Consider the following 57066-nt stretch of genomic DNA (forward strand, 5'->3'; position numbering starts at 1 on the left):
CGGATGGCTCGACGTCGAGCCCGCCGACAAGGCGCCCGTCCGCCCGTCCATCCGTCCGCCCCTGCGCGGCTGACGGCCGGCTTAGCCCACCTCGCCAAACGGGTACCGCACCTCGACGAACGGCCAGCCCTCCCCCAGCCAGCGCGGCACGAAGGCCGCCACGGCATCGGCTAACCCAGCCGGCGCATCGGCCACTACCCACCACGAGACCTCGGCAACCGGGCCCACCACGGCCGAAGAATCGTCCGCAGGGTCGATGTAAATGCAGCCGTAGATCGCGCTCTCGTCGGCGGGCATGATCGCGTAGTTGAACGACTCATGCGTGACCATCTCGCGGGCGTGGCGATCGAGGTCCTCGCGGTCGGCCTCGGCGGTCATGTCGGCCGGAGGCCATCCCCACGCCTCGCCGTACTTCGCCCACAGCATCGGCTGGTTTCCCATGACGGCGACCATGTCGATGTCCGTGTCGTCGGGGTGGATGGGGCGCAGGTGGACGCCGTCCCGCAGCGGCACCATCAGCGGGTGGGCGAACTCCTCGGGAAGCCACGTGGCGGTCACGGAGCAAAAGTATCGGTGCGGCGCTGCGGAGCCCGCTACAGCACGGCGTTCAACTCCCTTGCCATGTCCCGGAAAGCGTCGACGTCGCCCAATGATGCGGACTCCGTCAGAAGACGCCGAGCCTCCGAGGCCACCGTGGAGATCTGCGCCGCGTGGGGATTCTGCTTGGCTGCCCTCGCAAGATGACTCTCCGCCTCCCCCAGGCTCGTCATAGCAACGTCGAACCGTCCATTCGCACCTTGCAGAACCCCGTAATTGAGCAGCGCAGCCCCGAGTGGGCCGCTCATGCCCTGGCTGTTGTCACGGCGCACCGCTCGGCGCAGCCGTGTCACGGAGCGCGTCGAGACCGTCAGCGCATCGGCCCACGCCCCAGCGTGAACCAAGTGCCCAATCTGTACGGAGTCTTCCGACGCGTTCGACACCTCTGCACGGTGCAGCGCCGAGTTAGTTCGCGCGAAGATCATCCCCAGCACAAACCACGCCACAATCGCGATGACTAAAGTGGTCCATTCAGCCTGGAAAAGGGCGACTATCCCCCAAATAAACGCCCCTATCCACAGAATTCCCACGAACTGTCGCATACCCGACATTCCCCACACCCCTCCTGGTAAATCGCTACTCTTTGCGATCATCGCCACTGTACTAGACATAGAAACTCGGGGTCTCAATGCTAATGTCGCGTACCATAGCCTCCCTTTCGGAATGTGCAAGGAATATGCCATGACAGACCTCCCTTGGTACAAGGACGCCAGCAAACTCTTCATCGCCGCTGGGTGCATTGGCGCGGCAGTTCTCTTCTGGTTCGCCAACGGCCAGCCCGGCACGTCCCTCGCTTCAGGGACCTACGCATGCCAGACAACCTGGCAGGTGGGCGCTTTGCCTGATGGGCCCGCCGCCGACGTCGACAATGGCGAAGTGGTGGACGCGTGGGACTTCGACCTCGGCACCGGGGAACGCTCCTCGGTACCGTTCAGCAATGTGGAGCGGACAGACCGCAAGGAGTTCACGATGACGAGCGTCAACGTGTACACCGGCGCATCCGGCAGCTTCACCTGCAAGCTTTAGTCAATGGGGCGCCCGTGGCGTCGCGTCGGGCTATGTCACTTCCGGAAGGCTCCGGCCCACGATGGCACCTGCCACACCCAGCGCGGCAAGGAGTAGCAGCGCGTAGGCGTTGCCCCATGCCGCCAGGCCCGCGGTCACCGCACCCACTGCGAGCAACAGCACGCCCATGAGCGTGTTCGCGACGGCCACATACTGGGTGCGCTGGTCGCCCTCGGCGATGTCGACCACGTACGTCTTGCGGGCCAGGCGCGCGCCCAGGTGCACCAGCGCGAGCACAAAGTAGACGGCAGCAGGCAGCCATGCGGCCTCTCCCGCGCCAGGCACCGCCCGGAGCCCCAGGTAGACCACAATCGTGGCCGATGCCGCGAGCGAGGCGCCGATCATCAGCCGCCTCGAGGACGCATCGGCCAGCCGCCCGAACACCCGCCCGCCGATGATCCCGGCGACGCCCTGCGCCAGGATGAACAGCCCCAGAGACGACAGACCCTGGCCGTCGCCCTGCAGCGACAGCGCCACCACGAACGGCGGGCTGAGCGCGGACACGAGCAGCAGGCCGCGGGCCATGACAAAGCGGCGGAAGACGGAGTCGTCGCGCCACAGCCCAGCCGCCTGGCTCATCCAGCCGGGCTCGTCGTCGTCCGTCTGAGAATCGGCGGTGGCCGATGCCGTGGCAGGCTCCGTCTCCTCCACCGGTTTGCGGATGGTCGCGTAGATCAGGGCGCCGAGCGCCCACAGCGACGCCGCTCCGCCGAGCAGGGCCGCCAGCACGCCGACGCCCAGGTCACCACCCCAGGACCGCAGTCCCAGGCCGAGCGTCACGGCCACGACGGCCGATGCCACCGTCGTCACTCCCTGAATCTGACCACGCTGCCCCTGCGGCACCGTGCGGCCGAGAACATCCTTGCTCGCGATCGAGGTCAGCGAGCGCGCGAGGGCGAACACCGCGAGCGCCACCAGGATGCCGACGCCAGCGACCCAGCCCTCGACGGTGGCGGCCACGAGCGCCATAGCGGCCGTGGCGACGGCCTGTCCGGCGGCGCCGGCGACCCACACACCCTTGCGCTGGCGCCTGGCCTGCACGCGCGGCGCCCACGCGGCCTGCGGAAGCATGGACCCGGACTCGCGGATGGGCACCAGGAAGCCGACGAACGCGCCCGGGGCGCCCAGCGCGTTCATCAGCCACGGCAGGACGGTCTTGGCGTTGACCACCTCATCGCCGGCGGACTGCAGCGCCTGCGCCGCCATCTGGCGCAGGCCGTTGGCGGCGATGTGCGGGCGCGCGTCGGGACTCAGGTCCTCCGCGTCGGAGTCCTGGTGGCGGACCAGGAGGTCGTAGAGCTTCTGCGTGGCCATCCGTTTATCTTGTCAGGGGCTTACGGGCAGCCGATGCCGTGACCGGCCTGGCAGCCCCTACTCCCCCAGGAACGGACCGCCGTTGTCGCGGGGACCGTCGGGTGCGCGGAATTCGAGCCGGCAGATGGCGCGAATGGCGCTGATGAGCCACTCGGCGATCATCTCGTCGTACTCCCCCTGCACGCCGCTAAACGCGACAACGAGCCCCTCGCGCACAATCCCACCGGGCCACTTGATGTCACCCGCGCGGTACAGGTGCGGGGAGTGGTCGCGCAGGCGCGAGGTGTCCATGCCGGTGCGCGCGGCGACGCGAGCCTTGGCGGTGGCCCACTCGACGAACTTCTCGGGGTCATCACCCAGGTAGGCGGTGAACAAGGGATCGGCCGATGCGTCGGCCGGGTCGAGCACGACGACCCCACCCTTGTAGCCGTTGAGCAGGCCGACCTCGTGGCCACGCGCGATGGCGGGCTCGATCACGTCCCAGGCTTGGGCGCAGATGTCGGTGGTGATGCCGGTAAACATGGGGGTCCGTTTCGTCAAGCCGAAGGTCGTCTGGTTCAGCACGAGCATCCCACGACTCACGCCAAGTTGCCGTCGGCCGCGCACCGGGTTCTAGGTATGGTCGTGGTCTATCGAACTTCCGGCGACGCACCGTTGCGTGCGGGGCCAAATCTGAGGGCGGGACAGGACAAAGTGAACGCGACGACGAATGCGCGCTTGGCGCAGTTGATCTGGAACATTGCAGATGACGTACTGAGGGACCTGTACGTGCGGGGCAAGTACCGAGATGTGATCTTGCCGATGACGGTGTTGCGCCGCCTCGACAGTGTGCTGGTCGACAGCCATGACGCGGTCGTCGCCGCCAAGCAGTCTCTCGACAACGCGGGGATTACGAACCAGGATGCTCCGCTGCGTCAGGCTGCGGGCCAGGACTTCTACAACACCAGCGCCTTCACTCTGAAAGACCTCCGAGCAGCAACGGGTCAGGCTCAACTGCGCCAGAACTTTGAGGCCTACCTCGACGGGTTCTCTCCCAATGTCCAAGAGATCTTGGACAACTTCGAGTTCCGCAACCAAATCCCGCGGCTGACGAAGGCTGATGCCCTGGGTACGCTGATTGAAAAGTTCCTGGACCCCACCCTGGACGTTTCGCCCAGCGCGTTGGATAACCATGGCATGGGTTCGGTCTTTGAGGAGCTGGTTCGCCGCTTCAACGAGGAGAACAATGAGGAGGCCGGTGAGCACTGGACACCACGTGACGTCGTGAAGCTCATGACGCGCCTCATGTTCGAACCCGTCGCAGGCACCATCCCCGAAGGCACCTATCTGCTGTATGACGGTGCAATGGGAACCGGCGGCATGCTCACGGTCGCCGAAGACACTCTCAGGGAACTGACCGGCGACAAGAAGATCTCCACTCACCTTTACGGGCAGGAAATCAACGCCGAGACCTACGCCATCGCCAAGGCCGACCTGATCCTTAAGGGAGAGGGGCGCGCAGCGGACAACATCAAGGGTGGCCCAGAGTTCTCCACACTGTCAAACGACCAGTTCGGCCACCTTGAGTTCGACTTCATGCTGTCGAATCCCCCATACGGCAAGTCCTGGAAGACCGACCAGGAACGCATGGGCGGGGCCAAGAACATCGACGACCCCCGCTTCCTCGTGGAGCACGCAGGCGACAGCGAATTCAGCCTCGTCACCCGCTCGTCCGACGGACAGATGTTGTTCTTGGCGAACCTGATCTCGAAGATGAAGACCGGCACCACCACCGGCAGCCGCATTGCTGAGATCCACAACGGCTCCAGCCTCTTCACCGGTGACGCAGGTCAAGGCGAATCCAACATCCGCCGCTACGTCATCGAGAACGACATGCTCGAAGCCATCGTCGCCCTACCGCTCAAGCTCTTCTACAACACCGGTATCGCGACCTACATCTGGGTGCTATCCAACCGCAAAGAGCAACGCCGCAAGGGCAAAGTCCAACTCATCGACGCCACCCAGTGGTTCACGCCATTGCGCAAGAACCTCGGCGAGAAGAACTGCGAACTCTCGGCAGCCGACATCGAACGCATTATGGGCACCTTCCACGCCTTCGACCAAGCTGACGAAGACGTCTCCAAGGTGTTCAACAACGCCGACTTCGGCTACTTCAAAGTCGCTGTCGACCGCCCCTTGCGTCTCGTGGACGCGGAACCGGGACGCGTCTACAAGGCCGCCGAGATCAAGAAACTCAAGGAAGCCTCTGAGCGTGCAGACGACGCACCTGCAGTCATCAAGAAAGTCCACAAGATCGGCACCGAGCCTGACCCACTACACGGACGCTTCGAGGCAGAGATCGACGGCAAGACACGTGTAGTTGAGTACGAGCGCGACGGCGACCTTTCAGACACTGAGCAGGTCCCCCTCAACGAACCCGCTGGCGAACACGCGGACGGCATCGAAGCGTTCATCCGCCGCGAGGTTCTCCCCTACGCCCCCGACGCCTGGATCGACACCTCCAAGACCAAGATCGGCTACGAAGTCAGCTTCACCCGCCACTTCTACAAGCCCACGCCCATGCGCACTCTCGACGAAATCCGCGCAGACATCAAAGCCCTCGAAGACGAAACCGACGAGCTGCTGAAAGAGATCGTCAGCTGATGTTTGCCGGACTCAAGCCCTATGCCGCGTACCGCGACTCAGGCGTTGTGTGGCTACCCCGCGTGCCTACACACTGGCAGTCACGTCGACTCAAGACTGTGGTGACTGAACGAAAGGTCAAAAACCATCCCGACGAGCCCCTCCTAGCTGCGACACAGTCTCGCGGTGTCATACGCAAGTCGGACTTCGAGAGCAGGACCGTCGAGGCTACTAAATCACTTGAGACCTTGAAGCTCGTCGAAGTCGATGACTTCGTCATTAGCTTGCGGTCGTTCCAAGGAGGAATCGAACGAGCCTATGCACGCGGCATCATTAGCCCCGCGTACACGATTCTCCGCCCACGACGCGCATCAGATCTCAACTACCTCACGCTCCTGTTTAAGTCACGGCAGTTCATTGACGCACTGACCCTCACCGTCACAGGGATCCGCGAGGGCCAGAGCATCGAGTACCCGCGGCTCGCCCGAGATCTTGTCCCCGTACCGCCGCCGGATGAGCAGGCGGCGATTGTGAAGTACCTTGCTCACGCGCACGCGCGGATCGACAAGGCCATTGCCGCCAAGCGCAGAATGATCGCCCTCGTTGAGGAGCAGGCTCAATCGGTGATCGACCAAGCGGTGACGCGAGGGCTGGCCTCAGGTGCGCACCTCAAAGACTCAGGAGTCGAGTGGCTTGGCCCTATCCCCACCGATTGGAGCATTCGCCGGGCGAAGTACGTCTTGAAACCCATCGACGTTCGCACTGCTACTGGCTCGGAGCCGCGCCTGACGGTCTCCTCTTCCCTCGGCGTCGTCCCAAAGGGCACTGTCAACGTGTACATGTTCGAAGCGGCCAGTTACGTGGGCCACAAACTCTGCTGGCCCGGCGACCTTGTGATCAACAGCCTCTGGGCTTGGGGCCGTGGACTCGCAGTATCGAAGCATCACGGAATCGTGAGCAGTGCCTACGGAGTTTATCGCTTGCGGGTTGATGGGGGTCTCGAACCAGATTTCCTTAATGAGCTCGTGCGTTCGAATGCGTATCACCGTGAATTGTTCGTCAACTCACGCGGCGTCTGGAAATCAAGGCTCCAGCTCACCGACGACCGCTTCCTCGCGACATCATTGCCTGTCCCTCCAACTAATGAGCAGCACGCGATAATGATGGTCGTCGAAACTGCACGCAAGGAATCTCATGCGGCTGTGGCACTCGCTACCAAACAGATCGACCTCCTCGAAGCGTTCCGCGCGCGGCTGACATCCGATGTGGTGACGGGCCAAGTTGATGTGCGCGCATTGGCAGCGACCTTGGCGACCCTCCCTGTCACCACTCTTGCGGCGGGAAGTACCGGTGCGGAAGAGTCACTTCACGAGGTTGCCGAGGAGTTTCTAGAGGGGGAGCCGATCTGATGCCCGTGTCACTGAATGAAGCCAGCCTTGAGGAACTGATCGTTGACCAGATGGTAGCGGCCACTGGGAGTCCGTCGTGGGTCCAGGGCGACCCGGCGGACTTCAACGCTCAATACTGTCTCGACATACCCACATTGACGGCGTTCATAGCGGACACCCAGCCAGACCTCGTCGAAGCTCTGGCATTGAATGCGGACTCGCCGACTACCCACAAGTTCCTAGCTCGCCTGCAGGGCGAGATTACCAAGCAAGGAATCGTCGCTTGCCTACGCAACGGGATCTCGCACGGCCCTCACCACGTGGACCTCTACTGCCCGACCCCAACGCCGGGCAATGCGAAGGCTGCTGAACGGTTCGCTTCCAACCGGCTGACGATCACCCGTCAGGTCCACTACAGCCCCACTGACACGGGCAAGTCGCTGGACTTGATGGCATCGGTCAATGGTTTGCCGATTGCGACTCTTGAGCTCAAAAACCAGATCACAAAGCAAAACGTGCAGGATGCAGTCGATCAGTACAAACTCGACCGAGACCCTCGCGAACTCCTGTTCCAGCTCGGGAGGTGCATGGCGCACTTTGCTGTCGACGATGCTCGTGTGCGTTTTTGCACGAAGCTCGCGGGCACCAAGTCGTGGTTCCTTCCTTTTGACCGCGGCTACCACGGAGGCGCGGGCAACCCACCCAACCCTGACGGCATCAAGACCGAATACCTGTGGAAGCAGGTGCTCGCACCCAAGAGCCTGGCGAACATCATTGAGAACTTCGCCGCGATCGTGCACTCCAAAGACACCAAGACTGGCAAGAAGACCGCATCGGCGATCTTCCCTCGCTTCCACCAGCTCGATGTCGTGCGCACATTGCTGTCCGATGTCGAGTCTGTCGGTAGCGGCAAGCGGTATTTGATCCAGCACTCGGCGGGGTCGGGCAAGTCCAACTCGATTGCGTGGCTGGCGCACCAGCTCGTCGGCGTCGAGCACGCAGGATCACGCGCATTTGATTCGATCATTGTGGTCACGGACCGTGTGATTCTTGATGGTCAGATCCGCGACACCATCAAGGGCTTCACGCAGGTAGGCTCGACTGTGGCTCATGCGGAGTCCGCGAAGGAGCTGCGCACCGCTATCGAGGCGGGCAGGAAGATCATCATCACGACCGTGCAGAAGTTCCCGTTCATCGTGCGCGACCTCGGTGGTCCCCAACGGGACAAGAACTTCGCGATCATCATCGACGAGGCCCACTCCAGTCAGGGCGGCAAGGTTTCAGCAGCACTAGCCCAGGCACTGTCAAAGGATGGGCTCGATCATGACGTTGAGGACGTCGAGGACGCGCTGAACAAGTTGATGGCGTCAAAGAAGATGCTGCCCAACGCCTCCTACTTCGCCTTCACCGCGACACCGAAGAACAAGACCCTCGAGACGTTTGGTGAGCCGTTCGAGGTCGATGGCGTTGTGAAGCATCGGCCCTTCCACTCGTACACGATGAAGCAGGCCACCCAGGAGAAGTTCATCCTGGACGTCTTGGCCAACTACATCCCTGTCGACACGTACTACAAGCTCATCAAGACCGTCGAGGACGATCCCGAGTTTGACGCCAAGCGTGCCTCGCAAAAGCTGCGCACGTACGTGGAGAGCCAGAAGCACGCGATCCGCCAAAAGGCCGAGATTATGGTCGACCACTTCCACGCGCAGGTCTACCAGCCGCGCAAGATCGGCGGACAAGCCCGCGCGATGGTCGTCACGACATCTATCGCCCGCGCCATCGACTACTACGAAGCAGTGACTGCCTACTTGAGCGAGTCCAAACGCCCGTACAAGGCTATCGTCGCGTTCTCCGACTTTGAACGCGACGGAGTCAAGGTCACCGAGGCGCAGTACAACGGGTTCCCCGGCTCGCAGATAGCCTCACAGATCCGCGAGGACCCGTACCGGCTCTTGATCGTGGCTGACAAGTTCCAAACCGGCTACGACGAACCACTCCTGCACACCATGTATGTCGACAAGCCCCTGTCGGGTGTCAAGGCTGTGCAAACGTTGTCGCGTCTCAACCGGGCGCACCCGCTGAAGAACGACTGCGCAGTCCTGGACTTCGCCAACGACAGCGAAACCATCGAAGAGTCCTTCCAGGCGTACTACCAGACCACCGTTCTGGCTGACGAGACCGACCCCAACAAGCTCAACGACCTTACACACGTGCTCGACGCCTCCGGCATTTACACGCCCGAGGATGTCGACCTGTTCGTCGAGCGGTATCTGACCGATGCACCCATCGACGACCTCCACCCCTTGCTCGATGCTTGCGTGGCGGAGTACCTCGAGCGCGATGAAGACGACCAGGTCGAGTTCAAGGGCTCAGCCAAGGCTTTCGTGCGCACCTACGGGTTCCTCAGCGCGGTCCTCCCCTACAGCAACGCCGCGTGGGAGAAACTGTCGATCTTCCTCGGCTACCTCGTTCCAAAGCTCCCCTCCCCCAAGCAAGACGACCTGTCTGAGGGCGTGCTCGAGACGATTGACCTGGACTCCTTCCGCGCGGAGAAGCGTGAGGCCATGAAAATTGCGCTCCAGGACGAGGACGCCGAGCTGGACCCTGTACCGACGGCGACAGCCTCCGCCGCGAAGGACCCAGAGTTGCAGCGCCTGACAGAGATCCTCGACTCCTTCAACGCACACTTCGGCAACATCCCCTGGGAAGACCGAGACCGCATCATGCAACGCATCACCGAAGAAGTCCCCAAGCGCGTTGCACAAGACGAGAAGTACCAACTCGCCATCGCTAACAGCGGGCGGGCGAACGCAAGGGTTGAGATGGCGCGAGCATTGCAAGAAGTAATGTTCGGGTTGCTGGCGGACGAGACACAGTTGTACAAACAGTTCTCCGACAACGAGAGCTTCCGGAAGTGGCTTGAGGACTCTGTGTTCCGGCAGACGTACAAGGGTCCAGCGTGACCGGTCGCAACCGCGCGTCAAGGGACCGCAAGCCCCGCTGGCACTTTCGGCTGGTGACCGCACTCGCCATAGCTACCGGACTCGCGTCGCTTCTTTTGCATCAAGCCTCGTCACCCTTCTGGCAGTGGATGTCATCGGTGCTCGTCAGCGCGTTCGCGGGTTTCGTTCTGCTGTTTGCGGGGCTTTGGATCGAGCGAAGGCTCGAGGGCCAGATCAAGATTGCTGCGATGGAGTCAGATCGCAAGAACGAGGAGTTGCGTGAAGAACTGCTCGGAGACATTGAGGATCTGAAGGTTCAGGTGGCATCGCAGATCTCAGGAATGCGAGACCGCGACTTGGAGCTGTTCAGCCGACTGGGCGCTCATCAAGTGTCACGAGAGGATTTCTTCCTCGCATTTGAACGCGGAGTCGAGCGCGGTGTGCTCACGTACCACGACGGGCTCCTTGTGCAGGTGGCCGAGAACCCCGCCGTGTACTTGCGTATTCGCGGTTTGTGGGATGGGCCCCAGCGACTACTCGGCGAACTATCGTTCGAGATTGCAGACGACACAGGCAATCGGCTCGCGACCGTGGATTGGCTCGCGGAGGAGGCCGAGGAAATCTGGCTACGACGTGTCGCGGAAGTCACGGGCAAGATCTCTGACGACGATTTCGACGCTCAAATGCTCTTGGAGTCGATCTCGCGCACCCTGGTGTTTGGGGCATCACACTCTGCGGCCAGACCGCTACTCGCAAACTTTGGTGAAACAGTTTGGTTGGCTCACGACGGGGTATGGGCTCTGACCAACGAGCGCCCTCGCAAGCTCCTCGAACCCAGCGTCCTCCTCCAGTACGAACGCGGAAGCAGTTGGGAGCCGCCCGCTGGAGTTGAGAGAGGCTCGGCCTACGAGGGTTTCAACGCTGCATGCGTGATCTTTCCGACAACCGATGAACCACCGTTCTAACAGCCCTGGTCACGCCGTCACGGTGACGAGTAGCGGTAGCACTCGTCACCGCGTCAAGCTTCGGGGTCTAGGCAACGAGCGAACTACTCGGTGCCCTTAGCCGCGCTTCCTCGAGTACCGAGTCGCGCGGCGGCATCCAATGCGTCGAGTCTGCGATACGCGCATAACGCGAGGTCGTCGATCTGACCGAGGATCTCGCCGGGCGCTGCGCTCAAGTCGAGCGGCCACTGCACGATGTCGATGCCGGTGTTCGCGACGCGATGCGTGACCGGGACAGCACCCTCCGCCTTTGACCCCGCATAGACGAGCCAGCCCTGGTCCAGACTGAGCGACGTGCAGTACGCGAGGAGTTGATACGCGTCGGCCGTCGGATACCCGCCATCGGTGTAGCCGAGCTTGTACTTCGCGTCCATCACGATCCGAGGTCGGCCGCCGACGAGGTGGACCACGTCAGGGCGCATGCGCACCCGACGTCGCATGTCCAGCCATGCGTCGTATTGTGCGACAGTCTCACCGCGGCTCAGGCTCCTCAACGCCGCCCCCAGCGCCTCCGAGACGAACTGCTCGAAGACGGTGGCCATGTTGATCACGAACGACGCCACCGGTTCCGAGCCGCGCTGCGTGCCGAGCCCCATCCTCGCGAGGACAAACTCGGCGAGCCGTAGCGCGCGGTGGTAGCGCGCGTTGATCCGCGACTTCCGCCAGGCAGGGACACGGTCACCGGGAGTGATGACAGTGGCGCCTTCTATGCGGCCATAGAGGTGCACCAGACGGTGACGCAGGTCGTCGGGCAGCCTCGGGGCGGTTGACATGCGCTGGAGCGCCGTGCGCAGGATCTGGTTCTCAGGGATGTCGACCTCGAACTCGTCGTAGGTGACTTCGAGAGGTACAGCGAGGCCCGGACGTCGCGCGATCTGGTCGGCGCTGCGGATACGACCACGCACGACGGCAAGTGCGTCGTCGCGTGTGACGTAGCCCTGAAGCACACCGTGCTTCAGGGCCGCACCGGCCAACCGCGCGAGCGTTTCGGCTACGGCGGGCCACAGGTCCTCCGATTCCGAACCGCTGAACTCCGAGCCCACGGCGCCCCAGTCGCGCGAGTAGCCGACCATGAAGAGCACGGACGAAAAGCTCGCCTTGGGCGTGACGACCAGGTCTACATCGCCGATGCGCACAGCGCCGACCATGTTGGTGCGAGGCAGGACGCGCCACCCGTCGCGGTCCGGCCACGCGTCGACTAGACCGGATTGACGCACGCGCGCAGCACCCGCAGCGTCGAGGCGGACGACCGCGCCGTCTCGCGAGTTCTCAGGTATCTCGACACGGACCACGGCGCCCCAACTACTCGCTGTCGTCGCGCTGAAGGACGGCATCGATGCGCACACGAAGCGCCCGGACTCCGAATCGCGACGCGACCTCCTCGCGAGAGAACCGGCCGTAGAAGTGCTCTTCGAGCAGCGGCAGGATGTCGTGCGCCCATACGCGGTCGAGCCCGTCCGCCATATCCGCCTCGTCCCTCATTAGGTACGAGGGCCCAATCTGGAAGTCACGATTCTCGTCGCCCATCTCTGCGTTCAACGCTGCCAGCAGGCGAGCACGGTCGGTGGAGAGCCCCTGGGCCTTGAGCCAGTTTTCGAGAACGGAGGCCACCGGCTCCTCGCTCGGGTGCATCTCGATGAAGGAGAACCGCCGGCGAATTGCGGCATCGACCATCGCGATCGAGCGGTCCGCCGTATTCATCGTGCCGATGATGTAGAGGTTCTCGGGCAGCGCGAACGGCTCGTCGACGGAGTACTGCAGTTCGACACGCTCCCCGCGGTACTCCAGCAGGAAGTACAACTCGCCAAACACCTTCGCGATGTTGGCACGATTGATCTCGTCGATGATGAGCACGTATGGAGTGGCGGGATCACCAGCCGCGTCGGCGGAGATCCGCCGCAGCGGCCCAGGTACCAGATCGAACGCGAGCGAACCGTCGTCCTGCTTCCTAGGACGAAAGCCCTCGAAGAAGTCCTCGTATCCGTATGAGGGGTGGAACTGAACTAGCCGGACGTTCTCGTCGCCCGCGATATGGGCGGCGAGCTCGCGCGCCACGAAAGTCTTCCCCGTGCCGGGAGGGCCATGGACGATCACCTGGCGGCGGGCGCCCAAGATTTCGGCGAACCGCGTCAACCACCCATGCGGCAAGTGCATCGATCGGGCGAACTCCTCCGCGACTGGCCTCAGATGCGCAACCTGAGTCCGGGGCCCCTCAACTGCAGCACGGTTGGTTCCGAGCACCTGCTCGAGCACCTCGCGACCATCTGTCAGGTCGAGCACAGAACGCGAGCCCGCGAACAGCTTGCGCACGCCCGCAGGCAGGTCGTCGAAGACGAGCGCATCGGTGTGCCACGTCACACTACGACGCAGGCGCGGCGCCGCATCAGAGTACGCGACCTCGCCGGATATCGTTCCTACCCACGCCTCGCGCTCGTGACGCGTCACCACGATGTCCCCCGCCTCCATGCGGCTAAGGAACGCGAAGAAGTCGTCCGTCAGGTACATCCGTTGGGTGTAGTCGACATGGTCGAAGTCCGCATTGACCCGCTCGCGGACATCGCTTCGCGAAGCGCCGGATTCGATCTCACTCAAGTGTGCCGCGGCCAGGGAGACGAACCCCTCTCCGAGCCATTGGTCGATGAGCTCGCGACCGGCGGGCTTGGTGCGCACGGCCCACGCACGCGTGGTGCCGGACAAGTCATCGCGCCATTGGCTCTCCCACGGTTCCGTGTACCAGTCCAGACGGTCGATGCCGTCGCGCTTCTCGAGCGCGGTGCGGATCGCAAGTATGTCACGATCGATCGCCTCACCACTGTCGCCGGTCGCTCCGCCGATTACCAGCTGAAAGGTGTCTCGGATTCCCTTCTTATGCTTGTCGTTCACGATGCTCTCGAAGGTCCAGGGGAACACCATAGATAGGAACGCGTGGCGCATCGACGGAAGGTCGCGCTCATCGTCGACCACCATCGCGCGGAAGGCCCACGGATCGTCGAGGGCAGCGGCGCGCTCGTTCTCGGGTAGCGTCCCCCATCGCACCACGAACCTGCTGAGCCACACCACCTGCTTCCACATCTGCTGGCTGTAGCCCTGTCCACCATTGAACGTACCGCCGGTGCTGACACCTGCTTCGATCTCTCCCGGAAGCGCTGGCGCGTCGGGAAGCCACGACAGCACGGTCTCGATGTGTTCACGCTTCTTGCGCGGCGTGAGGTTCACCAGCGGCACGCCACGCAGGTAGATCATCTCGGCGGCGAGTAGCTTCACCTCGCGCGGCTCATGCGCAAGCTGGCTCTCAAGCTTCTGGAGGAAGGTGCCGGGACCGTCGTCGTAGAAGTCCTCAATAGCCGACCGGAGCCTCTCCGCATACGCGGGCGTCCAGATCTCGACGTTCGGGTCGATCGCCGAGCGACGGTCTCCGAATGCGTGGATGAGCACCACGGAAGCGGCCTCACTTACCGCCCGCGTGCGTGCAGCCTCCTGGTTGGGGCGCGCTTTCGACTCAAGCGGGACGGGAAGCAGAATGCAGTTCTGGCACCACCGCGGGTCGACAGGGTGCTCCGGCGACTCCCGCCACGCTCGGATCACCTCGTCGCGCGAGCGCGGTTCAAGGCGCAATGCGGGTGCATGGAAGCAGTCCGTGGCGTGCATGAGGTGCGAGTCCCGTTTGTAGACGTACCCGCTTGGCGATTCGCCGAGCTCGTACTCGACCCCGTCGAAAATGCGCTCGGTGCCCTCGATGGGCCAGTACTTCCGATGCGGCGAACCTGCCGTCGTCTCAGCCATGCTCATTCCTTCTTAGTTCTCGCGCCCTACCGCCGTGAGCGGATCTCGCGCTCAACTGCACGGGCCCTGTCATCATCCAGGACCCATCGCGCGTACTTGTCTTCACCGTTCGGTCGGTACAGAGCGCGCAGGATCCGCCGGACACGGCGCTCGTCGACGCCGAGCCGAACCGCCAGCTCCTTCGGTGTCGTCACCATTGTCTGAACCTACCGCGGGCCTACGGACACCGGCGTCCGGCGTTTCACCCGAGCACCCCTACCCACAGCCCATCACGCGCTCGTGTCATCCCCACATACAACTCACGACGGGCGAGTTCCCAGCGCTCGCGCTCGACCTCGTCCTCCGGCGGCGCTGCTCCTGCGAGTAGCGAAGTGGAGACATTAGCGACCACCACCTGTTTGAACTCGAGACCCTTGGCGCGCTTGATCGTTCCCACTTTGACTGCGTCCACGCGCGAGCCGTCGTACGACGTCAGCTTCACGACGGGGATGCCAGCCGCTTTCAACGCATCGGCGATCCGGTTGGCCGAGTAGCCCGAGTACGACAGGACGCCGATGTCGCCCCATCCAGTCGCGACGTCCGTCTGTACCTGCTCCACATGACGGACCACCAGGCGGTTCATCTCGTCCTTGGTCACGCACTCGACGACCGAGGGCTCCGGTCCGGTTCGCGGCACGTTGGCCGGCCGCTCACCACGGGCGATCTCGCCGTCGATATCCGCATACTCCGAACCGGCAATGACCCCGTGCGCGAACTCGAGGACCTCTCGCGTGTTGCGATAGTTGGTGTCGAGCACCACGCCGCGGTTAGCGACCGAGATTCCCGCCTCCGCGAGCGTATAGCCGCCGGGATAGATGGACTGCTGGCCGTCGCCGATGAGTGTGAATCCATCGGGCGCGTCGCCAACGATGGAATGCAGCATGCGCACCATGGCACAGCTGAGGTCTTGCGCCTCGTCCACGATCACCGCGGCGTACGGCTCCTCGAGCGGTTGGCGGCGCAGCTCAGACTCGGCGAGCAGGATCACGTCCGCAAAGTCGTGAACCTGGGCGGCGCGCAATTCGCGGGTGTAGTCCTCGTAGAGGTCCCACACAGAGCGGCGCTGCACGGCGCCAAGCTGATGCCCTCTCCCCGTGCGCACCAGATCCGCGTAGACGCGGAAGTCGGTCACACCGCGTCCCTTCAGCACGTGCGCGATCTCGTCCTTCCAGTAGGCCTGAGGCAGCCCTTTCGCCTTGAGGGGGCTGTCGCTTGACAGACGCCCCCAAGCGCGACGGAAGGCAGCATCGGCCGCCTTCGCGTCAACCTTGACTGCCACTCCTCTGTCCCGCAGGACGCCGAGAGCAAACTGGTGAATGCCCATGAAGTCGACGCGGTCGGCGACGTCCGGCGCCATGCGGTCGAGGTGGCTCTTGAGAACATCGGGCAGCGTGCGCACGAAGGTGGTCACAAGCACTCGGCCGGGTCGCGTGCGGGCGAGGTAAGCGGCGCGGTGTAAACCCACGACGGTTTTCCCAGTGCCCGCTGCACCACGAATGCGGGAAGGTCCCTTAAAATTGCGCCGGACCAACTTTGCCTGGTCCGGGTGGAGGAAGGACATCCACTCTTCGATCGGCTGCGCGAGGATGCCGTCGAGGATCGCGGCTTCGACGTCGGACTCCTCGAGGAGCGCTGCAGGTATCTCTGGTTCAGCCAGCGGGGAGAGAACTGGCTCAGCCACCACTGCCTGAGGAGCGGGACTGGCACCGATCAACGGGAACAGCTTCAGCGCACGCTCGAGCACGGCATCGACTTGGCCCGGCGTCAGACGCGTGCCGCGGCCCGCTATATAGCGGGCGATGTCCTTCTCCCCGACGATGTCGACGGGGCCGATGCGGTGACTCAGTTGCGCATGACCCGCGAGCACCACCACGACATGCACTTCTCCGGGCGCGAGGCCCACGACCGCGAGGTCTTCCTCGACGGTGTCGCCAAGGTCGGCCAGGCTCATCAGGGATTCGGTGACGTCCTCGTCGGCGCGGAAGATGCGCTGATCGCGGATCGACACGTCCTTCCATGCCTTCGTATCGACGATGAAGACGCCCTGCGGTCGGAGGGCCACGAGGTCCACCTGGGCGCTGCGGCTGCCGGGCCACTTGCGATCAGCGAGGAACGTGACGCCGATGGCGGCGAGCGGCGCGAGTGCTTCCATGGTGCGGCGCTCGGTAATTGACGCAATGTCATACCGGCCGGCCGTCGCGCTGGCCTCCTTGGCTGCCGTTGCATGTGCTTGCGCGAGCGCGCGCTGACGCTGCGCCTCGATTCCGGCCGATTCCCCTGCGAACATCAACACCCCCGCTGGGACAATATCGGAAGACCTCGCGAAAAGTTGAAACATCCGCCGCTGTCGATGCCGCCAGCCCGCAACAATGCGAGCGCCAGTCGTGTCACAGGCTTCATTTAGAATCTCAGGAAGTCCGAGCCGCGAAGGCATGCCGCGGACGGAAGCGCCGATTCGCGTGAGCAGTGAGGCCATGCGAGGTATTGAAAGTGGGGATCATGGCTGAGGAGACACCGCGGGAACTCCCGTTGGACAAGGGCACCGACAAGCTCAGGATGAGCGGCGGGTTCCGAAAGTTCGGGCAATCAATGCAGAAAGCCGTGTCCGACAAGAAGGCGTCCATGGACGATGCGAAACTCAAGCACTCGCGTGACGCGGAAGCTGCAGGCAGACTTGTGACCAGCGGCATATTCGGGACCTCGACGGTCGAGATCTACGAGAACGGGTATGTCCGAGTGGCCTCCCATGGCGATGGTGCCGCAACGTCGGAGGCTAAAACGATCAGGAAGAAGACGCCGTACGAGAAGCTTCGGTCTATCAGCTATTCACCTTCCGAGCAGGAGCGCGCCGCGAGCAGTTCAGGCAACCCGTTGGAGAACGCGGTGGGCACTGCGCTAGTGGGGTTGATGAAGGGCACCACGAGCTTTATGAAGACGACTGCACCTGGACTCGCGGCAAGTGGGATTGCTCATGTCGCGGCGAAAGGCTCTCGCGTAAGCCAGTTGACGATCGCTACTGACAAGACAATCCATCGCCTTACGAATGAGACCCACAACGGCCTTATGAGTTCCGGCCAGAAGGGCCACAACGTTATCGGCCGCGAACTTGAGGCGGCTGGCAAGTCAGTCCTGCCGAGCGACGGTTCGACCCAACCCCCCGGCGCTCCGAACACCACTGCGGTGACTGCAGCTCCGCCGAGCACTTCTGTCCCTCCCACGACAGCACCCACACTCGCTGAGCGCATGCGCGAACTCGCAGAGTTGCACCGCGAGGGCATCCTCTCAGACGACGAGTTCGCAGCTGCGAAGGCGTCGCTTCTGGGCGGACTGCAGTAGCGAACCCCGGTAACGCGCTGGCGGCTACTAGTCTCAGTCCCCCGGCTCGCCCTGCAGCACGCTCGGCGGCGCTTCCGGCGGTTCAGTGTCTTCGACCGGTTCCTGCTCCAAGTCTGCGTCGAAGTCGTATTCGGCGATCTCTTCCTCGGACATGCCAAGGTTCCGCAACTGGAGCGTGCGGTCCTCGATGAACTGGTCACGCGAACCCCTTGAATAGGTCACGATTCCTTCCTCCCCCTTGGCAGTGGACTCCAAGTCGCGAGAGCACTCGCGCTCCATCATGCCCCCGCTGCAATCTCCAACCGCCCGCTCTTCACAGCCTTCAGCAGCGCCTCGTGGTCGGCCTCCGTCTGGTCGGCGTAGGCCCGCGCGAACGTCGCCATCGCCTCGTCCACGTTGCAGCCCTTGCCCAGGTACCCGGCGATCATCGACGCCCCGCTCGTACGCGCATGGCCCTTCGCCAGTAGACGGCCGGCGATGCCCGCGTAGTTTGCCAACGCCTTTGCCGAGATGCGGTCGAGCGAGACCGACCCCTTCATGTTCCTGAACTGGCGCACGTAGAACTGGCGGCCGTCCACCGTGGTCCAGCCCAAGAGCGGGTCGCTCACGGTTTGCAGCGCCTGCTGATACTCCACGACGCGTTGCCCCTGGTGGCGATGCCACGCGTCCTTGCCGTGCACGTGCTCCGCGATCACGGAGCGCCTCGCCTGCTTCAGTTGCAGAAGATCACGTCCTTCTGGCTCGATCCCTCGAGTAGCGCTACGTACGCGCGGAGCCCCACGGATCCCACGCCCACCACCTTGTGGGCGACATCCACCAGCGTGTAGCCGCCAAGCATGCGCCCCCAGTGCGGGTCCAGGGTCCGCACGTACTCGTCGAGACCCTCCGCAAGCGCATCGGCCTCCGCATCGGGCAAGCGGGTGATCAACGGCGGCTCCTCGACGATGCGTGTGCCGTCCCCATCCTGCTTGGTGAAGCGCGGCAGGGCACGGTCCGACGTCCGCTTGCGCGCCCGCTTGGCCGCGCGAGCCAGTTCCTTGGACAACGACGACTCGGTGCCGTGCTTCTCGATGCCGCGCATGTCGATGCGCTCAAAGGACCGCGCAAAGAGCGGCTCCTGGGCCAGGTGGCGGAGCTCATCGCGGTACGCCCGCGCGCAGGTGAGAACCGCATCGCGGCACTTGTCCTCCGAGGCGCCCGTCTCGCGTCCCGCAACCCACGTGCTCGCCACCAGGCGACGCAGGTCCCACTCCCAGGCGCCCGGGTGCGCCTCGTCAAAGTCGTTGAGGTCCAACACCAGGTCGCGCTCGGGCGACGCATAGAAGCCCACGTTGCCCAGGTGAGCGTCGCCACACACCACGGGAGTGATGCCAGTCGACGGCAAGCCAGCCACGTCATCGGCCATCACCACCGCCGAGCCCCGCAAGAACCCATACGGCGAGGCGGCCATGCGCGCCACGCGCACCGGCACCAGCCCGGGGACGCGCCCCTCGTGACTGCGCTCGATCAGGGCGATGGGGTCGCGGCTGTCGCTATCGACGTGCCACGCTCCGAGTGACCGGCGCGGCACGTCCTTGCGCAGCGAGCGTCCAATCTCGTAGCGCTCGGCGCGGGGCCGCGGGCGCTTGCGCAGCGACTCGAACACCCGTGGCTCGGCATCGGCGTTGGTGCCGGCAAGCATGGGATGACCCTCAGACACCTCGTTGACCACGCGTCACGTCCCCTCCGCCCTGCGCCGTCGGCGGGCAGGCGACCATCGTTGCACGTCCCGGTGTCCACAGAGGGTAGACGCGGGCATGCCCAAGGGTAGAAACTGGCTGCATGGCCCTCAACATCAAGAACGAGCGCACCGTTGCCCTCGTGCGCGAACTCGCCGACAAGACCGGCCAGTCCCAGACGAGCGCCATCGAGTCGGCGGTCCAGGCAGAGCTCGGGCGGATCGCTGCCGAGGACCACGAACGGCGGGCCCGCGAGCGGTACGACCGAGCGATGGCGATCGTCGAAGAAATCCACGCGAGCATGACCGACGAGGACCGCGCCGCCATCCGCCAAGCAGAGCACGACCTTTACGACGAGGACGGGCTCTACGCGTGATCGTGGACAGTTCGGCCATCATCGCGATCATCGACGCAGAGCCGGACTTCAAGCGGCTCGTCGCCGCCCTCACAGCGGCCGACAACCTGGCGCTCAGTTCCGCCACGTTGGTCGAGATTCACGCCGTGATCTATCGCCGTCGACGTGCCGACGACATCCGTCGGGTAGATCGACTCCTCCAGGAGTTCGGCGTCGAGGTCGTCGCCTTCGACGCCCACCAGGCTCGCATCGCGAGCGAGGCCTACCGGGAGTACGGGCGAGGGTCGGGCCATGCCGCGAACCTCAATCTCGGCGACTGCTACAGCTACGCGCTCGCCATGGCGAGCGACGAGCCACTCCTCTTCGTTGGCGACGACTTCACGCACACCGACGTGCGTCCCGCGCTTGGGCAGTAAGCCTGCCTGATCTTTGTAGATCACCTGCCCTACACTCGCCTCATCTCAACGACGAGAAAGAGGAACGATGGCCGCCGATCGCACCCTCATCATCGGCGCCGGGCCCGCCGGCCTCGCCGCCGCCCGCGCCCTCACCGAGCAAGGCCTCCCCTACGACCACGTCGAGCGCCACAGCGACGTGGGCGGCCTGTGGGACATCGACTCCCCCGGCACGCCCATGTACGAGTCGGCACACTTCATCAGCTCGCGCACCATGTCCGGCTTCCCCGGCTACCCCATGCCCGAGAACTACCCCGACTATCCGAACCACCGCCAAATCCTGGCCTACCTTCGCTCGTTTGCGGCCGATGCCGCACTCACCGACCGCATCACCTTCCACACCGAGGTGGTCGCCATCGAGCGGGAGGGCGACGGCACGTTTGCGGTCACCACGCGCACGGCCGATGCCGCCGCCGAGCCCACCGAAAAGGTGACGAGGTACGGCCAGGTGATTGCGGCATCGGGCGTCCAATGGGATCCCCACCTGATCGAGATACCTGGGTATACGGGCGAGATCCGCCATAGCGTCACGTACCGCGACGCCAATGAATTCGTGGGGCGGCGGGTGCTGATCGTGGGCGCGGGCAACTCGGGCTGCGACATCGCGTGCGACGCGGCCCGCAGCGCCGATCACGCTGCCATCTCGATGCGCCGCGGCTACTGGTTCATCCCCAAGCACATCTTCGGCCAGCCAGTCGACGTCTTCGCCGAGTCCGGCCCCACCATGCCCATGTGGCTCGAGCAGGCCGTGTTCGGCCGCCTGCTGCGGATCATCAACGGCGATCCCACGCGCCTGGGGCTGCAGAAGCCCGACCACAAGTTGTTCGAGACCCACCCGCTGCTGAACGACCAGCTGATGCACCACCTCCAGCATGGAGACATCACGGCGCGGCCGGCGATCGCGAGCGCGGATGGCACCATCATCACGTTCACCGACGGCACCAGCGAGGACGTGGACCTGGTGCTGCTCGCGACCGGCTACAAGCACACCATCCCGTACGCGCAGGACTTCTACGGCGACGAGCAGCACCCCGACATGTACCTCACGGCCTTCGCGCGCACGCCGGGGCTGTACGGGATCGGGTTCGTCGAGACCAACTCGGGCGCGTACATCCTGATGGACATGCTCAGCCAGATGGTCGCGCAGCACATCGCTGACCACACGCGACGACCGGACGCATGGAGGGCGTTCGAGCGGCACGTCGCGACGGACCGCCCGGACCTGTCGGGTGACATCAAGTTCGTGGACTCGCCGCGGCATCAGGGGTACGTCGACGCGCACGCGATCCAGAAGTACCTGCGTGCGGTGTCGCGGCGCATGGGGTGGACGCTCCGCGCCTAGCCACCAGCTGCACCCCAGTGGTCACTCACTGTGCGCGCACACCTGCGTGCGTCCCAGTGGACAACTATCGGGCCAAAAATAGCACTTGCTATATTCAACGCATGGGCGATTCTCTGGAGCAGGTCGCGCGTCGCGTCGACGCCACGGTCGCGGACGCCCGGCGTGAACTCGTCGCCGCCATCCGAGCGGCATCACGTGCGGGCATGACTCAGGCGGAGATTGCCCGGCGCATCGGCCGGAGCCAACCGGAGGTCAACCGCCTCCTGCGCCTCCACGGCACCTCTGCGCGGTCTCGAACGGTGCGCGCAAACGCCGCCAGGATCAAGGCCCAACTGGCCGAAGTCGGAGGCCGCGATGTGCGCATCTTCGGCTCAACCGCGCGCGGAGACGACCACGCGGAGTCTGACGTTGACATCCTCTTCACGCCCACCACGACACTCAGCCTCATGCGGTTGTCCGCCGTGGAGCGAGCCCTATCGGATCTCATCGGAACCAGAGTCGACCTGGTTACCGAGGACTCGCTACGCGAAGACATCCGCGAGCGTGTACTGAATGAGGCGGTGCCTCTGTGACGCGGAGCATCGAGGAGCGTCTGAGCGGCGCCCTGATCCACCTCGACAAGGCGATCGAATACGGTGCGCGCCCAGCACTGGACGAGGTCACGATCGACGCGATCTCTCTGCGCATCTCCGCCAGCATCGAGTGCCTGCGTCAGCTGCCCGAGGAACGACGCATGGCGATGTTCGGCGATAGTTGGCACGACATGTGGGGCATGCGCAACCGCATCGCAGATCACCTCGCGAAACCGTAGGCCGCGCTCACACTTGCGCGCCAAGCGGATTGGACGTGTGCTCCGCTAGGAACTCAGTCGTCACATCCGCACGAGCCCGACGGCGTCTTTGCCTGCCAGCACGTCTCGCAGACGCCGTAGTCGCGCGGTTCCTCGTGCTTGCGCACGGGGGTGCGCGATCCCGCGCGTCCGCCGCCACGACCCACGGTCGGGTGGCTCACGCCCCACACCTGCGTGCCGGAGTCGAGGGTCACGCCCCACACGCGCTCGGGGCGGCCCGACGCCTCGCCGGCCTCCGCCTCGGTCGCGAAGTACTCCGTGTAGCCCTTGCAGATCTGCAGGGCGTGCAGGCCGTCCGCCCGGATGCCCTTGATGTAGCTCGACTTGACGTCGAAGCCGAGGAGGTCGATCCGCGAAGCGATATCCCTCACCATCGGACGGTTCTCGTGGGCGATGTTGAACTGCTCCATCGCCTCATCGAGCGTGATCAAGGGGGTATCGGTCATAGGGCTAAGAGTCGCACGTTCCGCGTCAGCCCAACACCACCCGAACGTCCCAATCGGTCAGCTCAAGCGCGGAGCCTGCGGCAATCTCCTTGCCCGTGACGGCATCGGACACCGCGAACGGCACCGTCACGGTCGCCTCACCCCAGCCCCAGTGGTTCAGGAACCAGGCGCGACGGCCGTCGGCCAGCGTCGACGAGGTCGCGCGCACGCTCTCGGGCAACCCGTCCCAAACACCTGCCACCGGCGCGGGCGCCGCCCACCCCATCAGCGCCGCGGCCGTCACCTGGTCCGCCACCGTGCCGGCGACCGTGATGCGCCCCTCTCCGACGGGCATGGTCGTGATGGCGGCATAGCCGGCGAGGTGCGGGTGGTCGTAGCGCGCGAGCACCTCGGCACCCTCGGGGCGCAGGTACTCGGCCCATTGGGTCGCGGCGCCCTCGACGCCAGACAGCGGCCCGCCGTCGGCCACCAGCCCCACCGGCGAGGCCAGCGACTGGAACTCCTGGTAACTCACGCCCGCGAGCGTCGCGAGGCGTGCGGGCTTCACATCTGTACGGGCCCGAGCCTCCTCGTCTCCGTACGCCGAGCGCGGACCCAAGACAAGGTGACCACCCGCCTGGGCGTAGTCGGCGAAAAACTGGAGTGTGGCATCGGCCGCCGTGAAGTCAGCCGCCACGACGAGGACGGGACGCGCCGCCGCAAAGGCGGCCGCGTCGCCAAAGAGCGCCTGCTCCCCCACCAGCTGATCGGGGCGCACCAGGTTGACCTGCAGCCCGGCGTCGAAGGCTGCGCGGTAGAACGGCAGCGCGAGCTGGCGGTAGGCGTCCGGGTTGGTGCCCATGCGGTCCTCTCCCTGCGGCTGGCCCAGGGTGTACGCCGATAGCGCCCATTTGGCGTCGGACGAGTACAGGAAGGCGACGTCGGCATCGGGCGTCGCGCCGGCGAAGAGGTCGCCGACGGCCTCGAAGTCCGCGCCGATCTGGGCGACCTCGGAGTGGATGCGGCCGGGCTCGCCATCGTGCGGGATGAGGCCGATCCAGTAGGTCTCGGCGCCATAGTGCAGCGTGTGCCAGTGCCAGTACTCGATGGCCTGCGCGCCGCGCGAGACGAGCGCCCACGCGACCTGGCGCAGCTGCCCGTCGTAGGGCGGAATGTTGTACGCCGACTGGCCGATGCCGCCCGCGTTCGTCTCCGTCACCCAGAATCCGGCCTGCTTGGAGCTATACGCGAGGTCCGCGAGCTCGTAGAGGCCCCACGTGCCATTGGCGACCCAATCAGTGCTGAGCTCGGCGTCGCTGGGGTAGGCCAGGCCCTCCTGGCTCAAGTAGTAGACGTTGCAGCTGGCGACGTCGAGGGCCTTCGAGAGCGAGGCGTCCTGGACGGCGGCCTGCTCGTAGGAGATGCAGGTGGTGACGAAGGGGGCGGCCGATGCCGTGGCTGGGTTTTCGCTCACAATCTCGCGGACCAGGTCTGCCTGCCAGGCGATGTAGTCGTCGACCAGGCTCGCCTGGAAGCGGCGCCACGCGAGGTGGTACTGCGGCTGGAAGTTCGTCTCGGGCCGCCATAGTTCGTCCCAGCCGGTCAGGCGGTGGGACCAGTAGACGAGGCCCCATTCGGTGTTGAGGGTGTCGACGTCGCCGTAACGGGCCCGAAGCCATTCCTTGAACTGCGCGAAGATCGCGTCGTTGTAGAGGATGCGCAGGCCGGGCTCATTGTCGACCTGGTAGCCGACGATGCTCGGGTGGCCCGCGTACCGGCTCACTACCTCTCGGATCACACGCTCCGCGTGCTCGCGGAAGGCGGGGTGGGTGAAGTCCATCTCCTGGCGGGCGCCCCAGCCGATGTCTTTGCCGTCGGCGTCGGTGCCGACGATCTCGGGATGCTTCTGCGCGAGCCAAATGGGGATCGCGTAGGTGGGCGTGCCGAGGATGACGGCGATGCCGTGCGCGTGGGCGGCGTCGAGGACGGGCTCGAGCCAGTCGAGGTCGAACTCGCCGTCGCGCGGCTCCCAGGTGGACCACACGGACTCGCCCACGCGGATGAGGGTGAGGCCGGCGTCGCGCATCTGGCGCATGTCGCGCGCGAGGGTGTCCTGATCAGGGGTCTCGCCCAGGTGCGGGTACTCGTAGTAGTAGGCGGCGCCGAGGTGGAGACGAGACGACTGTGTCATGGCTCGAATTCTGCCAGGTGGTCGGGAAGGGTGGCACCTCCGGCAAGGATGTCGGTGCTACGAGTTACGTTCTCGGCGTGAGCGATGTCTACATCTACGCCGATGAGTATGGCGACCTGGATTTCTCAGGCAACCCCGACGCAGCCCGCTACTTCGGCGTCGGTACCGCAACCTTCCGCGGGCGCCATGGCGATCAAATGGCCGACGGCTTTGAGCTCCGCTGCTCGCTTGAGGCTCGCGGCGTGGACATGCCACGCGGTTTCCATGCCCAGCAGGACTCTCGCCGGACTCGACATGAGGTGTTCTCGCTTCTCGCCGAGCACGCACCTCGGTTCGACACCACGTTCCTTGCCAAATCTCAAACGCAGGCACACTTGCGGCGCAGTTCGAAGACCTATCTCTACAAACTCGCCCTGTATCTCCATCTCAAGTGGCTAGTCCCGGCGGTCGCCCCTGCAGAGGGAACTGTCTACATCATTCTTGGATCGCTCCAAACCGCAGGCAAACGCGACGCAGTGAGGGCGGCGATTCGCGACGTGTGTACACAAATCGACCTGCCACTTGCGACAGTCGTCCCGTGCATCTGGGACGCACCCAGTTCGTGGGGGATTCAGGCGGCCGATTACGGGCTGTGGGCCGTCCAGCGTGACCTTGAACGCGCCGACTCGACGTGGCTGGATGCCTACGTCCGCCCCACGCTTGAGTCTCGGTTCCTGCCCTGGGGCACTGCCGCACCACTCGGAACGTAAAGCGACCGGCTATCCCGCTTTCGCGGGAAGAGGCCCCCTGGGCCCCTTGTCACCGGTCTGGAACCAGCGTAACCCCGAGGCCCGACATCGTCGAGGGTCGGTCGTGAATTCACAAGGCCACCACAGCATCGGCCCTACTCGAGATCCCCCAGATCCACGCCCAGATCGATCTCGCCGGGCGCACTCATCCCGCTCGGCAGCGACGGGCGTTCAGCGCGGCCCTGCACGTGCACGATCTCCTCGGCAAGCCGCTCCGGCACCGTCGCGAGGAAGTACGCGTCCTCCGCGGTGAGCCCGCCCATGCCTCCCACCCAGGCGCGCATGGGCGTGTGCACCACCGAGCGCGTGATCGCGAGGCGGTCGCGCGCCCGCGTGAGCGCCACGTAGAGCACGCGGCGCTCCTCCTCCACCTCGGCCTCGTCGCCCAGCGAGCGCGGCGACGGGTAGGTCCCCGCCGAGGCCCCTGCGACGAACGCCCAGTCGCGCTCTAGGCCCTTCGCCGAGTGCACCGTCGACACGATCACGTGGTCACTCTCGCCCTGCTCCGGCGTCAGCTCGGAGGCGAACACGGGCGACAGGATGTACTCCTCGATGAACTCCAGGATGCTCCTGCGCGTGGCCGCGAGCCTCTCCACGTGCGCCAAGTCCCGCGCGCGGGCGTCCCAGTTTTCGTTGCGGTACTTGTGCGCGAGGATCGGCTGCAGCATCGCCGCCGCGCGGCCCACGGCGTCGCCCACGCGCTGCGCGGCCTCCTCGATCGCGTCGAGACCGTCTCGCAGCCAACTGGGCATACCTTTGAGGGCCGATGCCCGCGCCTCCCTGGTGCTCGCCCCACCATCGCGCGCGGTGAGGAACGCGTCGAAGGCCCGGGCGGCCGTCACGTCGCCCACGCGCGGGATGAGGGTCAAGAGCCTCAGCCACGCCACCTCGTCGTCGGGGTTCGCGACCACCCGCAGCGCGGAGAGCACGTCGCGCACGTGTGCCGACTCCAGCAGCTTCACGCCGCCGAAGAACACGTAGGGGATGTCGTTCTCGACCAGCCGCGCCTCGATCGCGCGGCCCGAATAGTTGGAGCGCACCAGGATGAGATGCGTGGACCACGGCAGCTCGTCGGCGCAGGCACGGATCATTTCGGAGACGATCCAGCCGGCTTCATCGGCAGGCGTCTCAAACGAATGCAGCTCGGGCTTCGCTCCCCTGCCCCGCACGGCACGCAGGCGCTTCTGATAGTCGAGCGGCGACTCGGCGAGCAGCCAGTTCGCAAGGTCCAGAATCTCCTGCGTGGAGCGGTAGTTGTCCTCGAGCCGCAGCACCCGTGCGCCGGGTACGCGATCGCCAAAGCTGTGAATCGACTCGAAGTCCGCGCCGCGGAAGCCGTAGATCGACTGCGCGTCGTCGCCCACGCAATAGAACCGGGTGTGCGGCACCAAGGGATCGATGATCTGCCACTGCAGCGGATTGGTGTCCTGCATCTCGTCGATGAGGACCTCGTCGTAGTGGCCGCCCACCCAGGCCGCGACGGCATCGTCCCTCAACCTCGCGGCGAAGACGCGCAGGATGTCGTCGTAGGTGAGGTAGCGACGCTCCTTCTTGCGCTCCTCGAACGCGCGCACGGCTGCGCCGACGGCCTTGGCGTCGATGGCGTCGTCGGGGAACTCCATCCGGATCGCCTCGGCGAGCGTGCGCCGGGTGTTGAGGGCGAAGGACAGCACGTCGAGGATCTGCGTGGCCTTCAGCCCCTCGACGCGTGTGCCGCGGCCCAGCACGCCGCGCATCACCTGCGTGGTGTCGTCCTGGTCCAGCACGCTCCAGCCGTCGTATCCGAACACGTCGGGGCTGGTGCGCACCTCCCTCATGGCCCACGCGTGGAAGGTCATGGCGGCCACGGAGCCGGCGCGCTGCGACGAGTCCACCTGCACGCGCGAGCGAATCTCCGCGGCAGCGCGGCGCGTAAACGTCAGGGCGAGGATACGCTCGGGCGGCGTCCCGTTCCGGATCAGGTGCCGGATGCGGGCGACGATGGTGGTGGTCTTGCCCGTGCCGGCACCGGCGAGGATCAGGTTGTGGCTCGCCCCGGTCTCGACGGCCGCCGCCTGGGCAGCGTTCAGTCCGTCCGTGTCAGCCATGCGCACCACTGTAGGCGGCACGTGTGACACCGCCAGCCCCACTCCGGTGGCGCGTTCACCGCATCGGAGGATCCTGTCTGTAGCGGCAGGTGTGCCGCACCAAGGAGACGGTCCCCATGACCCTTGCACCCACACCTCAGTCCACCGCCGACGACTGGACGGAGCACGTGTTCTCCGCCGCGCTCGGCGCGATCGACATCCTCGCGATCCACCTGGGTGACCGCCTGGGCTGGTACCGCGCGCTCGTCGATGCGGGACCTCTCACCGCAGAGCAGCTCGCCGAGCGCACCGACACCCACCCCCGCTACGCGCGCGAGTGGCTCGAGCAACAGACGACGTCTGGCTACCTCGAGGCGTCCGAGGGCGACCCGATGACGTTCTCGCTCCCGCCCGGCGCCGCCGAGGCCCTTACGGACGAGCGCTCCCTCGCCTACATCTCGCCGCTCGCGCGCATGCTCGTGGGTGCCGCGACCCAGATGCCGGCCCTCCTCGACGCCTACCGCACCGGACGCGGCGTGAGCTGGGATCAGATCGGGGACGACGCTCGCTGGTCGCAGGCCGATATGAACCGCCCCTGGTTCGAGCAGATGCTCGCCGAGGCCATCGCGGGCGTCGCCGAGGTCCACGACGTGCTGTCGCGTCCCGGCGCGCGCATCGCCGACGTCGCGTGCGGGGCGGGCTGGTCGTCGATCGCGCTCGCCGACGCCTACCCGCAGGCGAACATCGTCGGCATCGACATCGACCAGCCCTCAATCGAGGCAGCGCGCACCAACGCCGCGGAGGCCGACGTCGGCCACCGCGTCTCGTTCCTCACCGGCGACGCCGCCGAGCTCGACGGCGTCTTCATCTTCGAGGCGCTTCACGACATGCCCCGGCCCGTCGAGGTCCTGCAAGCGATCAAGGCGGCGGTCAAGCCCGACGGCGTGTGCGTCGTCATGGACGAGGGCGTGGGCGACTCCGTCACCGTCGGCGACGACGTCGAGCGCCTCATGTACGGCTTCAGCCTCTTCGTGTGCCTGCCGGATGGCATGTCGTCGCAGCCCTCGGCCGGCACCGGCACGGTGATGCGACCGTCGACCCTCGCCCACTACGCCAAGGACGCGGGCTTCTCCGACACGTCAGTTCTTCCCATCGAGGACTTCTCGTTCTTCCGTTTCTACCGACTCCACCTGTGAGGCACCACTAGCATCGGAGCAGTCCCCCTCACCGAGGAGTTCACATGGCAACGACGCCATCTGTATCCCGCGCGCGCAAGCGCGCCTGGTCCGGCCGCGGCCGGGTGGTCGTCATCACGGGGGGTGGCGGGGGCATCGGCTCAGCGTTTGCTCGGTTGGTCGCCGCGCGCGGCGCGCGCGTGGTCTTGGTGGATTTACGTCCGGATGCGGCCGATGCCGTGGCGGCTTCTCTTCCCGGCTCCGGACACGCGGTGCTCACCGGCGACCTCACCTCACGCGGCAACGTCGAGGGGATCATGGAGGCGATCTCCGCGGAGTACGGCCGCATCGACGTACTGGTGAATTGCATGGGCATGACGAGCGCCGAGCGGTTCGACGAGCGCGACGTGGACTCGATCGACTACGAGCTGCGCGTGAACCTCAACGCCCCGCTGATGTTCACGCGGTTGGCGATCCCGCTGCTGCGGCAGTCCACCGACGCTCGCGTGATCACGGTCGTGTCGCTCGGGGCCATCTTCCCCTTGGGCGAGACGCCCATCTACACGGCATCGAAGTACGGTCTACGAGGGGCGATGCTGTCGATCGCGCTCGACCTCGCCCCCAAGGGCATCCGGGTGTCGTCGGTGCTGCCGTCCGCGACGGACACGCGCATGCTGCGTCAGGAGGCGCTCGACGGCGGCAACGCGTTCCAGTTCCAGGACCCGCCGCAATCACCGTCGCACGTGGCCACATGCATGGTGGGCCTGCTGGATAAGCCGCGGCTCGAGGCCTACCCCAAACGCGGTGAATCGTGGCTGGTGCGCGCCGCGCTTCTGTACCCCAACCTGCTGCCGCGAATCATGCCGCTGTTTCGCGGGCGCGGCGAGCGCGGACAGGCTCGCTACCTCAAGCAACTGCGCGAGCGCGGACTGGTCACAACGGAAGGTGAGCTGGTCGAGTAGCCGGCCACGGCACAGGCCGCCCGCAGGCGTCTGCGCCCACATGGGACGCCCACCGTCGCCCTGACGGAATCTGTGCGCCGTATGGGACAGCCACCGCTGCGGAATGCGCGGGACCTCCCCACTGTTGAGATGTGGTTCCCCTGTGACGAAAGGCAGTACCTATGCACGCCCTCATTCAGCACCAGTTCGGCGACCCGACCACGGTCCTCGCGACCGAGGAGGTCGAGACCCCCGAGCCCGGCCCCGGCCAGGCACGCGTCCGCCTGCTGCTGTCCCCCATTCACAATCACGACCTGTGGACCGTCACCGGCAACTACGGCTTCAAGCCCGAGATGCCCGCGCGCGCCGGCACTGAGGCGGTGGGTGTGGTCGAGGCCGTCGGCTCCGATGTCGCGCACCTGCAGGTGGGACAGCGCGTGGCGTCGGCCGGCACGTTCGGGGTGTGGGCCGAGGAGTTCGTGGCCGAGGCCGCGACGCTCATCCCCGTTCCGGACTCGATCCCCGACGAGGTCGCGGCGCAGCTGGTGTCCATGCCGTTCTCGGCGATCTCGCTTCTCGACTCCTTGAACCTCGCCGAGGGCGACTGGATGATCATCAACGCCGCGAACGGAGCGGTCGGTCGCCTGGTGGCGCAGCTCGCGCCCAAGCGCGGCATCAATGTGGTGGGCCTGGTGCGCCGCGCCGAGGGCGTGTCGGAACTCGAGGCGCTGGGCGTGACGGGCATCGTCGCGACCGACTCCGAGGGATGGCAGCAGCGGGTGGCGGAGATCACCGGCGGCGCGGACCTGAAGGTGGGCGTGGAGCAGGTGGGCGGTCAGGCCGCCGGCGACATGCTGGACCTGCTGGCCGAGAACGGCGAGCTCGTGGTGTTCGGAGCGATGGCGTCGCCGGAGCTGTCGCTGAAGTCGGGCCAGATCATCTTCAAGCAGGCGACCGTGCGCGGCTTCTGGGGCTCGAAGGTGTCGGCGACCATGGCGGCGGACGACCGTGCGCGCCTGATGCAGGAGCTGTTCGCGCGCATCTCGGACGGCACCATCTCGCTGCCGGTCGAGGCGACGTTTGGGCTCGCGGAGATCGCCGATGCGACCCGCGCCCATTTCACCCCCGGCCGGGCGGGCAAGGTGCTCTTGCGCCCGTGACGGTAGCTGTCCCATGGGGCGCACAGAACTCGCGAGAGCGACGGTGGGTGTCCCATGGGAGACGGCGGGCGTGACGCACCGCCGCACCCAGGCCCGCGCAGGCCTGCCCCAGCACGATGGTGGGGGCAGGCCGCGCGGGTCTTATGCGTTGACGGAGACGGGTTCGAGCAGGTCGTCGCCGGTGGTTTCGTCAGCGGCGTGGCCTACGTCACCAGACGGACCGGCGGTCTCACGAGTGAGGCCAAAGGCCGCCGTCGCGACCACGCTTGCGACCAGCATGGTGATGGCCAGCGGGACGGCGGTGCCCTCGCCACCAAGCCCCACCAACGGCGCCACCAGGCCTGCGAGAGCGAACTGGAGGAAGCCGAGCACGGCAGAGGCGGCACCACCGGCGTCGGGCACGGCGTCCATCGCCATCGCGGTCACCGTGCCGAAGACGAAGCCCAGCGAGCCGACGGCCACGAGGATCGGGGCGATCAGCCACAGCGCGGGAGCGCCGGCAACCACGAGCGCGACCAGGGCGAGGATCCCGACCAGGTTGCCCGTGAGGCCCCAGCGAGCCACGCGACGCACACCCAGGCGTCCCGCGAGCTTCATCGCCGCGGCGCTGACGATCATCAGCACCAGGGCGTTGATCCCGAACAGCACGCCGTACGCCACCGTGCCGAGGCCCATGAGGCCCTGGTACAGGAAGGGCGACGCGGAGATGTAGGCCATCATCGTGGCAAACGCGAAGGCGAACGCGACCGTGGCGCCCACGTACTGGCGCGAGGCGAGCTCGCGCATGCCTGCCCGCATGGAAGACGCCTGCGAGGCGGCACGAGCGGCTCGCGGGTGCGTCTCGGGCACCGCGATGAGCACCGCGATCAGCGAGACCACTCCCAGTCCGGCCACGATCCAGAGCAACCCGCGCCAGCCGAGCGACTCGGCCAAGAGGCTGCCGGCCACGGGCGCGACCACCGGCGCGGCGCCGCCCACGATCATGAGCGCGGAGAAGGCCGTGGCGGCCTCCTTGCCATGGGCGAGGTCGGCGATGACCGTGCGGCCGATGACCATCCCGGCCGCGCCGCTGAGGCCCTGCACCACACGGGCGGCGATGAGCAGACCCACGGTGGGCGCGAGCGCGGCGGCCGCCGAGGACAGCACGAAGATCACCACACCGGCGACCAGAGGGCCGCGCCGGCCCCAGCGGTCGGACAGCGGCCCGAAGACCAGCTGCCCCACGCCCGCGCCGATGAGGAATGCGGTGAGCGAGAGCTGCACTTGCGCCGTCGAGGCGTCGAGCTGCTCGGCCATGCTCGGGAAGGCCGGCAGGTACAGGTCGGTCGCGAACGGGGCGGCGGCGGCCAGGAGGCCGGCCGTGACGATCAAGGCGGTGGTGATGCGCGGCGCGCGCACGCGAGCTCCAGCCGAGGCGGGGACAGTCATCAGACTCCTTTTACTTATGGATTCATACATATATTACAATATGCGAAACCCCGCGAAAGGACCGCAACGTTGCCGACCCGCGCCGACCACCTCGCCGACATCGCCACGGCGGCCATCTCCGTCGCCCGCAAGATCCAGGGCGAGCCCTTCAAGGACCCGGCGATCATTCCGCTGGTGCACCTGGACCGGATCGTGCTGCGCCACATCCACCGCTACCCGGGCATCCGCCTCTCCGACCTGGCCGCGGAGCTGGGCCTGCAGCCCTCGAACGCCTCGACCGCGATCAGGTCGCTGACGGGCAAGGGCATGGTGCGCAAGGACTCCGACCCCGCCGACCGCCGCGCCGTCCGGCTGTATGCGACGGACGCCGGCGAGGAGAGCACCGCGCGGGTGCGCCACGAGTGGGCCGAGCTCCTCGAGCCACTCGTCGAGTCCGACGCCGATGCGGCGCGGCTCGCCGAGCTCCTGGTGAGCCTCGACGACGCCCTCAACCGTCACGTCGGGTCGCACGGCGCCCTGGGACGCGACCGGACCGAGGACGGAAGTTAGAGGCGCTCCGCCTCACGCGCGGCGCCCTCGTCCTCGTCGTCATCCGACACGCGCGGGATGGCGTGCGTGAACTGGCTCGCGCGCTCCTCGGCCTCCGCGGAGCCCGAGAACAGGCCGCCCTCCCCTGCCGTCTCCGCCTTGCGGCGCCGTCCAGTCGCGGGAGCCTGCTCGGTGAGGAGCACACGCTGGGTGGGGGCCGCATCAGGTAGCACGGACTGGATCCACAGCACCATGGCCTCGCGGACGTAGCAGCGTAGATCGAACAGCGTGGGGGCATCGGCCGCCGTAGCGAGGATGCGCACCCGCACGTAGCCGCCCGTGGCCTCGGTGACCTGCAGCACCGACGCACGGCCGTCGTAGAGCGGGGTTTCCTCGAGGATCTTGTCGAGGTGCTCGCGCATCTTCTGGGGCGAGACCCGCCAGTCGAGGTCGAGCTCGACGGACCCCAAGAGTTCCGACCCATGCCGGGTCCAGTTTTGGTACGGCGTGGTCGTGAAGTACGTGCACGGCAGCACCAGGCGGCGGTCGTCCCAGAGGTCGAGCACCACGTAGCTCAGCGTGATCTCGCCGACCTTGCCCCACTCCCCCTCGGCGACAATGACGTCGTCCACACGCAGGGCGTCGCTAAAGACCAGCTGGATGCCAGCGAACATGTTGGCCAGCACGGACTGGGCCGCGAGGCCGGCGACGATCGACGCGATACCCGCGGATGCCAGGACCGACGCCCCGATCGCCCGCACCGAATCGAAGGTGAGCAGCGCCGCCCCCACGCCGACCACCACGATCAGCGCGATCGCGAGGCGGCGCATGATGAGCGTCTGGGTATGCAGCTTGCGGGCCAGGCGGTTGTCTCGCATGTCGATGGGGTTGCGCGCGAGCGCCTGGTCGGTACCGACCTGCACGAAGGCGATGAGGAGCCACGCCAGTGCGCCGATCGCGGCGATGGACAGGACACGCGAGATGGCGGGGAGCCAATCGGACTCGGGGACCGCGGCGTGCACGCCCGCCCACGCACCCAGCAGCACCATCAGCAGCCAGAACGGGTTGCGGGCCTTCGTCATCAGATCGCCGGCCCACGATTTGCGGCGCGCCACGAGCCGCACGGCGATCTCCACCGCGAGGGCGATGAGGATCGCGAAGCCCACCGCTATGCCTGCCGCAATACCGTGATTCAGCCAGTCCTCGAACATAGGTCTCCCCAGAGATCGCACCGTTGATTGGTCTTGCGAACGCTGCCGAAGGGTGAAAGTGTTCCCCGCCAGTTGACGGTTACCCGGCTTGCCCGCTTGCCACCCACGGATCACTCACCCGAACGCCCGAGCCCGCAAAGTCCTGGGTGTTGCGCATCACGACGGCAAGTCCGTGCGTGAGCGCAGTCGCGGCGATCATGGCGACCGGCCATGGTCGCGCATCGGGAACCATGAGGGTCGCCGCGCGCCGTTGAATGTCGGAGTCGATAGGCAACACCCTGCCGTCGAACGCCGGGATGACCGCGCGCTCGAGCCACTCACGGAGGACCCGGCCCGCCGCCGGATCCCGTCGCTCGCGGCGCATCACACCGAGCCCAATCTCGCCCAGGCACATGACCGACGTGTACATCTCGCTCCGCGGCCGAGCGTTGACCCCTGCCGCCACGGCCTCCTCCCGAATGCCGTCCCGCTTACGCAGTTCCGAAATGACGTTGGTGTCGACGAGATACATCAGAGATCACTCGCGCGGACCTCGACGCTGCGCGCTGGAAGCTCGAGGTCCAGATCGTCGTCCGCGGTGAGAAGTTCCGCGAAGCCCATCCCGCCAGCGGAGCGAGCCACGCAGTCGCGATAACCCATCAGCACAAAAGCGGGAGTGCCACGATCCGTGATGACGACGGGCCCCTCCTCGGCTGACCGCTTGACCGCCGACACATCGCGGTTGAAGTCACGCGCACTTACACTCTTCACGGCAGACCTCTCCACATGTAGGTACGTACCTACAGGGCAGGGGAAGTTCGCGGGGAGAGCCAGGGCTCGCCTCGCGGGTCCGACCTATGACGTCAGGCCGCGCCCCGTCACCTCGCGGTCGCCCAGCGGTTCATCCAGCTCGAAGGTGACCACGCACTCGTCCTGGCTGGCGTTGGTCGGCACGAACGGAGGCGGCCCGACGGCAATGATGTCGATCTCGACGGCGGCGTCGGTCTCGCTGGCGTGAGTGCGCAGCACCGTGTCGCATGAGCCTGCCGGGGCGTAGGTCACCGTCAGCTCGTTGCCCTCGCTGGTGTAGCTCACGATCCACGCACGTTCAATCATGGACGTCCCGAGCCATGCGACCAGCGCCCCGACAATCACGCTCGTCAGCGCGATCCCGACACCGACGCCCCACCGCCGACGCACCCCCGTGGTCTCCATGGGATCAACCTAGCGACAGGCGCCGCCGCGCGAGGGGAAAGCGTCAGGGCTCGGTGACCACGGCATCGGTCGCCCGCGCGAGCTCGAGCTCGCCGGTCAGTGTCAGCGCCTCATTCGCCACGCCATAGGGAACGTGCACACCGGCCACGTGATCCACTGCGCCGGTGAGGTGGCCGTCCTGGTCGTCGAAGAACAAGTGCGGGCGCATCACCTCAAGCACTCGCGCCTTTTCGATGCCTCCCAGGAAGAACGCGTCGTTGACCGTGACGCCCCAGCTGCGCAGCGACTGGACCGCGCGCTCGTGGGCGGGGGCGGCCCGAGCGGTGACCAGCGCGATGCGCAGGCGCGGCTCGTACTCGGGCTCGGACGCCTGGCGCTCCTGCTCCAGCCGCTGGATGCGGTTGAGGTCCTCGACCAGGGGCTTGAGGAGGCCCGGGGTGTGCGCCACGTCGCGCTTGGCAACCTCGTTGGCCACAAAGCCGTCGATGCCTTCGGCCTGAAAGATGCGCTCGGACTCGTCGGTCGCGAGCACCGCATCAAAGTCGAAGGCAATACGTAGTGAGCGGTCTGACTCATCGTAAGCCGCGGTGGTCGGGCGCACGTGACCGGCGGGGTAGCCCGCGCGCACCGCCGTGAGGACGTCGTCGCGGTTCTGCGTGAGGAACAGGCTCATGTCGAGGGCCGGGATGTAGTCCAGCGGCGCGCCGCCCTGCGTGAAAAACGCGCGCGTCACCGTGAGCCCGTGGTGTTCGACGGAGCGCATGACCCTCAGCCCCGTCGACGAGTCGTTGCGCGACAAGATGATGACCTCCACCAGGGGGTCCTCGGGACGCAGGTCATTGAGCGACAGCAGGCGCTGGATGAAGGGGAACGCGGGGCCCGGCTCAAGCGGCGAGTCGACGTTGTCGTCCTGATAGCGCGCGTAGGCCGCCTCGCCGTGCGCCCGGAAGTACGCGTCCGATTCGGTGAGGTCGAACAGCGCCGAGGACGCCACCCCGACCACGAGTCGATCGGATAGGTCGTACGCGGGCATGTGACTCCTCGGATGGTGCGGGAAGACGACGTTACCCCACCCAGATGACGGCCGCGTGTCGGGCCTGGTCAGACACCGGGAAGGGTCGCCACCACCTTGCCGCGGGTGTGTCCTTCAGCCATGCGCGCCCACGCCGCGGGGACCTCATCCCCGGCAACGACCTCGGCCACACACGGGTCGAACGTGCCCGCGGCGACGCGCCCGAGCAGGTCCTCCAACATGACGGCAAGGTCCCGCACGGCCCGGTCGTCGCCATGGGCGTGGGCCGCTCCCAGCGCCACCTCGTGAAGGGAGGGTGCGGCGGTGAAGGGCGCCACGGCATCGGCCGAGGCCCGCCCCGCGATCGAGACCACCCCGCCGCCGTGACGCACCGCGGCCACGAGCGCCGAGGCGCTGGCTGCACTCACGGCATCCACCACGCCGTCGACCCCGTCACCGCCGGTGAGGTCGCGCGCGGCAGACACGACATCCTGCTGCCGGTAGTCGATGCACGCGTCGGCACCGAGCGCCGTCAGGTACGCGTGGTTCTCCGCCGATGCCACCGCCAGCACCCGCGCGCCGGCCGCCTTCGCGAGCTGGACGGCGAAGCTACCCACGCCGCCGGCACCGGCGCTGATGAGCACCGTGTCCCCGGCCGCGACATGCAGGCGTCGGTGAATGGCCTGGTAAGCGGTCATGCCGGCGCACGGAAGCGCGGCGGCGGCTTCGAAGTTCACGCCGTCGGGGATGTGCGCGAGCGCGCGGGCGTCGACCACGGCGAACTCGGCGAGCGCACCCGGCCTGCGCAGGTCGCCGTGGAAGGCCACGCGGTCTCCCACAGCCACGCCCGTGACGCCCTCGCCCACGGCATCGACCACGCCGGCGCCGTCGAGGCCCAACACGTGCGGGTAGGACCAGTTCGGGTTCCCGCCGCGCATGGTCTGGATGTCGACGGGGTTGAGGCCGCACGCACGGATGCGGACCCGCACCTCACCCGCCTGCGGCGCCGGCTCCGGGAGCGTGTCGGGGTGAGCGGCCATGGGTGAGCCGGGAGCGTCGATCACAAGTGCGTGCATGCCAGCCATTATTGCGGCTCAGTCCTGGCGTGCGGCCTGCGCCGCGGCGGCCAGCAGGCGGAGGTCCTCGGGGTCCGTCAAGGCGGCCGATGCGCGGGTTTCGGCCCGTACGGAGGCGTGGGTAAGCAGCTCTCGCGTCGGGGCATCCGCGCCGCGCATGAGGTGGCCGATCACCCGCTGGATCCTGAGGCCCACCTCGATCTGCGCCGCTCCATCGCGGGCGATGGGACGGAAGGCATCCTCGAGCAGGTCTGCGAGCGCGGGCGCGGGGACGTGCACGTGGAGGTACTCGGGCTCGTCGGTGTCCGGCTGCCCGTCCGCGGCCAGCATCTCGCTGACCACGCGGTCGATGGCGTTGAGCACCTCGATCGCCGTTCCGGGGTCGTTGACCGCCGGGGACAGGGCTCGGCTCGCGATCTCCGCAAGCGCGATGAGCCCCAGGCGCGGGTCCTGCTCAAACGTCCGGTGTGACTCGACGATGAAGGCGCGGCACGCCGCCTCCTGATCGGCGTCGTCCAGAGCGCGGCCGCGGACCACGTAGGCCAGCGGCTCTCCCCTGCCCACCTCCGCCCCAGGCACCGTGACGACGTGCACGGTCGCGTCGCGCTCGACAGCGAACTCCTCGAGGTCCTTCATGGCCAGGCCCGTGACGACCCCCGCCCGGCGTGCCACCACGGCGTGCGCCGCGCGCGGAATCTCGGCGGGCGCCACCCCACCCAGGTGGGGGTTTGCGGCGAAGGTGCGTGCAGCATCGGCCGCCGCCTGTTCGACCCTGTCGATGATGTCCGGCACCCGGCCGAACGTGGTGAGGTGAGCGATCCACCGCAGCAACGTGATCGCTACCAAGGCGATCACGGCGAGCGTGCCGAGGAACAGGATGGAGCGCGCCTGGTCCGTGAAGCGGTCAGTCGACAACGCGACGATCCCGACAATGGCGAACACGAAGGTGCCCAGGAACGTCGACAGCGCGTTTTGCGACGTGGTGTCCGCGATCAGCAGCTGCGTGGCTCGCGGGGTGGTCTGCGACGCCACGGAGCCGAATGCCGTGATCATCGCGGTCAGCGAGAACGTCGTGACCGCGAGCATGGACGTCGCGAGGATCTGGAGGATGTTCTGGACGGCGTCCTCGCCCAACTTGAGGTCGGCGGGCAGCGATGGGCCCAGCGCGGCGGCGGCGAGCACCAGGATGATCGCGGCGACCGTAAATACCGTGGCGCGGAACCAAATCTGGCGCGTAAGGCGGGCCAAGAACGTGCGCCAATGCATGAGGTGCCTCCCGGGTCTGCGACGGTGCCTCATGCCATTGTGCCTGGTGCGGGCGCGACGCACGCGCGCCATGATGGAGCCATGACCGATCTCTTGGCCGCGGCGATCGACGCCACCGTCAATCCCGTCGCCGCACCGACCAGCACGCACGACGGCTGGATCAGCGACCCCGAGATCGCCGACACTTCGCTGGTCGAGGCCACGGGCCGTGGCTGGGACGCGTGGGTCGCGATCATCGACGCAGGCCCCGCCGCGGGCAAGGATCACACCGCGATCGCCGACTGGGTCAAAGCCGAGACCGACATCGTCAGCTGGTGGTGGGCACAGGCCGTCACCGTGGGCTACGAACGCATCACGGGCCTGCGTTTACCAGGCCAGATGAAGGACGGCACATTCACGGTGTCGCGCACGCGGACGCTCTCCGTTGACGTTCCGAGTGCGCGGGAGGTCTTCGAGGATGAGGCGCGGCTCGCGGCCTCGACCCTTGGACTGACGTTGGCCCGCTCCTCCAAGCCCGGCGTCAAGACGCCGCGCTTTTTGGCGGCCGATGCCACACTCACCCCTCTCGGCCACGTCACCTTCACCGCGGACCCGTCGAAGTCGGGGGCGAAGCTCACCGTGACGCATGAGAAGCTCCCCACGGCCCAGGCGGCCGAGGCGTGGAAGGCCTACTGGGCGGAGTGGATCTCGCGGCTGTGACAGGGTGGGGCGCATGAAGATCCTGCTCATCGGCTCCGGACATGTCGGCTCCGCGGCGCATGCCGCGCTTGCTCCCCACCACGACGTGGTGGTCGCCAGCCGCAGCACCTCTCCGGCCGTCGACATCACGGATCCCGCCTCGATCCAGGCGCTGTTCGAGTCGGTCGGCACCGTCGACGCCGTCGTCACCACCGCCGGCAAGGTGCCCTTCAAGCCGCTCACAGACCTCGTTGCTGACGACTATGCGAGCGGGATCGCGGGCAAGGTGCTGAGCCAGATCGACGTCGTGCGTATCGGCCTGCCGTTCGTGTCCGACGGCGGCTCCTTCACGGTGACGAGCGGCGTGCTCGCGCGCGAGCCCATCCGCACCGGCGCGGCCGCATCCATGGCGAACGGCGCCCTCGAGACCTGGGTGATGGCGGCAGCGCCCGAGATGCCACGGGGTGTGCGGCTCAACGCCGTGAGCCCCTCGGTGCTCAAGTCCTCGCCCCAGCACCACCAGGCCTTCGCGGGCTTCCCGCCCGTGAGCGATGCGGCCGTGGGCCAGGCCTACCGCCGCGCGGTCGAAGGCATCCAGACGGGGCGCACGCACCTGGTCGACTGAGGGGGCCGGCTCAGCTCCACCTGAGCGGCACGCGACGCTCGCGGCGTGCGGGCGACGGCGCCACCTCGCGGCTCCACGCGAGCGCTCGCTCGCGCCTCCAGGCGCGCCAGCGCGCGACGAACCCCTGCCAGCCGGACATGCTGGTCGGCTCCACGAAAATCCCCCCTTGGCGGACATACGCCGCAAGTGCATACAGCAGTGAATGCAATTCCCGCAGGCGACGTTACCGCAGGCACCGGCGCCCCGCAATGGACACGCGGACGTAATCTGGCCGCGTGAGCACGACTACCCCGGCGGCGACCACACCCGAGCAGCGCACGGTTCTGTGGATCGCCATCCTCGCGAGCTTCGTCAGTTTCCTCGACGGCACGGTGGTGAACGTCGCGCTGCCCGCCATCGTGGACGACCTTGGCGGTGGCATCACCACCCAGCAGTGGACGGTGGACGCGTACCTGATCACCCTCGGCGCACTCATGCTCGTCGCCGGATCGATCTCGGATACCTACGGCCGCCTTCGCGTGATCCGTTGGGGACTCATCGGTTTCGGTGTCACCTCGGTCGCCATCGCCCTGGCCCCCACCGCGCCGTTCCTCATCGTCGCCCGCCTCCTCCAGGGCGTCGCCGGCGCGCTCCTGGTGCCCAGTTCCCTCGCGCTGATCATGGCCAACTTCCGCGGCCGCGCGCAGGGCAAGGCGATCGGCATCTGGACGGCCGCGACGAGCGGCGCGATGGTCGCAGGCCCGGTCATCGGCGGCCTGCTGATCGACCTCGCGAACTGGCGCTGGGTGTTCCTCATCAACGTGGCGCCGATCGCTCTCACCCTGTGGCTCCTCACCCGCCTGAGCCAGCGCGACCTGCGCCTCCCGGACGCGCACATCGACATGATCTCCGCCGCCCTCGGCGCGATCGGCCTGGGCGGCATGGTCTACGCCCTCATCGAGGAACCCACGCTCGGCTGGGACCACCCGCAGATCTGGCTCACCGGGGCGGTCGGCGTCGCGGCCTTCGTCGCCTTCGTGTGGCGCCAGGCGGTCGTCAAGCGGCCCATGCTCCCGCTGAGTTTGTTCCGCGCCCGCAACTTCGCGTGGGGGAACCTCGCGACCTTCATGGTCTACGGGGCGCTGTCTCTCAACGGATTTGTCCTTACCGTCTATCTGCAGGAGAGCGCCGGGCTGAGCGCGACCGCGGCGGGGCTCGCGAGCCTCCCCATCACGGTGATCATGATCCTGCTCAGCTCTCAGGTGGGTTCGCTCGCGGGACGCCTGGGACCGCGCCTGTTCATGACCGCCGGTCCACTCATGATGGCCGCGGGCTCGCTCCTGATGCTCACCGTGAGCGACGACTTCTCCTACTGGACGCAGGTGCTGCCAGGGATTGTGCTGTTTGGCCTGGGCCTCACGGTCACGGTGTCGCCCCTGACGTCCGCGATCCTCGGCGCGATCGAGACCGAGCGCTCCGGCATCGCGAGCGCCACGAACAACGCCATCAGCCGTGTGGCGGGCCTCGTGACGATTGCTCTGGTCGGCGCCATCGTGGGCGGCGCGTTGGACCTCGACGGCTTCCACCGGGCGATGTGGGCGACTGCGATCCTCATGGCACTGGGCGGGATCGTCTCGTGGCTCGGCATTCGCAATCCCGTTGCCCCCGACGAGGACTGAACGACCGCAGGGGCGCCCGTGGGCATAGTCTGGAGCCATGAGTCATGGACCGGTCTACGTCTACTCCCAGAAGTCCACGCTGCTCGCGTATGTGCTGTGGTTCTTCTTCGGCTTGCTGGGCATCCAGCACTTCTACCTCGGCAAGATCGGCCGCGGCATCCTCTACCTCTTGACCGCTGGTGTCTTTGGCATTGGCTGGATCGTCGACCTGTTCACGCTTCCCGCCCAGACCCGCGCGGTGAACGCGCAGCGGGCCGTCGGCATCCGCTAACCGAGAGGTATCCCGTATGTGCTCCCCCATCGCCTGCTCCGACTGCGGCAAGACCACCTGGACCGGCTGCGGACTGCACATTGAGCAGGCGCTCGCCGGCGTCAGCGAGGACAACCGCTGCACCTGTGAGCGCTGAGCCCGCGCGCACTGAGGTGGCACGCCCCGTGCGCGTGGTCGCCGACCACGAGATCCCTGATCGGGCGCCCTTTCGCATCACGCCCGGCGACCGCGTCACCGTGGGCGAGCAGGACACCGAGTGGCCCGCCTTCGTGATGGTCATGAGCCTCACCGGCGAGGGCTGGGTGCCCTCGCGACACCTTTCGGTCGACCGCCCCATCGCGACCGTGACCACCGCGTATGACACGCAGGAGCTTCCCGCGAGCGCCGGCGACGTGCTCGCGCTGCTCGCCGACGACCCCGAGTCAGGCTGGGCGTGGTGCCGCGACGACGCCGGCCGCGAGGGCTGGGTGCCGCACCGGGCGCTGCAAGTCCGCTAGGACGCACCCAGGTGCATCAGGGCGCCATGCGCGTCCACCAGGGCGCAGCGCGGGAACCCGCGGCGCGCCTAGAGCGGCTCCACTCCCCACGCGGCCTTCTCCTCGGCGGTGTACATCGCGGTCCACGCCTCGAACTCGCCGCCGTGCGCCTCGGCCACCTGGTGGCCCCGGTCGATGGCCTCGCGCAGCAGCCCCGGCACCAACGCTCCACGGAACGTCGCCACGATGGTCCATTCGGGGACGTCGTGGCTGGGTTCGCACAGCTCACGCCACACCCCGCTGGCCCGCAGCTCCTCGGACGCGGCCTCGGCGCTCGCCTGGCGAGAGAACGTCAAGGAAACCTCGAGCTCGCGGGCGGCTGTGGCATCGGCCCCGCGCCCCAGAAAGATCTCCAACTGCTCCTGATCGTCGGCGAACAGGTCGTACGGCTCCACCCTCTTGGGGCGGCGCGAGAAGAGTCCCATGGCCACACGCTAGCCGGTCGGGGTCCCGGATCCGGCCGGACCGTCGATCCCGTCGCGCACCCAGCCGCCCTCGTCGCGGACCACGTTGACCGCGAGCGGCAGCTGGTGAGAGGCGCTTTCGAGGATGTGCATCAGGTAGCCCGCAGTGTTGACGAAGGCCGCGATGTCGCCGCGCGCCACCCCGTCGGGGAAAAGTAGACGGCGGCGCAGCAGCAGCTCCTCCTCGACGCAGTAGGCGCCCACCAGGAAGCCCTCGAGCGCGGGACTGGGAGGGCCAGCATCGGCCGGGCGCACCCAGCGGGGGTCCACCATGAAATCGGCCGATGTGGAGCGCACCTGCGTGCGGTTCATGTGAAGGCCCACGAGCCCGATCCCGTCGCTGCTGGCCTTGCGAAACGCCACGGACGCGAGCGTCATCCCGCACCCGTCGAGCAGCGAGCGACCCGGCTCCACGCGGAGCTCAAGGTCGCGCGAGGCGATCTCCTCAGCGACCGTGGTGCCCTCGGGCGTGTGCGATCGCAGCACGTCGCGCAGCCATGCGCCGCGGACGTGGCGCTGCCAGTACGGGTAGACCGAGGCGGACGGCCGCTCGGCGCACGGGTCCGTCATCCCCAGCCGGTCGCCGCGCCAGGTCAGGGTGCCATGCGCGTCGGTGTCGAGACGCTCCCAGAAAGCCCGCCACTGGGCACGGTCGTCGAGATAGGACATCGGCACGCCGCCACCCATGTCGATGAAGGCGATGGGGTGTCCGGACTCGCGCAGGTGGTCCGTCCACGCGAGGGCCTCGCGCAGCATCACCGCGCGCTCGGCGGCGCTGTAGCCGTTGAGGTGGAAGTGGATGCCCTCGAGGCGCACCGATGCCGGCAGCCCTTCGAGCGCGCGGTCCCACGCGCTGGGCGTCAGCCCGAAGCGTGTGGGCGGGATACGAGAATCGGCCGATGCCATACGCGGCGCCACTCGCGCCGTCACTCCCGTATGGCTCGCCACGGCAACGATGTCCGCGAGCTCGTCGGCATTGTCGACGCTCACGAGTGCGCCGGCCGTGACGGCCTCGCTGAGGAGTGCACCGGACTTCACGGCGGCTGTGACGATGAGGCGGCTCGCGGCGGCCCCCAGATCCAGGCACTGGCGCAGCTCTGCCAGGGAGGACACGTCGATACCGAGCCCGGCGGCAGCGGCCTGCTTCACCACGGCGTGGGTTTTGTTCGCCTTGCGGGCGACGTAGACGCCTAGCCTCACGCCCTCGTCGCTCGCGGCGTCGGTGAGCTCCGCGGAGTTGCGCGCAAGAGGCGCGAGGTTCAGCACGTTCACGGGCGATCCGTGCTCGCGAATGAGTGCCGCGCACTGTGCGGGATCGGCGAGGAGGTCCTCCATCCACGGCTCGGTGCGGCCCGTCAGGGGCGAGGCGCCCTCGACGTGCGGGGCCTGGTTAGCCATGCGCCACCACCGCCTCGGGCCGCGCCGCGTCGTCCGTCAGCGCCCACTCGCGCACCAACGCGAGCGCCCACCGCCGCGAGTCGTCATGCAGGTGGCGCTGCAGCGAATCGTGGCCGATGACCGGGTCCTCGGTGGGGCGGCCCAGCGCCGCGAGCCCGATACTGACCGAGCCGTCCGCCCGCAGGCATGCGCCGTCGAGCGCCGTGAGGACGCCGCGCTCCCCCGCCCGCACCGTGACCTCGCCCGCATCGACCAAGCCATCCCATGGCGCACGATCCGTCGCGATGGCCGTGGCCAATTCCAGCGGCTCGTCGAGCACTCCGGGTCCGCGGGTGAAGGCGTCGATGAGGACCTCGTCGGACGCGGTGTCGGGTCCCGCCGCGGCGGGCGCCACGACCCTGAGCAGCCCCGCGGCGCGCAGCGCCATCAGGCGTTCGTGGGTGACAAGAGGCGGCCCGAACGCCCACCGTTCGAGCGCGGCGGCGCGGGCGCGCCACCGGGCCCAGGTGCCACATTCGCGCGGGCCGCGTTCAAGCGAACGCACCACGTCGGCGTAGCCCGCGGCCCAGGCGCGCCCCCACCACCAGGCCGGGTCCGCGTCCACGTCGCCGCGCGCCCGCGCGGCATCGCGCGCCCACCGTGCGGCCGGGTCGATGCCGTCGGCACGCACCGCGCCGCGCTCCGTCGCCTGCTCGAGCCGCTCCCACAGCTCGTCGTGAGTGACACGCACGCCGGCCTCGAGGGCCGCGGCGACCGCGGCATCGGCCAGCACGTCCCACCACGCGTCGTCTGGCACGGCGTCGGGAAGCCAGCGCCCGGTGCGGGCACGGACGGCCGCGGTCACGGAGGTGGGGACACGCTCGGGCTTGGGCAGCATGGGCTCGCCCGAGCGCGAGACGAGCGTGATCCGTGCGGGCTCGTCGCCGCTCGGCACGTAATGCAGGTCAGCACCGTCACCGACCCAGGCGCCGCCGCGGCCCGCGGTGAGGTCGAGCACCACGTCGAAGGCGGTGAGCGCCGCGCCGTGAACCGTCACGCGCGATCCGGGAGGCGGGCCGGTCATCGGCGACGCGATCGCCGCATGGTCGAGCCCCGCGCCTCCCGCGTGCCCCGTGGCGAGCAGTACGCGAGGGGCGCGGTACAACGCCAAGGCGTTCACGGCATCGGCCGCCTCGCAGACGCATAGGGGACCCTCGCGGCGGACGTGGGTGACCGTCGCGGGCACGTGGGTCACATTCAGCCACGGAGACTGCGCGAGACACTCGAACGCCCACGCGAGGTAGCCTCCGGCGAGGGCCCGCGGCGGGAACGTGTCCGTCGAGCCTTCCCGCTCCTGCCACTGGGCAAGCGTGAGGGGCACCGACGGGCAAGTCGCGTCGACGATCCGGTGGTGCACGTTCATCATGAGGTGGTCGGGCTGGCTGGGCTCCCACACCGCGCCCGCTCCGGGAGTGCCGGGTTCGACGACGGTGACACGGAGCGGTGCGCGCGGATCCGGGGCCTGATCCGCGAGAGCCTCCTCGAGATCCGCGAGCGCGTACAGGGCCCGCGGGCCGCCGCCCACGACGATGAGATCGGGGGTGGCGTGGTGCGCGTGCCTCATCGGCGACCACCGAAGGGGTTGGCCTCGTCGAGGTCCATGAGGGCCGCGGCGCCGCCCTCGATTTCGCGCTCGACCCAGCCGTCGTCGTACACCGTCGGCAGGTACGCCCCGCCGCCATCGTGGACCAGCATCGCGACGCTCTCCCCGGCGCGCATGCCCTCGAGGTCGTGCCCGATGGCCGCGACGATCGCGCCCGTCGAGGCACCGGTCAGCATGCCCTCGCGGCGCGCCAGCAGGCGGCAGCCGCGAATCATGTCGGCCTCGCTGACGCGGTGCACGGCATGGGGGTGAGCGTCGCGGGAAAGGACGGTCTCGAACCCGGCGCCGAGCCCGGGGAGCTTGCGATCTGCCACAGCGCCGCCGAACAGCGCGGAGCCCGCTGCGTCCACCCCGATGAACCGCGTGTGCCAGCCGTGCTCCTCGATGGCTCGCTGGCAACCGAGGATCGTGCCGGTGGTGCTCATGGCGACGTAGAGGCGGTCGGGGGCGGCGCCGAGCGACGCGACGAGCTCGGGCATGGTGGTGCTCGCATGAGCCTCGGGGTTCGCTCCGTTGCCGTACTGATGTGTCGTGACGGCGCCGGGCAGGGACTCGAGCAGCTCCTGCACTCGCTCCACGCGGGCCCGCAGCCGATTGCCGTCGGCAGGGGTCTCGACGCGCTCGACGCGGGCGCCGAAGGCGCTCATCGTGGCGACGGCCGCCTGGTTGGCGCGCTCGTCGACCACCGCAACAAACGTGTAGCCACGCAGCGAGCACTGGCGGGCCAGCGACATCCCCAAGTTGCCGGACGTGGACTCGACGACGGCGCCGCCGGGGCGAAGATCTCCCGCGCGCTCGAGGTCGTCGAGCAAGAACCTCGCGGTGCGTTCCTTGGTGCTGCCGGAGATCTGCAGCTGATCGAGCTTGGCGTACAGGCCGATGGCGCTGTCGGGAAAGAGCCGCGCGAGCCGCGTCATGGGCGTGGGCAGGTAGCCATCGTGGACGGTCAGTCCTGGCATGGCGTCGGTTCGGGATTCGTGGTGCGTCGTCGTCACAGTGTGCCTCCCTTGGTGTCGACCAAGGCGGGCACGGAGCGCCGCCTGGGTCCGCGGCGCGGTGGCGCCGTTGACGTGGAGACCAACCGGAGAATGCCCTCACACATTCCTCAGATTGGTGCCGCAGCAAGGCGCCCGGCCTTGATAGCGTCGTCTCACTCGACGACGTGGGAGGTGCGGTGAGCAAGACCGCGATCGACACGGAACCGCAGGCTTTTGGCGTGCATTCCGAGGTAGGACGGCTGCAGACCGTCCTGGTGTGCTCCCCCGGGCTCGCCCACAATCGGCTGACGCCCTCCAATGCCGAGGCGCTGCTGTTCGACGACGTCATGTGGGTCGAGAACGCGCGCCGCGACCACGCCGACTTCGTCACCCTCATGGAGGGGCGCGACATCGAGGTGCTCGAGCTCACCGCGCTGCTCACCGACACGCTAGATATCCCCCAGGCCCGCGCGTGGCTACTGGACCGCAAGATCACGCCGAACGAGGTGGGCGTGTCGCTGGTCGACGACGTGCGGGCGTTCCTCGACTCCCTGCCGTCGGCTGACCTCGCCCGCTACGTGCTGGGCGGGCTGTCCACCGCGGACCTTCCTCGGGACTTCGCTCCCCCGGCGGTGGAACTGGTGCGTGAGGAGTCCGGCATGCGCGACTACCTCATGCCGCCGCTTCCCAACACGCTGTACACCCGCGACACGACCTCATGGATCTACGGAGGCGTCACGCTCAACCCCCTGTACTGGGAGGCGCGCCACGCCGAGACGCTCGTGATGAAGTGCGTCTACACGTTCCATCCGTCGTTTGCCGGACAGGTCACCACCTGGTGGGGCGACCCGGAGATCCCGCATGGCCTCGCGACGCTCGAGGGCGGCGACGTCATGCCCGTGGGGCGCGGCGTGGTGGTGGTCGGGATGTCCGAGCGCTCCAGCCGCCAGGCGATCACGCAACTCGCGACGGAACTCTTTGCGGCCGGGGCCGCCACCCGGGTGATTGTGGCCAAGATGCCCAAGCTGCGCGCCGCCATGCACCTCGACACCGTGTTTACCCTGGCAGATAGGGATGTCGCGACGGTCTTCCCCGCGATCGTCGACGACATCGAGACGTTCTCGATCTACGAGGCTCCCCTGCCCCTGGGGCTCGATGTGCGCCGGGAGGCCAAACCCTTCGTCGAGGTGGTCGCCCATGCGATGGGCCTCGACGAACTCCGGGTGATCGAGACCGGCGGCGATCGCTACGCCGCCGAGCGCCAGCAATGGGACGACGCCAATAACGTGCTGGCCCTCGAGCCGGGCGTGGTGGTCGCGTATGACCGCAACACGCACACCAATGAGCGCCTGCGCCGGGCGGGCATCGAGGTCCTGGAGATTGTGGGCGCGGAGTTGGGCCGCGGGCGCGGCGGCGCGCACTGCATGACGCAGCCACTCAGGCGGGATGCCTAGGTCCGACCACCGGAATAGCCTGGTCGCACCATGACCGGAGTGCTGCAGCGTGCCCGCGACCGGCTCTACGAGCCCCCGCCGCCGCGCCGCCGTGCGCCCGGAATCCTCGAGCCGAGCTTCTCCGCCGTGGGCCTCGTCGTCGCCCTGTGGTTCTTCTCCATCTCCCTCACGCCGTCGCTGCTGCCGCGCGAGGGGTGGGTGCAGGGCATCGAGTCCGGCGTGGCCGCCATCGTGGGATACGGACTGGGCGCGGGTGCCTACGCGATCGCCCGGTTCCTCACCGTGCCCGCGGCGCGTGGGCGGTGGCGCGCCATCCTGCTCGTCGGCGCACTGGGGCTGATCGCCCTCCAGTCCGGATTCGCCATCTGGGCCTATGTGGGCTGGCAGAACGCCACCCGGCTCGACTTCGGCATGGAGCCGCTGTCTCCGCTGGTGTGGCCCGCGATTGTCCTCGTGGGGACGGCAACGGCCGCGATCCTCCTGATCGTGGCCCGCACCGTCCGCACCCTCTTTCGCAAGGCCGACGACCTCGTGGACCGGTTCCTGCCGCGCCGCCTCGCGGTCGCCTCGGTGGGCATCATCCTCACCGCACTGATGTGGTGGGTCGCCTCGGGCGCGTTCGTGAACGCCTTCTTCACCTTCTCCAACTGGACCTTTTCGGGCCAAGACCTGCAGACCAATCCCGACTCGAGCCGCCCGGTGGACCCAGCAAAGTCGGGTTCGCCGGCATCGGCCGTCCAATGGGAAGAGCTGGGCCGTCAGGGCCGGTCCTTCGTGTCGACTGGGCCGACGGCGGCGGACATCGACGAGGCTGGCCCGGGCGGCGCGATCGAACCCATCCGCGCGTACGTGGGGCTGCGCAGCGCCGAGACCCTCCAGGAACGTGCGGACCTGCTCCTGGAAGAGCTGGTCCGGACCGGCGCGTTCGACCGCGAGGTGATGGTGGTCGCCACCACGACGGGCACGGGATACCTGGACCCCCACGGCGTCGACTCCCTCGAGTACCTCTTCAACGGGGACACCGCCATCGCGGGCGCGCAGTACTCGTACCTGCCCAGCTGGATCTCGCTGCTCGCGGACCAGGCGGAGGTCGAGGAAACCAGCCGCGTGGTCTTTCGCACCATTCACGACTACTGGGCCGAGCTTCCCGATGCGGCGCGCCCGCGTCTGTACCTCAACGGGCTGTCGCTCGGCACCACCGGGGTCGAGGCGGTGCTGTCGAGCGTGGACATCCTCAACGAGCCCATCGACGGCGCACTCATGACCGGTCCGCCGTTCCTCAACGAGATGCACTACGAGATCACCAGGGCGCGCGACGAGGGCTCGACGGCGGCGTTGCCGGTGCTCAACGAGGGCCGCACGGTGCGCTTCGCCGACGAGTCTGGCATTGCCCCTGGCAACACCGCAGTGTGGGGAACCACCCGCCTGCTGTATCTGCAGCACGGTTCCGACCCCGTGGTGTGGTTCAACCAGCACCTGGCCTTCGAGGAGCCCGCTTGGCTGCGCGATGGCGAACGCGCGCCCGACGTCTCCGACGAGATGGCCTGGTACCCGCTGGTCACCATGTGGCAGGTCCTGCTCGACATGCCCGCCGCCGGATCCGTCCCCGAGGGGTTTGGTCACCTCTACACGCCCACGGCCAACCTGCGGGCGTGGGCGGCCGTCACGAATGCGGAGATGGCCGATGCCGACCTCTCCTCTCTTGCCACTCACCTTGAGGAGCGGGCCGATGCCGCACAGGCGGCCCTGGAGACTCACCCCTCGTAGGGCCTGGGAAGGGTCACAATCCGGTCACAGCCCGGGCAAAGTCACATACATCTCTGTATCCTTTTGCGAGGCGGGTGCTGCCGCGCGGTCCACGCCATCGAGACCGCGCGAGGCACCCGCTTCTGCCGGGTCGCGACGGCGAGCTGAGGGAGTCGTCGCGACCCGGCTTTTTGCGCCCGTGAGGAATTACGCAATATCGCAACATCGTAATTGCTTTTTACACGTCACCCCCGCTAGTCTCCGGATCAGGCTCGCTCCCCGAGCACGCCCGCGCGCCGATGCGCCACCCCTTCACCTGATCGATGGAGTCCCCGTGAGACACCTGAGCACACGCCTGCGCCCCGCCGCATGGCTTGCTGCACTCCTCTTGTCCCTGCTCACCGCATCCGTACTGGTTGCCGCGCCCGCGAATGCGATGGGAGCGCCCACCGGATCCCTCACGTGGGGCGTCAAGTCCTCATGGCGGTCGTACGTGACGATGTTCGGCGGGTCCATCGAGGGCTCCGGCGGCGCGACCGTCACCGACGGCGTGGCGGCCTTCCCCCTGGCTGCGGCCGACCTCGACGAGGACGGCGTGGGCACCGTGCAATACTCGGGCGCCGTGTCGTACACCGTGCCGAGCCACGGCATCGACATCACCCTCACCGACCCAGCCGTGGCTGTCGGCGCCGCAGGCGACGCCGTGATCACGGTCGCGGCCGCAACACAGGAGGGCGACCAGGGCCGCGTGACCCTCGCCTCGATCGATGAGTGGGTCACCACGGAGGCCGACGGCACACTGACCGGAACTGACCTCGCCACCACCGGAGCCGCCGGAGCGGCCACGGTCTTTGGCCGCTACGACGGCGAGGCGTTCGACCACGTCACCCTGGCCTACCCCGCGCCTGTCGCGGCGGAGCCCGAGCCCGTCACGCCGACCGTCACCGTGTCAAAGACCACCGACCTTGACGGCGAGGGCGAGACCGTCACCGTTACCGGCGTCGGGTTCCTGCCTGCCACCGACGGTTCCACCACCGGCACGCGTCCCCCGCTCGCCGGAAAGTTCACCGGCATCTACGTCACGTTCGGCAAGTACGCCGACACGTGGCAGCCGTCCACCGGCGCGGCGTCCTCCCTCCGCGTCAACAACGACACCCGCTGGGCCGTCCCCGCGGACTCGATGGCCACCATCGGTGGCGTCTCCGCCGGCGCCGTTGAGCTCCGCGCCGACGGCACCTTCACCACCACCCTCGACGCCAGCGATTTTGCGCCCGGGGCCGACGGCACCTACGGCGTCTACACCTATCCCGGCGGCGGCGCGAAGTATGCCCCCTTCGAGACCGCGACTCCCGTGACGTTTGCCGAGCCCGAGCCGGAGCCCGTCGACCCGCGCGTGACGGTTGCGCCGGAGGCGAACGTCGAGCCGGGCGCGACGGTGACGGTCTCCGCGACCCTGCCCGCGTTCGTCGACGGCACACCCACCTCTGTCTATGTGATGTGGTGCGCCGAAGGCGACGCGCCCGTCGGGACTGCCGAGGGGCGTCTCACGGGCGACGCTTGCGACGCGTCACAGCAGCAGTTCCTGTCCTCCGTGTCGCAGTACGGCGGGGCCGTGCCTGCGACCGGGACTGTGACGGGCGACGTGTGGGAGTTCACCACCACCCTCACGGCGCCGGATGCGTTTGGCGCGCACGTGTGCGCCGCTTCCGCGGACGCCACCGACGCGTGTGGCGTCTTCCTTCGCCCGGCACACACGTTCCCGGGCAACTACTCACTCGACCAGTTCCACCCGGTGACCTTCGCGACCCCCGCGCTGGCTCAGCCCGTAGTGACCGTCGCGCCATCGACGAACCTCGCCGGCGACGGCGACACCGTGACGGTCACCGGATCCGGCTTCCTGCCTGCGGCCGACGGCACCACCACCATGGCTCCGTACTACCCCGCACCCCTGGCGGGCAGCTTCTCGGGCGCCTACGTCGCGTTCGGCAAGTTCGCCGACACGTGGAAGCCGTCGGAAGGCGCGGGCCGCACCGCGCGCGACACAGCCGACGTGTACTGGGGTATCTCCCGCGAGACCTATGACGCCCTGGCCGACACCACCGGTTACCTGCCCATCGAGGCCGACGGCACATTTAGCGTCGACCTCGAGGTATCGGACTACGCGCCCGATGCCGCCGGCAACTACGGCGTCTACACCTACCCCGGCGGCGGCGTCACCTACCCCCTCTTCGAGACCGCCACGGCCGTGAGCTTCGCGACCGACGAGCCGGTCGACCCGACTGATCCGGTCGACCCGGTCGACCCGGTCGACCCGACCGAGCCCGAGACCCCCGTCGAGCCCACGAGCGGCGACCTGGTCTGGGGCATCGACCAGGAGTTCATCTCCTACGTCACCGGGCCCATCGCGGCCGGCAGCGTGTCGGTCAGCGGCGGCGCCCAGAAGTCCGGCGCGCTGGTGACCTTCAAGGCCGCGGGCGGCGACTCCGACCTCACCACGGGTACCGGCACGGCAAAGTTCACCGGCTCGGTGCGCTTCACTGGCCACCACGGCGCGCTCGACATCACGCTGAAGGACCCGCAGATCACTCTGACGTCCTCGACGCGGGCTCAGCTCACCGTCGTGGTCGGCGGCACGCGCATCGCGTTCGCCGATCTCAACCTGGGCGCATCCCCCCGGACAGCCGGTAGCGGCTCGGTGACGCTCACCACGGTGCCCGCCACCCTGACCGAGGCAGGGTCCGCGGTGCTGACCTACGACGCGGGGACAGCGCTCGACCCGGTGAAGGTGACACTCGGCGCGTCCAAGCCGGCCTCGGGCGGCGGCGACGGGTCCGGCAACGGTACTGGCAATGGTTCCGGCAACGGCTCGACCGGCAGCTCCGGTTCCGCGGGCGGATCGACGGGAGGATCAACCGGCAGCAACGGCAGCACCACCACTCCTGTCACGGTCACGGATGAGCCCGATACCTCCACCGCGGTCGTCGGACGCCTCACCTGGGGCATCAGCTCCGGCTTCCGCAACTACGTGACCGGCCCCATCGCACAGGGACAGATCTCTGTCAGCGGTGCGAGCTCCAATGGCTCGACCTTCACGTTCCTGCAGACCGGCGGCAACGCCGACGCTGAACAGGGCTCGGGCTCCGCGTCCTATGGCGGCTCGGTCACCTTCACCGGTCACCACGGTGCGCTGAGCTACACCTTTGCCAACCCGCAGGTGCGTCTCACCTCGCCCACCCGCGCGGTGCTCAGTGTGTCGGTCAACGGCTCGCGCATGGACTTCGCGAACCTCGGCCTCGCCTTCGGCACCCGTACCGAGCTCGACGGCGCCGTCCGGTATGCCGGCGTTCCCGCATCCCTCACGGCCGCGGGGGCCGCCGTCCTCACCGGACCCGGCGGTCAAAGCCTCGGTGTCGACCCCGTGACGGTGACGTTCGGTACGGACGCCGCCACGGCATCGGCCGGCGGTACGCGAGTGGTCCAGACGGCCGCTGTCACCGAGGAGACCGACGAGATCCCCGCAACTCCCCCTGCCACCGAGGGCATAGAGCTGGACGACGACACCCTCGCGGCGCTGCTCGCGGGCGAGGTCGTCACGATCTCCGTGCCCGGATTCGAGGCCAACGAGCAGGGCATCCGCGTGGTGATCTACTCGACGCCCACGCTGCTGGCCGAGGTAAGCGCCGACGCCAACGGCGTCGCCATGTGGACCGGCTCCCTTCCGGCGTCGCTGACAGGCGAACACACGCTCACCTTCCAGGGCTCGCAGGACGTCGGCATCGTGCTCGACATCCCCGCAGCGACCGAGGGCATGTGTGTGGCCGATGCGTCACTTGCCTGGGGTTTCAAGGAGTCCTTCCGTTCATACATCGAGTCGACCATCGCGAACGGCGAATGGACGCTCGACGGTGTGAGCGAGGAGGGCGGGATCTTCACGTTCGGCGACGGAGAGGCCGTGATCGACCCGGCCGACACCACCGGCACTGTGTCGTGGACGGGCTCCATCGAGTTCACGGGCCACGACGGCGCGCTCGACACCACGATCGCGAACCCGGTCATCGAGCTCTCGGCGGACGGCGCCTACCTGCTGCTCGACGTCTCGGGCGAGACGCAGGATGGGTCGGAGGTGTCGCAGACGGGGATCCGGTTCGCCGAACTCGACCTCGCCGCCGCGAAGGTCACGACCGAGGGTGACGTCGTCACCATCGCGGCGCTGCCCGCGACGCTCACCGACGCGGGCTCCGAGGCCTTCGGCACCTACCCCGCGGGCGAGGCGCTCGACTCGCTCTCGGTGGCACTGACGTCCGAGGACGGCTGCATCGCGGCCCTCGCCGGTGGCACCACCACCGCGGCCGAGGAGCCCGAGGAGCAGCCGTCTGCGGAATCGTCGTCCGAGGCCGCTGTGGAGACCGAGGCCCAGGCTCCCGTCGAGGAGTCCTCGAACGCCTGGGTGTGGGCCGTCGCGGCCCTCGCCGTGCTCGCGGCGGCGGGTGCGGCAGTGGTGACGGTGCGCCGCCGCAGCTAACTCACAGACTCACGAGGGGCGGTCGACGGGACATCGGCCGCCCCTCGTGCTGTGTGCGCATCGAGTCAACCTGTCCCCGCGTCACGAAGTGACGGTGATGTGGACGACACGCCGGCCCGACGCGGTAGCGACACAGCGTGTCGGCCAGATGACCGTCACTTCGTCACGTGCACCGGCGCGGTCGCGGGTCGCAGAGGCCGGGTGCGGACGCCACGACGGCGGGAACAAGGACGGGCGCGAGGGCGAGCGCGGGGACTGATGCGGGCCTGAACGAGCGCCCGGGCGCTAGCGGCGCGGGAGGACCAGCGGTGTGCCGTCGGGGCCGTCGAGCACGTGTACCGGGAGACCGTAGACGCGCTCGATGAGCGCGGATGTGAGCACGTCGGCGGGAGACCCGAGCGCGGCGAGACGGCCGCGCTCCATCACGGCAACGTGGTCGGCGTAGGCCGCGGCCAGCGACAGGTCGTGCAGCACCACGGCCACCGCGACGCCATCGTGCGCGAGCGAGCGAGCCACCCGCAGCACATCCTCCTGATGCTTCAGGTCCAGGGCGGCGGTGGGCTCGTCGAGCAACACCGCACGGGTGCGCTGCGCGAGCACGCGTGCGAGGGACACCCTGGCGCGCTCACCGCCCGAGAGCGACGTGAACGTCCGCTCGGTGAGGTGCGCGACGTCGCACGTGGTGAGGGCCTGGGCAATCGCCTCCTCGTCGTCGTCGGCTTCGGGGTGCCCCTGCCACGGGGCGCGGCCCATCTCGACGACCTCCCAGACGCGGAACGGGAACGCCACCTGGTTGTCCTGCGCGAGAACCGCGCGGCGGCGCGCGAGATCGCCCGGGGTCCAGTCGCGGACGTCGCGATTGTCGAACGCGACGGCGCCCGACGAGGGCGCACGGTCGCCGGCGAGCACGCTCAGCAGCGTGGACTTGCCCGCCCCGTTGGGGCCCACCAGGGCCACGAGTTCGCCGTGTGCGACGTCGATCGAGACGTCCTCGACCAAGGTCGCGGGGCCAATGCTGACGCCCACGCGGTCGGCGTGGAACGCGGGAGGCAGGACGGGAGCCGGCGGCTCGGCCACGGCGCTGGCGGCCGCCGGCGCGTCCGGCTGCGGGGTGTGACTCATGCCCATCCTCCCTGCCGCGAGCGCGCGCGGCGCAAGAGGTAGAAGAAGAAGGGGCCGCCGATGAGCGACGTGAGCAAACCGATGGGGAGCTCAGCCCCCGTCACCGCCGTACGCGCGAACAGGTCGGCCCACACCAGCAGCACCGCGCCGCCCAGGAGGGACCCGGTCAGGAGCAATTTGTGCGCCGGTCCCAGCACCATGCGGACCGCGTGCGGGACCACGAGCCCCACAAAGGAGATGATGCCCGCAAACGCCACCGCGGCTCCCGTGAGCACCGCGACCAGGATGATCGAGACGATCCTGAGGCGCTCGACCCGCAGCCCCAGGTGCCCCGCCGTGCGCTCGCCCAGGGCGAGGAGGTCGTAGCGGCGAGCCAGCGCGAACGCGATGGCCGAGGACGCCACGGCAAACACCGCGACCACCGCCACCTCGTTCCACCGCGAGCCATTGAGCGACCCGAGCTGCCAGAACACAATCTGCTCACGCGCGGCGGAGTCGCCCACGAAGATCACCAGCGCAAGGCCCGCCCCTGCGAAGGCATTGACGGCGATGCCGGTCAGCAGCAGCGTGACGACCTCGGTGCGGCCGCCGGCCCGTGCCATGACGTACACGAGCAGCGTGGCGCCCACTCCCCCGATGAATGCCATGGACGCGGTGCCGACCACCCCGGCGAGCACGCCGCCGGAGACGATGCCGAGCGCG

At 67.6% G+C, this 57066-nt stretch carries 52 protein-coding genes (1 of these 52 only partly in view); 24 read left to right on the plus strand and 28 right to left on the minus strand.

All coding sequences use genetic code 11. The annotated features are described in order from the left end of the window. Positions 1-81: 81 nt before the first annotated feature. Complete coding sequence (locus B7K20_RS11975) at positions 82-558, minus strand: GNAT family N-acetyltransferase (RefSeq protein ID WP_084102760.1); 477 nt, start codon at positions 556-558, stop codon at positions 82-84. Between the two features lie 35 nt (positions 559-593). Then, on the minus strand, positions 594-1190 hold the full coding sequence (locus B7K20_RS11980) for a hypothetical protein (protein WP_144018670.1): 597 nt from the start codon (positions 1188-1190) through the stop codon (positions 594-596). Between the two features lie 88 nt (positions 1191-1278). On the opposite strand from B7K20_RS11980, the gene B7K20_RS11985 reads away from it, so the two are divergent. Beyond that, positions 1279-1623: a hypothetical protein gene (locus tag B7K20_RS11985; RefSeq protein ID WP_084102762.1), complete on the plus strand. Its 345-nt coding sequence runs from the start codon at positions 1279-1281 to the stop codon at positions 1621-1623. Positions 1624-1653: 30 nt separating this feature from the next. Here B7K20_RS11985 and B7K20_RS11990 read toward each other — a convergent pair whose 3' ends face one another. Together B7K20_RS11990 and B7K20_RS11995 are read right to left on the minus strand one after the other, a co-directional pair. Continuing rightward, entirely contained in the window at positions 1654-2976 is a 1323-nt protein-coding gene (locus tag B7K20_RS11990) for an MFS transporter (RefSeq protein ID WP_084102763.1), read from the minus strand. Positions 2977-3033: 57 nt separating this feature from the next. Beyond that, the gene (locus B7K20_RS11995) at positions 3034-3498 is read right to left on the minus strand and encodes a heme-binding protein (RefSeq protein ID WP_159449409.1); all 465 of its coding nucleotides are present in this window, start codon (positions 3496-3498) and stop codon (positions 3034-3036) included. A 96-nt stretch (positions 3499-3594) separates the two neighbouring features. Between B7K20_RS11995 and B7K20_RS12000 the strand changes: the two genes are divergently transcribed. The 4 genes from B7K20_RS12000 (at position 3595) to B7K20_RS12015 (ending at position 10893) form a co-directional block, all read left to right on the plus strand. Beyond that, positions 3595-5619: a class I SAM-dependent DNA methyltransferase gene (locus tag B7K20_RS12000; RefSeq protein WP_084102765.1), complete on the plus strand. Its 2025-nt coding sequence runs from the start codon at positions 3595-3597 to the stop codon at positions 5617-5619. Positions 5620-5717: 98 nt separating this feature from the next. Further along, entirely contained in the window at positions 5718-7007 is a 1290-nt protein-coding gene (locus B7K20_RS12005; RefSeq protein ID WP_144018671.1) for a restriction endonuclease subunit S, read from the plus strand. Then, a complete protein-coding gene (locus tag B7K20_RS12010) occupies positions 7007-9949 on the plus strand; it encodes a type I restriction endonuclease subunit R (protein ID WP_084102767.1) in 2943 nt (980 codons plus the stop codon). Before B7K20_RS12005 ends, B7K20_RS12010 begins: the two co-directional genes overlap by 1 nt. Beyond that, the gene (locus B7K20_RS12015) at positions 9946-10893 is read left to right on the plus strand and encodes a hypothetical protein (protein WP_144018672.1); all 948 of its coding nucleotides are present in this window, start codon (positions 9946-9948) and stop codon (positions 10891-10893) included. The genes B7K20_RS12010 and B7K20_RS12015 overlap by 4 nt, the downstream gene beginning before the upstream one ends. Before the next feature lie 83 nt (positions 10894-10976). On the opposite strand, the gene B7K20_RS12020 is transcribed toward B7K20_RS12015, so the two are convergent. From B7K20_RS12020 to B7K20_RS12030, 3 genes are all read right to left on the minus strand, one after another. Next, the gene (locus tag B7K20_RS12020; RefSeq protein WP_144018673.1) at positions 10977-12266 is read right to left on the minus strand and encodes an McrC family protein; all 1290 of its coding nucleotides are present in this window, start codon (positions 12264-12266) and stop codon (positions 10977-10979) included. Next, the gene (locus B7K20_RS12025) at positions 12235-14715 is read right to left on the minus strand and encodes an McrB family protein (RefSeq protein ID WP_159449410.1); all 2481 of its coding nucleotides are present in this window, start codon (positions 14713-14715) and stop codon (positions 12235-12237) included. The genes B7K20_RS12020 and B7K20_RS12025 overlap by 32 nt, the downstream gene beginning before the upstream one ends. A 241-nt stretch (positions 14716-14956) precedes the next feature. Continuing rightward, on the minus strand, positions 14957-17230 hold the full coding sequence (locus B7K20_RS12030) for a nuclease-related domain-containing DEAD/DEAH box helicase (RefSeq protein WP_234985826.1): 2274 nt from the start codon (positions 17228-17230) through the stop codon (positions 14957-14959). A gap of 23 nt (positions 17231-17253) precedes the next feature. On the opposite strand from B7K20_RS12030, the gene B7K20_RS12035 reads away from it, so the two are divergent. Next, entirely contained in the window at positions 17254-18090 is an 837-nt protein-coding gene (locus B7K20_RS12035) for an SHOCT domain-containing protein (RefSeq protein WP_144018674.1), read from the plus strand. A gap of 33 nt (positions 18091-18123) precedes the next feature. Here the strand turns inward: B7K20_RS12035 and B7K20_RS12040 are convergent, their stop codons facing one another. Genes B7K20_RS12040 through B7K20_RS12045 form a run of 3 tightly spaced genes read right to left on the minus strand, consistent with a single transcriptional unit; the run spans position 18124 to position 19771 of the window. Continuing rightward, entirely contained in the window at positions 18124-18372 is a 249-nt protein-coding gene (locus tag B7K20_RS12040) for a hypothetical protein (protein ID WP_084102773.1), read from the minus strand. After that, positions 18369-18785, minus strand: coding sequence for a DUF2252 family protein (locus B7K20_RS13160; protein ID WP_200809097.1), 417 nt, complete (start codon positions 18783-18785; stop codon positions 18369-18371). The genes B7K20_RS12040 and B7K20_RS13160 overlap by 4 nt, the downstream gene beginning before the upstream one ends. A 17-nt stretch (positions 18786-18802) precedes the next feature. Beyond that, positions 18803-19771: a DUF2252 domain-containing protein gene (locus B7K20_RS12045; RefSeq protein ID WP_200809098.1), complete on the minus strand. Its 969-nt coding sequence runs from the start codon at positions 19769-19771 to the stop codon at positions 18803-18805. A 140-nt stretch (positions 19772-19911) separates the two neighbouring features. Between B7K20_RS12045 and B7K20_RS12050 the strand changes: the two genes are divergently transcribed. From B7K20_RS12050 to B7K20_RS12070, 5 genes are all read left to right on the plus strand, one after another. Further along, positions 19912-20184: a type II toxin-antitoxin system VapB family antitoxin gene (locus B7K20_RS12050; RefSeq protein WP_084102774.1), complete on the plus strand. Its 273-nt coding sequence runs from the start codon at positions 19912-19914 to the stop codon at positions 20182-20184. Next, the gene (locus tag B7K20_RS12055; protein WP_084102775.1) at positions 20181-20579 is read left to right on the plus strand and encodes a type II toxin-antitoxin system VapC family toxin; all 399 of its coding nucleotides are present in this window, start codon (positions 20181-20183) and stop codon (positions 20577-20579) included. Before B7K20_RS12050 ends, B7K20_RS12055 begins: the two co-directional genes overlap by 4 nt. Before the next feature lie 67 nt (positions 20580-20646). Continuing rightward, complete coding sequence (locus tag B7K20_RS12060; RefSeq protein WP_200809099.1) at positions 20647-21960, plus strand: NAD(P)/FAD-dependent oxidoreductase; 1314 nt, start codon at positions 20647-20649, stop codon at positions 21958-21960. Positions 21961-22061: 101 nt separating this feature from the next. Next, entirely contained in the window at positions 22062-22532 is a 471-nt protein-coding gene (locus B7K20_RS12065) for a nucleotidyltransferase domain-containing protein (protein ID WP_084102776.1), read from the plus strand. Beyond that, positions 22529-22771, plus strand: a complete 243-nt coding sequence (locus tag B7K20_RS12070; protein WP_084102777.1) for a hypothetical protein — start codon at positions 22529-22531, stop codon at positions 22769-22771. Before B7K20_RS12065 ends, B7K20_RS12070 begins: the two co-directional genes overlap by 4 nt. Positions 22772-22824: 53 nt before the next feature. Here the strand turns inward: B7K20_RS12070 and B7K20_RS13115 are convergent, their stop codons facing one another. Together B7K20_RS13115 and B7K20_RS12080 are read right to left on the minus strand one after the other, a co-directional pair. Beyond that, entirely contained in the window at positions 22825-23256 is a 432-nt protein-coding gene (locus B7K20_RS13115; RefSeq protein ID WP_084102778.1) for a hypothetical protein, read from the minus strand. Positions 23257-23281: 25 nt separating this feature from the next. Further along, positions 23282-25426 carry a beta-galactosidase gene (locus B7K20_RS12080; protein ID WP_084102779.1) on the minus strand — a complete coding sequence of 715 codons (2145 nt, stop codon included), beginning with the start codon at positions 25424-25426 and terminating at the stop codon, positions 23282-23284. A gap of 77 nt (positions 25427-25503) precedes the next feature. Between B7K20_RS12080 and B7K20_RS12085 the strand changes: the two genes are divergently transcribed. Continuing rightward, positions 25504-26175, plus strand: coding sequence for a DUF3800 domain-containing protein (locus B7K20_RS12085; RefSeq protein WP_084102780.1), 672 nt, complete (start codon positions 25504-25506; stop codon positions 26173-26175). 134 nt (positions 26176-26309) lie between these two features. On the opposite strand, the gene B7K20_RS12090 is transcribed toward B7K20_RS12085, so the two are convergent. After that, positions 26310-28301 carry an ATP-dependent helicase gene (locus B7K20_RS12090; protein ID WP_084102781.1) on the minus strand — a complete coding sequence of 664 codons (1992 nt, stop codon included), beginning with the start codon at positions 28299-28301 and terminating at the stop codon, positions 26310-26312. A gap of 116 nt (positions 28302-28417) precedes the next feature. Between B7K20_RS12090 and B7K20_RS12095 the strand changes: the two genes are divergently transcribed. From B7K20_RS12095 to B7K20_RS12105, 3 genes are all read left to right on the plus strand, one after another. Next, complete coding sequence (locus B7K20_RS12095) at positions 28418-29476, plus strand: class I SAM-dependent methyltransferase (protein WP_084102782.1); 1059 nt, start codon at positions 28418-28420, stop codon at positions 29474-29476. Positions 29477-29520: 44 nt separating this feature from the next. Then, complete coding sequence (locus B7K20_RS12100) at positions 29521-30417, plus strand: SDR family oxidoreductase (RefSeq protein ID WP_084102783.1); 897 nt, start codon at positions 29521-29523, stop codon at positions 30415-30417. 161 nt (positions 30418-30578) lie between these two features. Further along, a complete protein-coding gene (locus tag B7K20_RS12105; protein ID WP_084102784.1) occupies positions 30579-31556 on the plus strand; it encodes a zinc-binding dehydrogenase in 978 nt (325 codons plus the stop codon). Between the two features lie 141 nt (positions 31557-31697). Here B7K20_RS12105 and B7K20_RS12110 read toward each other — a convergent pair whose 3' ends face one another. After that, positions 31698-32984: a multidrug effflux MFS transporter gene (locus tag B7K20_RS12110; protein ID WP_144018675.1), complete on the minus strand. Its 1287-nt coding sequence runs from the start codon at positions 32982-32984 to the stop codon at positions 31698-31700. 69 nt (positions 32985-33053) lie between these two features. Between B7K20_RS12110 and B7K20_RS12115 the strand changes: the two genes are divergently transcribed. Then, positions 33054-33533: a MarR family winged helix-turn-helix transcriptional regulator gene (locus B7K20_RS12115; protein ID WP_159449411.1), complete on the plus strand. Its 480-nt coding sequence runs from the start codon at positions 33054-33056 to the stop codon at positions 33531-33533. Here B7K20_RS12115 and B7K20_RS12120 read toward each other — a convergent pair. From B7K20_RS12120 to B7K20_RS12150, 7 genes are all read right to left on the minus strand, one after another. Next, complete coding sequence (locus tag B7K20_RS12120; RefSeq protein ID WP_084102787.1) at positions 33530-34723, minus strand: mechanosensitive ion channel family protein; 1194 nt, start codon at positions 34721-34723, stop codon at positions 33530-33532. The two genes, B7K20_RS12115 and B7K20_RS12120, sit on opposite strands and share 4 nt — an antisense overlap. Positions 34724-34802: 79 nt before the next feature. Continuing rightward, positions 34803-35234 (minus strand): type II toxin-antitoxin system VapC family toxin, encoded by a 432-nt coding sequence (locus B7K20_RS12125; RefSeq protein ID WP_084102788.1) that lies wholly within the window; start codon positions 35232-35234, stop codon positions 34803-34805. Beyond that, complete coding sequence (locus B7K20_RS12130) at positions 35234-35488, minus strand: type II toxin-antitoxin system prevent-host-death family antitoxin (protein ID WP_371327888.1); 255 nt, start codon at positions 35486-35488, stop codon at positions 35234-35236. The genes B7K20_RS12125 and B7K20_RS12130 overlap by 1 nt, the downstream gene beginning before the upstream one ends. Before the next feature lie 69 nt (positions 35489-35557). Next, a complete protein-coding gene (locus tag B7K20_RS12135) occupies positions 35558-35917 on the minus strand; it encodes a hypothetical protein (RefSeq protein ID WP_084102790.1) in 360 nt (119 codons plus the stop codon). A gap of 43 nt (positions 35918-35960) precedes the next feature. Beyond that, entirely contained in the window at positions 35961-36950 is a 990-nt protein-coding gene (locus tag B7K20_RS12140) for a 5'-nucleotidase (RefSeq protein ID WP_084102791.1), read from the minus strand. A gap of 68 nt (positions 36951-37018) precedes the next feature. Then, on the minus strand, positions 37019-38005 hold the full coding sequence (locus B7K20_RS12145; RefSeq protein ID WP_159449412.1) for a zinc-binding dehydrogenase: 987 nt from the start codon (positions 38003-38005) through the stop codon (positions 37019-37021). Positions 38006-38023: 18 nt separating this feature from the next. Next, positions 38024-39271, minus strand: coding sequence for a DUF2254 domain-containing protein (locus B7K20_RS12150; RefSeq protein WP_144018676.1), 1248 nt, complete (start codon positions 39269-39271; stop codon positions 38024-38026). A gap of 81 nt (positions 39272-39352) precedes the next feature. Here B7K20_RS12150 and B7K20_RS12155 point away from each other — a divergent pair, with 81 nt between their 5' ends. After that, positions 39353-39970 (plus strand): hypothetical protein, encoded by a 618-nt coding sequence (locus B7K20_RS12155; RefSeq protein WP_084102793.1) that lies wholly within the window; start codon positions 39353-39355, stop codon positions 39968-39970. 13 nt (positions 39971-39983) lie between these two features. Beyond that, on the plus strand, positions 39984-40574 hold the full coding sequence (locus tag B7K20_RS12160; RefSeq protein WP_084102794.1) for a short chain dehydrogenase: 591 nt from the start codon (positions 39984-39986) through the stop codon (positions 40572-40574). Between the two features lie 10 nt (positions 40575-40584). Here B7K20_RS12160 and B7K20_RS13370 read toward each other — a convergent pair whose 3' ends face one another. Further along, complete coding sequence (locus tag B7K20_RS13370; protein WP_255372770.1) at positions 40585-40713, minus strand: hypothetical protein; 129 nt, start codon at positions 40711-40713, stop codon at positions 40585-40587. 136 nt (positions 40714-40849) lie between these two features. Here B7K20_RS13370 and B7K20_RS12165 point away from each other — a divergent pair, with 136 nt between their 5' ends. From B7K20_RS12165 to B7K20_RS12175, 3 genes are all read left to right on the plus strand, one after another. Next, on the plus strand, positions 40850-42232 hold the full coding sequence (locus tag B7K20_RS12165) for an MFS transporter (RefSeq protein WP_084102795.1): 1383 nt from the start codon (positions 40850-40852) through the stop codon (positions 42230-42232). Positions 42233-42269: 37 nt separating this feature from the next. Further along, entirely contained in the window at positions 42270-42503 is a 234-nt protein-coding gene (locus tag B7K20_RS12170) for a TM2 domain-containing protein (protein WP_084102796.1), read from the plus strand. Between the two features lie 125 nt (positions 42504-42628). Then, the gene (locus B7K20_RS12175; RefSeq protein ID WP_234985828.1) at positions 42629-43000 is read left to right on the plus strand and encodes an SH3 domain-containing protein; all 372 of its coding nucleotides are present in this window, start codon (positions 42629-42631) and stop codon (positions 42998-43000) included. Positions 43001-43068: 68 nt separating this feature from the next. On the opposite strand, the gene B7K20_RS12180 is transcribed toward B7K20_RS12175, so the two are convergent. The 4 genes from B7K20_RS12180 to B7K20_RS12195 are packed head-to-tail and all read right to left on the minus strand — an operon-like array spanning position 43069 to position 47538. Continuing rightward, positions 43069-43464 (minus strand): ribonuclease E inhibitor RraB, encoded by a 396-nt coding sequence (locus B7K20_RS12180; protein WP_144018677.1) that lies wholly within the window; start codon positions 43462-43464, stop codon positions 43069-43071. Between the two features lie 9 nt (positions 43465-43473). After that, positions 43474-44901, minus strand: a complete 1428-nt coding sequence (locus tag B7K20_RS12185; RefSeq protein ID WP_200809100.1) for a Y4yA family PLP-dependent enzyme — start codon at positions 44899-44901, stop codon at positions 43474-43476. Beyond that, the gene (locus tag B7K20_RS12190; protein ID WP_084102798.1) at positions 44894-46504 is read right to left on the minus strand and encodes an FAD/NAD(P)-binding protein; all 1611 of its coding nucleotides are present in this window, start codon (positions 46502-46504) and stop codon (positions 44894-44896) included. The genes B7K20_RS12185 and B7K20_RS12190 overlap by 8 nt, the downstream gene beginning before the upstream one ends. Next, the gene (locus B7K20_RS12195; RefSeq protein WP_144018678.1) at positions 46501-47538 is read right to left on the minus strand and encodes a cysteine synthase family protein; all 1038 of its coding nucleotides are present in this window, start codon (positions 47536-47538) and stop codon (positions 46501-46503) included. Before B7K20_RS12195 ends, B7K20_RS12190 begins: the two co-directional genes overlap by 4 nt. Positions 47539-47717: 179 nt before the next feature. On the opposite strand from B7K20_RS12195, the gene B7K20_RS12200 reads away from it, so the two are divergent. The 3 genes from B7K20_RS12200 (at position 47718) to B7K20_RS12210 (ending at position 55242) form a co-directional block, all read left to right on the plus strand. Continuing rightward, positions 47718-48974, plus strand: a complete 1257-nt coding sequence (locus B7K20_RS12200; RefSeq protein ID WP_200809101.1) for an arginine deiminase — start codon at positions 47718-47720, stop codon at positions 48972-48974. 30 nt (positions 48975-49004) lie between these two features. Then, on the plus strand, positions 49005-50741 hold the full coding sequence (locus tag B7K20_RS12205) for an alpha/beta-hydrolase family protein (RefSeq protein WP_084102799.1): 1737 nt from the start codon (positions 49005-49007) through the stop codon (positions 50739-50741). A 313-nt stretch (positions 50742-51054) separates the two neighbouring features. Then, on the plus strand, positions 51055-55242 hold the full coding sequence (locus B7K20_RS12210) for an HtaA domain-containing protein (RefSeq protein WP_159449413.1): 4188 nt from the start codon (positions 51055-51057) through the stop codon (positions 55240-55242). Between the two features lie 285 nt (positions 55243-55527). Here B7K20_RS12210 and B7K20_RS12215 read toward each other — a convergent pair whose 3' ends face one another. After that, positions 55528-56364 (minus strand): heme ABC transporter ATP-binding protein, encoded by an 837-nt coding sequence (locus B7K20_RS12215; protein WP_144018680.1) that lies wholly within the window; start codon positions 56362-56364, stop codon positions 55528-55530. Beyond that, positions 56361-57066 carry the 3' portion of an iron ABC transporter permease gene (locus B7K20_RS12220; RefSeq protein ID WP_144018681.1) on the minus strand. The gene runs 398 nt beyond the window's last position, so 706 of the gene's 1104 nt are visible here — the last part of the coding sequence; its start codon lies off the right edge, out of view; it ends in the stop codon at positions 56361-56363. The genes B7K20_RS12215 and B7K20_RS12220 overlap by 4 nt, the downstream gene beginning before the upstream one ends.

Origin of the sequence: Demequina sp. NBRC 110051, from assembly GCF_002090055.1 — a bacterium.
Lineage (GTDB): Bacteria > Actinomycetota > Actinomycetes > Actinomycetales > Demequinaceae > Demequina.

Coding starts and splice junctions, on each gene's coding strand:
- B7K20_RS11980 (WP_144018670.1), bottom strand. CDS start 1,190: ATGATCGCAAAGAGTAGCGATTTACCAGGAGGGGTGTGGGGAATGTCG.
- B7K20_RS11985 (WP_084102762.1), top strand. CDS start 1,279: ATGACAGACCTCCCTTGGTACAAGGACGCCAGCAAACTCTTCATCGCC.
- B7K20_RS11990 (WP_084102763.1), bottom strand. CDS start 2,976: ATGGCCACGCAGAAGCTCTACGACCTCCTGGTCCGCCACCAGGACTCC.
- B7K20_RS11995 (WP_159449409.1), bottom strand. CDS start 3,498: ATGTTTACCGGCATCACCACCGACATCTGCGCCCAAGCCTGGGACGTG.
- B7K20_RS12000 (WP_084102765.1), top strand. CDS start 3,595: ATGGTCGTGGTCTATCGAACTTCCGGCGACGCACCGTTGCGTGCGGGG.
- B7K20_RS12010 (WP_084102767.1), top strand. CDS start 7,007: ATGCCCGTGTCACTGAATGAAGCCAGCCTTGAGGAACTGATCGTTGAC.
- B7K20_RS12020 (WP_144018673.1), bottom strand. CDS start 12,266: ATGCCGTCCTTCAGCGCGACGACAGCGAGTAGTTGGGGCGCCGTGGTC.
- B7K20_RS12025 (WP_159449410.1), bottom strand. CDS start 14,715: ATGGCTGAGACGACGGCAGGTTCGCCGCATCGGAAGTACTGGCCCATC.
- B7K20_RS12030 (WP_234985826.1), bottom strand. CDS start 17,230: ATGGCCTCACTGCTCACGCGAATCGGCGCTTCCGTCCGCGGCATGCCT.
- B7K20_RS12035 (WP_144018674.1), top strand. CDS start 17,254: ATGGCTGAGGAGACACCGCGGGAACTCCCGTTGGACAAGGGCACCGAC.
- B7K20_RS12040 (WP_084102773.1), bottom strand. CDS start 18,372: ATGATGGAGCGCGAGTGCTCTCGCGACTTGGAGTCCACTGCCAAGGGG.
- B7K20_RS12045 (WP_200809098.1), bottom strand. CDS start 19,771: ATGCTTGCCGGCACCAACGCCGATGCCGAGCCACGGGTGTTCGAGTCG.
- B7K20_RS12050 (WP_084102774.1), top strand. CDS start 19,912: ATGGCCCTCAACATCAAGAACGAGCGCACCGTTGCCCTCGTGCGCGAA.
- B7K20_RS12060 (WP_200809099.1), top strand. CDS start 20,647: ATGGCCGCCGATCGCACCCTCATCATCGGCGCCGGGCCCGCCGGCCTC.
- B7K20_RS12065 (WP_084102776.1), top strand. CDS start 22,062: ATGGGCGATTCTCTGGAGCAGGTCGCGCGTCGCGTCGACGCCACGGTC.
- B7K20_RS13115 (WP_084102778.1), bottom strand. CDS start 23,256: ATGACCGATACCCCCTTGATCACGCTCGATGAGGCGATGGAGCAGTTC.
- B7K20_RS12080 (WP_084102779.1), bottom strand. CDS start 25,426: ATGACACAGTCGTCTCGTCTCCACCTCGGCGCCGCCTACTACTACGAG.
- B7K20_RS12090 (WP_084102781.1), bottom strand. CDS start 28,301: ATGGCTGACACGGACGGACTGAACGCTGCCCAGGCGGCGGCCGTCGAG.
- B7K20_RS12095 (WP_084102782.1), top strand. CDS start 28,418: ATGACCCTTGCACCCACACCTCAGTCCACCGCCGACGACTGGACGGAG.
- B7K20_RS12100 (WP_084102783.1), top strand. CDS start 29,521: ATGGCAACGACGCCATCTGTATCCCGCGCGCGCAAGCGCGCCTGGTCC.
- B7K20_RS12105 (WP_084102784.1), top strand. CDS start 30,579: ATGCACGCCCTCATTCAGCACCAGTTCGGCGACCCGACCACGGTCCTC.
- B7K20_RS12110 (WP_144018675.1), bottom strand. CDS start 32,984: ATGACTGTCCCCGCCTCGGCTGGAGCTCGCGTGCGCGCGCCGCGCATC.
- B7K20_RS12120 (WP_084102787.1), bottom strand. CDS start 34,723: ATGTTCGAGGACTGGCTGAATCACGGTATTGCGGCAGGCATAGCGGTG.
- B7K20_RS12125 (WP_084102788.1), bottom strand. CDS start 35,234: ATGTATCTCGTCGACACCAACGTCATTTCGGAACTGCGTAAGCGGGAC.
- B7K20_RS12135 (WP_084102790.1), bottom strand. CDS start 35,917: ATGGAGACCACGGGGGTGCGTCGGCGGTGGGGCGTCGGTGTCGGGATC.
- B7K20_RS12140 (WP_084102791.1), bottom strand. CDS start 36,950: ATGCCCGCGTACGACCTATCCGATCGACTCGTGGTCGGGGTGGCGTCC.
- B7K20_RS12145 (WP_159449412.1), bottom strand. CDS start 38,005: ATGCACGCACTTGTGATCGACGCTCCCGGCTCACCCATGGCCGCTCAC.
- B7K20_RS12150 (WP_144018676.1), bottom strand. CDS start 39,271: ATGCATTGGCGCACGTTCTTGGCCCGCCTTACGCGCCAGATTTGGTTC.
- B7K20_RS12155 (WP_084102793.1), top strand. CDS start 39,353: ATGACCGATCTCTTGGCCGCGGCGATCGACGCCACCGTCAATCCCGTC.
- B7K20_RS12160 (WP_084102794.1), top strand. CDS start 39,984: ATGAAGATCCTGCTCATCGGCTCCGGACATGTCGGCTCCGCGGCGCAT.
- B7K20_RS13370 (WP_255372770.1), bottom strand. CDS start 40,713: ATGTCCGGCTGGCAGGGGTTCGTCGCGCGCTGGCGCGCCTGGAGGCGC.
- B7K20_RS12170 (WP_084102796.1), top strand. CDS start 42,270: ATGAGTCATGGACCGGTCTACGTCTACTCCCAGAAGTCCACGCTGCTC.
- B7K20_RS12180 (WP_144018677.1), bottom strand. CDS start 43,464: ATGGGACTCTTCTCGCGCCGCCCCAAGAGGGTGGAGCCGTACGACCTG.
- B7K20_RS12185 (WP_200809100.1), bottom strand. CDS start 44,901: ATGGCTAACCAGGCCCCGCACGTCGAGGGCGCCTCGCCCCTGACGGGC.
- B7K20_RS12190 (WP_084102798.1), bottom strand. CDS start 46,504: ATGAGGCACGCGCACCACGCCACCCCCGATCTCATCGTCGTGGGCGGC.
- B7K20_RS12205 (WP_084102799.1), top strand. CDS start 49,005: ATGACCGGAGTGCTGCAGCGTGCCCGCGACCGGCTCTACGAGCCCCCG.
- B7K20_RS12215 (WP_144018680.1), bottom strand. CDS start 56,364: ATGAGTCACACCCCGCAGCCGGACGCGCCGGCGGCCGCCAGCGCCGTG.